General features: G+C 43.4%; 55 protein-coding genes and 1 pseudogene (2 of these 56 cut by a window edge). 36 read left to right on the top strand and 20 right to left on the bottom strand.

All coding sequences use genetic code 11. From position 1 onward, the window contains the following. Positions 1-834, top strand: the 3' portion of a protein-coding gene (locus tag ACVW2L_RS07625) for a recombinase family protein (protein WP_457127368.1). Its footprint begins 633 nt before the window's first position; 834 of the gene's 1467 nt are visible here — the last part of the coding sequence; its start codon lies beyond the left edge, outside the window; the stop codon is at positions 832-834. 866 nt (positions 835-1700) lie between these two features. Here the strand turns inward: ACVW2L_RS07625 and ACVW2L_RS07620 are convergent. The 7 genes from ACVW2L_RS07620 to ACVW2L_RS07590 form a co-directional block, all read right to left on the bottom strand. Then, entirely contained in the window at positions 1701-1976 is a 276-nt protein-coding gene (locus ACVW2L_RS07620; protein WP_457127367.1) for a hypothetical protein, read from the bottom strand. Between the two features lie 18 nt (positions 1977-1994). Beyond that, entirely contained in the window at positions 1995-2498 is a 504-nt protein-coding gene (locus tag ACVW2L_RS07615; RefSeq protein WP_457127366.1) for a hypothetical protein, read from the bottom strand. A 17-nt stretch (positions 2499-2515) separates the two neighbouring features. Then, the gene (locus ACVW2L_RS07610) at positions 2516-3163 is read right to left on the bottom strand and encodes a hypothetical protein (protein WP_457127365.1); all 648 of its coding nucleotides are present in this window, start codon (positions 3161-3163) and stop codon (positions 2516-2518) included. A gap of 29 nt (positions 3164-3192) precedes the next feature. Continuing rightward, complete coding sequence (locus tag ACVW2L_RS07605; RefSeq protein ID WP_457127364.1) at positions 3193-4830, bottom strand: SEFIR domain-containing protein; 1638 nt, start codon at positions 4828-4830, stop codon at positions 3193-3195. Then, positions 4748-7234 (bottom strand): hypothetical protein, encoded by a 2487-nt coding sequence (locus ACVW2L_RS07600; protein ID WP_457127363.1) that lies wholly within the window; start codon positions 7232-7234, stop codon positions 4748-4750. The genes ACVW2L_RS07605 and ACVW2L_RS07600 overlap by 83 nt, the downstream gene beginning before the upstream one ends. 40 nt (positions 7235-7274) lie before the next feature. After that, positions 7275-7430 carry a hypothetical protein gene (locus ACVW2L_RS07595; protein WP_457127362.1) on the bottom strand — a complete coding sequence of 52 codons (156 nt, stop codon included), beginning with the start codon at positions 7428-7430 and terminating at the stop codon, positions 7275-7277. A 934-nt stretch (positions 7431-8364) separates the two neighbouring features. After that, positions 8365-8664 (bottom strand): LLM class flavin-dependent oxidoreductase, encoded by a 300-nt coding sequence (locus ACVW2L_RS07590; RefSeq protein ID WP_457127361.1) that lies wholly within the window; start codon positions 8662-8664, stop codon positions 8365-8367. A gap of 169 nt (positions 8665-8833) precedes the next feature. On the opposite strand from ACVW2L_RS07590, the gene msrA reads away from it, so the two are divergent. Beyond that, complete coding sequence (gene msrA / locus ACVW2L_RS07585) at positions 8834-9280, top strand: peptide-methionine (S)-S-oxide reductase MsrA (RefSeq protein WP_457127360.1); 447 nt, start codon at positions 8834-8836, stop codon at positions 9278-9280. Positions 9281-9282: 2 nt separating this feature from the next. Here the strand turns inward: msrA and ACVW2L_RS07580 are convergent, their stop codons facing one another. After that, positions 9283-10146 carry a sigma-70 family RNA polymerase sigma factor gene (locus tag ACVW2L_RS07580; protein ID WP_457127359.1) on the bottom strand — a complete coding sequence of 288 codons (864 nt, stop codon included), beginning with the start codon at positions 10144-10146 and terminating at the stop codon, positions 9283-9285. Positions 10147-10347: 201 nt separating this feature from the next. Between ACVW2L_RS07580 and ACVW2L_RS07575 the strand changes: the two genes are divergently transcribed. Then, positions 10348-10590 carry a hypothetical protein gene (locus tag ACVW2L_RS07575; protein ID WP_457127358.1) on the top strand — a complete coding sequence of 81 codons (243 nt, stop codon included), beginning with the start codon at positions 10348-10350 and terminating at the stop codon, positions 10588-10590. A 23-nt stretch (positions 10591-10613) separates the two neighbouring features. On the opposite strand, the gene ACVW2L_RS07570 is transcribed toward ACVW2L_RS07575, so the two are convergent. Next, positions 10614-10952: a helix-turn-helix domain-containing protein gene (locus tag ACVW2L_RS07570; protein ID WP_457127357.1), complete on the bottom strand. Its 339-nt coding sequence runs from the start codon at positions 10950-10952 to the stop codon at positions 10614-10616. A gap of 289 nt (positions 10953-11241) precedes the next feature. Between ACVW2L_RS07570 and ACVW2L_RS07565 the strand changes: the two genes are divergently transcribed. From ACVW2L_RS07565 to ACVW2L_RS07515, 11 genes and pseudogenes are all read left to right on the top strand, one after another. Next, entirely contained in the window at positions 11242-12063 is an 822-nt protein-coding gene (locus ACVW2L_RS07565; protein WP_457127356.1) for a DNA/RNA non-specific endonuclease, read from the top strand. A 583-nt stretch (positions 12064-12646) separates the two neighbouring features. Then, entirely contained in the window at positions 12647-13153 is a 507-nt protein-coding gene (locus ACVW2L_RS07560) for a DUF1281 family ferredoxin-like fold protein (RefSeq protein ID WP_457127355.1), read from the top strand. Between the two features lie 34 nt (positions 13154-13187). Then, positions 13188-14241, top strand: a pseudogene (locus ACVW2L_RS07555) (DUF932 domain-containing protein). 237 nt (positions 14242-14478) lie between these two features. Next, positions 14479-14724 (top strand): hypothetical protein, encoded by a 246-nt coding sequence (locus ACVW2L_RS07550; RefSeq protein WP_457127354.1) that lies wholly within the window; start codon positions 14479-14481, stop codon positions 14722-14724. Between the two features lie 36 nt (positions 14725-14760). Next, complete coding sequence (locus ACVW2L_RS07545) at positions 14761-15198, top strand: very short patch repair endonuclease (protein ID WP_457127353.1); 438 nt, start codon at positions 14761-14763, stop codon at positions 15196-15198. A 61-nt stretch (positions 15199-15259) separates the two neighbouring features. Then, on the top strand, positions 15260-16843 hold the full coding sequence (locus tag ACVW2L_RS07540; RefSeq protein WP_457127352.1) for a DNA cytosine methyltransferase: 1584 nt from the start codon (positions 15260-15262) through the stop codon (positions 16841-16843). A 70-nt stretch (positions 16844-16913) separates the two neighbouring features. Beyond that, the gene (locus tag ACVW2L_RS07535; RefSeq protein ID WP_457127351.1) at positions 16914-18395 is read left to right on the top strand and encodes an ATP-binding protein; all 1482 of its coding nucleotides are present in this window, start codon (positions 16914-16916) and stop codon (positions 18393-18395) included. Positions 18396-18398: 3 nt separating this feature from the next. Beyond that, complete coding sequence (locus ACVW2L_RS07530; protein WP_457127350.1) at positions 18399-21371, top strand: Z1 domain-containing protein; 2973 nt, start codon at positions 18399-18401, stop codon at positions 21369-21371. Then, on the top strand, positions 21371-22330 hold the full coding sequence (locus ACVW2L_RS07525) for a PD-(D/E)XK motif protein (protein ID WP_457127349.1): 960 nt from the start codon (positions 21371-21373) through the stop codon (positions 22328-22330). The genes ACVW2L_RS07530 and ACVW2L_RS07525 overlap by 1 nt, the downstream gene beginning before the upstream one ends. Continuing rightward, positions 22327-24690, top strand: a complete 2364-nt coding sequence (locus tag ACVW2L_RS07520) for an AIPR family protein (protein WP_457127348.1) — start codon at positions 22327-22329, stop codon at positions 24688-24690. Before ACVW2L_RS07525 ends, ACVW2L_RS07520 begins: the two co-directional genes overlap by 4 nt. 99 nt (positions 24691-24789) lie before the next feature. Then, entirely contained in the window at positions 24790-25056 is a 267-nt protein-coding gene (locus tag ACVW2L_RS07515) for a hypothetical protein (protein ID WP_457127347.1), read from the top strand. Between the two features lie 19 nt (positions 25057-25075). On the opposite strand, the gene ACVW2L_RS07510 is transcribed toward ACVW2L_RS07515, so the two are convergent. Then, positions 25076-25411, bottom strand: a complete 336-nt coding sequence (locus ACVW2L_RS07510) for a hypothetical protein (protein WP_457127346.1) — start codon at positions 25409-25411, stop codon at positions 25076-25078. A 50-nt stretch (positions 25412-25461) separates the two neighbouring features. Between ACVW2L_RS07510 and ACVW2L_RS07505 the strand changes: the two genes are divergently transcribed. The 4 genes from ACVW2L_RS07505 (at position 25462) to ACVW2L_RS07490 (ending at position 32724) form a co-directional block, all read left to right on the top strand. Further along, complete coding sequence (locus ACVW2L_RS07505; protein ID WP_457127345.1) at positions 25462-26502, top strand: hypothetical protein; 1041 nt, start codon at positions 25462-25464, stop codon at positions 26500-26502. Between the two features lie 140 nt (positions 26503-26642). Then, a complete protein-coding gene (locus ACVW2L_RS07500) occupies positions 26643-27788 on the top strand; it encodes a hypothetical protein (RefSeq protein ID WP_457127344.1) in 1146 nt (381 codons plus the stop codon). Beyond that, a complete protein-coding gene (locus ACVW2L_RS07495; RefSeq protein ID WP_457127343.1) occupies positions 27789-29744 on the top strand; it encodes a hypothetical protein in 1956 nt (651 codons plus the stop codon). 19 nt (positions 29745-29763) lie between these two features. Next, entirely contained in the window at positions 29764-32724 is a 2961-nt protein-coding gene (locus ACVW2L_RS07490; RefSeq protein WP_457127342.1) for a helicase-related protein, read from the top strand. 38 nt (positions 32725-32762) lie between these two features. Here the strand turns inward: ACVW2L_RS07490 and ACVW2L_RS07485 are convergent, their stop codons facing one another. From ACVW2L_RS07485 to ACVW2L_RS07475, 3 genes are read right to left on the bottom strand one after another with little or no spacing between them, the layout of a single operon-like run. Next, positions 32763-34769 (bottom strand): AAA family ATPase, encoded by a 2007-nt coding sequence (locus ACVW2L_RS07485; RefSeq protein ID WP_457127341.1) that lies wholly within the window; start codon positions 34767-34769, stop codon positions 32763-32765. Further along, the gene (locus ACVW2L_RS07480; RefSeq protein WP_457127340.1) at positions 34747-35352 is read right to left on the bottom strand and encodes a hypothetical protein; all 606 of its coding nucleotides are present in this window, start codon (positions 35350-35352) and stop codon (positions 34747-34749) included. The genes ACVW2L_RS07485 and ACVW2L_RS07480 overlap by 23 nt, the downstream gene beginning before the upstream one ends. Beyond that, positions 35339-36307: a hypothetical protein gene (locus ACVW2L_RS07475; protein ID WP_457127339.1), complete on the bottom strand. Its 969-nt coding sequence runs from the start codon at positions 36305-36307 to the stop codon at positions 35339-35341. The genes ACVW2L_RS07480 and ACVW2L_RS07475 overlap by 14 nt, the downstream gene beginning before the upstream one ends. A 465-nt stretch (positions 36308-36772) precedes the next feature. On the opposite strand from ACVW2L_RS07475, the gene ACVW2L_RS07470 reads away from it, so the two are divergent. Beyond that, positions 36773-38539, top strand: a complete 1767-nt coding sequence (locus tag ACVW2L_RS07470; protein WP_457127338.1) for a PIN-like domain-containing protein — start codon at positions 36773-36775, stop codon at positions 38537-38539. 846 nt (positions 38540-39385) lie between these two features. On the opposite strand, the gene ACVW2L_RS07465 is transcribed toward ACVW2L_RS07470, so the two are convergent. Both ACVW2L_RS07465 and ACVW2L_RS07460 read right to left on the bottom strand, forming a co-directional pair. Beyond that, positions 39386-39610 (bottom strand): helix-turn-helix domain-containing protein, encoded by a 225-nt coding sequence (locus tag ACVW2L_RS07465; protein WP_457127337.1) that lies wholly within the window; start codon positions 39608-39610, stop codon positions 39386-39388. A 226-nt stretch (positions 39611-39836) separates the two neighbouring features. Next, entirely contained in the window at positions 39837-40067 is a 231-nt protein-coding gene (locus ACVW2L_RS07460) for a helix-turn-helix domain-containing protein (protein ID WP_457127336.1), read from the bottom strand. Positions 40068-40405: 338 nt separating this feature from the next. On the opposite strand from ACVW2L_RS07460, the gene ACVW2L_RS07455 reads away from it, so the two are divergent. From ACVW2L_RS07455 to ACVW2L_RS07440, 4 genes are all read left to right on the top strand, one after another. Next, positions 40406-40687: a hypothetical protein gene (locus ACVW2L_RS07455; RefSeq protein WP_457127335.1), complete on the top strand. Its 282-nt coding sequence runs from the start codon at positions 40406-40408 to the stop codon at positions 40685-40687. 232 nt (positions 40688-40919) lie between these two features. After that, positions 40920-42080: a TlpA family protein disulfide reductase gene (locus ACVW2L_RS07450; protein WP_457130186.1), complete on the top strand. Its 1161-nt coding sequence runs from the start codon at positions 40920-40922 to the stop codon at positions 42078-42080. 31 nt (positions 42081-42111) lie between these two features. Next, positions 42112-45183, top strand: coding sequence for a SusC/RagA family TonB-linked outer membrane protein (locus ACVW2L_RS07445; protein ID WP_457127334.1), 3072 nt, complete (start codon positions 42112-42114; stop codon positions 45181-45183). Between the two features lie 11 nt (positions 45184-45194). Then, positions 45195-46568 (top strand): RagB/SusD family nutrient uptake outer membrane protein, encoded by a 1374-nt coding sequence (locus ACVW2L_RS07440; RefSeq protein WP_457127333.1) that lies wholly within the window; start codon positions 45195-45197, stop codon positions 46566-46568. Positions 46569-46615: 47 nt separating this feature from the next. Here ACVW2L_RS07440 and ACVW2L_RS07435 read toward each other — a convergent pair whose 3' ends face one another. The 4 genes from ACVW2L_RS07435 to ACVW2L_RS07420 all read right to left on the bottom strand — a co-directional run bounded on the left by ACVW2L_RS07435 (position 46616) and on the right by ACVW2L_RS07420 (position 48204). Then, positions 46616-46948, bottom strand: a complete 333-nt coding sequence (locus ACVW2L_RS07435) for a hypothetical protein (protein WP_457127332.1) — start codon at positions 46946-46948, stop codon at positions 46616-46618. Positions 46949-47082: 134 nt separating this feature from the next. Continuing rightward, the gene (locus ACVW2L_RS07430) at positions 47083-47523 is read right to left on the bottom strand and encodes a MauE/DoxX family redox-associated membrane protein (RefSeq protein ID WP_457127331.1); all 441 of its coding nucleotides are present in this window, start codon (positions 47521-47523) and stop codon (positions 47083-47085) included. 49 nt (positions 47524-47572) lie between these two features. Continuing rightward, complete coding sequence (locus ACVW2L_RS07425; RefSeq protein WP_457127330.1) at positions 47573-47779, bottom strand: HTH domain-containing protein; 207 nt, start codon at positions 47777-47779, stop codon at positions 47573-47575. Between the two features lie 116 nt (positions 47780-47895). Then, a complete protein-coding gene (locus ACVW2L_RS07420; protein ID WP_457127329.1) occupies positions 47896-48204 on the bottom strand; it encodes a helix-turn-helix domain-containing protein in 309 nt (102 codons plus the stop codon). A gap of 133 nt (positions 48205-48337) precedes the next feature. Between ACVW2L_RS07420 and ACVW2L_RS07415 the strand changes: the two genes are divergently transcribed. Next, on the top strand, positions 48338-48517 hold the full coding sequence (locus ACVW2L_RS07415; RefSeq protein ID WP_457127328.1) for a hypothetical protein: 180 nt from the start codon (positions 48338-48340) through the stop codon (positions 48515-48517). Positions 48518-48542: 25 nt separating this feature from the next. Here ACVW2L_RS07415 and ACVW2L_RS07410 read toward each other — a convergent pair whose 3' ends face one another. Continuing rightward, complete coding sequence (locus ACVW2L_RS07410) at positions 48543-49166, bottom strand: rhomboid family intramembrane serine protease (RefSeq protein ID WP_457127327.1); 624 nt, start codon at positions 49164-49166, stop codon at positions 48543-48545. 105 nt (positions 49167-49271) lie between these two features. Here ACVW2L_RS07410 and ACVW2L_RS07405 point away from each other — a divergent pair, with 105 nt between their 5' ends. From ACVW2L_RS07405 to ACVW2L_RS07350, 12 genes are all read left to right on the top strand, one after another. Further along, a complete protein-coding gene (locus tag ACVW2L_RS07405; RefSeq protein ID WP_457127326.1) occupies positions 49272-49913 on the top strand; it encodes a hypothetical protein in 642 nt (213 codons plus the stop codon). 15 nt (positions 49914-49928) lie between these two features. Next, positions 49929-51353, top strand: coding sequence for a cysteine peptidase family C39 domain-containing protein (locus ACVW2L_RS07400; RefSeq protein WP_457127325.1), 1425 nt, complete (start codon positions 49929-49931; stop codon positions 51351-51353). A gap of 82 nt (positions 51354-51435) precedes the next feature. Continuing rightward, positions 51436-52278: an RteC domain-containing protein gene (locus tag ACVW2L_RS07395; RefSeq protein WP_457127324.1), complete on the top strand. Its 843-nt coding sequence runs from the start codon at positions 51436-51438 to the stop codon at positions 52276-52278. Positions 52279-52825: 547 nt separating this feature from the next. After that, positions 52826-53743, top strand: coding sequence for a CHC2 zinc finger domain-containing protein (locus ACVW2L_RS07390; protein WP_457127323.1), 918 nt, complete (start codon positions 52826-52828; stop codon positions 53741-53743). A 125-nt stretch (positions 53744-53868) separates the two neighbouring features. Continuing rightward, positions 53869-54279 (top strand): plasmid mobilization protein, encoded by a 411-nt coding sequence (locus ACVW2L_RS07385; RefSeq protein ID WP_457127322.1) that lies wholly within the window; start codon positions 53869-53871, stop codon positions 54277-54279. 277 nt (positions 54280-54556) lie between these two features. Continuing rightward, positions 54557-55501, top strand: a complete 945-nt coding sequence (locus ACVW2L_RS07380; RefSeq protein WP_457127321.1) for a relaxase/mobilization nuclease domain-containing protein — start codon at positions 54557-54559, stop codon at positions 55499-55501. Positions 55502-55517: 16 nt separating this feature from the next. Further along, positions 55518-56159 (top strand): ParA family protein, encoded by a 642-nt coding sequence (locus ACVW2L_RS07375; protein WP_457127320.1) that lies wholly within the window; start codon positions 55518-55520, stop codon positions 56157-56159. Next, the gene (locus tag ACVW2L_RS07370; RefSeq protein ID WP_457127319.1) at positions 56134-56475 is read left to right on the top strand and encodes a hypothetical protein; all 342 of its coding nucleotides are present in this window, start codon (positions 56134-56136) and stop codon (positions 56473-56475) included. Before ACVW2L_RS07375 ends, ACVW2L_RS07370 begins: the two co-directional genes overlap by 26 nt. Further along, positions 56472-56759 (top strand): hypothetical protein, encoded by a 288-nt coding sequence (locus tag ACVW2L_RS07365; RefSeq protein ID WP_457127318.1) that lies wholly within the window; start codon positions 56472-56474, stop codon positions 56757-56759. Before ACVW2L_RS07370 ends, ACVW2L_RS07365 begins: the two co-directional genes overlap by 4 nt. Beyond that, positions 56756-57046, top strand: a complete 291-nt coding sequence (locus ACVW2L_RS07360) for a DUF4134 family protein (protein ID WP_457127317.1) — start codon at positions 56756-56758, stop codon at positions 57044-57046. The genes ACVW2L_RS07365 and ACVW2L_RS07360 overlap by 4 nt, the downstream gene beginning before the upstream one ends. 153 nt (positions 57047-57199) lie before the next feature. Beyond that, positions 57200-57505 (top strand): DUF4134 domain-containing protein, encoded by a 306-nt coding sequence (locus ACVW2L_RS07355; RefSeq protein WP_457127316.1) that lies wholly within the window; start codon positions 57200-57202, stop codon positions 57503-57505. Further along, positions 57505-57671: the 5' portion of a plasmid transfer protein gene (locus tag ACVW2L_RS07350; RefSeq protein ID WP_457127315.1), read on the top strand. Its footprint extends 121 nt past the window's final position; the window shows 167 of its 288 coding nt (coding positions 1-167); its start codon is at positions 57505-57507; its stop codon lies off the right edge, out of view. The genes ACVW2L_RS07355 and ACVW2L_RS07350 overlap by 1 nt, the downstream gene beginning before the upstream one ends.

Genomic DNA, 57671 nt, shown 5'->3' with positions numbered 1-57671 from the left:
TGTCAAAGCAGTAATTTTTATCGATTGATTCGTAATCCATTGTATTGCGGTTTTTTTATTCAACAAGAACCAAATGAAGAATCAAAAAAAATCAAAGCGTTACATGAATCTTTAATAACAGAAACCCTATTTAATGAGGTCCAAAAAATATTAAAAAGTAAACAACGGCAACGAGGCCAAATATCAAAAATAAAAGACTTATTTCCTTTAAGAGGTTTTGTAGAATGCCCGTTTTGTTATCGTAACCTAACTGGTAGTTTTTCAAAAGGGAAACGCAAGGTCTATCCTTATTACCATTGCCAAGGTTCCAAATGCAGGGGACGATTTAAAGCCGAGGTATTGCATGAGTCCTATGAAAATGAACTAAAGAAATACAGCCTGTCACCTGGGGTGAAAGAATTATTTGATCTTATCCTGGCGAGTGGAAGCTTTTTATCCGATCAGGAACATATTCTTGAACGAAAGCAACTTTTAAGACAAGTTTATGAACAAGAAACCCTGATTCTTTCAGCAAGAAAACTATTTATAAAAAATGAAATTGAGTTAGATGATTTTAGGGCCATAAAGGAAAATTATAGGGATGCTATTCAACAACTTAATATTGAAATCGACTGCGTAAATGACAAGTTAAAGAAGACTGATGTGCCGGAAAAATCTGGTATAGCTTCAATTAACAATATTTATCATTGGTATAAAGATCAGGCAGTAGAAGATAAGCGTAAAATCATCACCCTTATCTTACCGACAAGCATTAATAGGGAAGCTGTAAGGTTTGATTCGTTTAGATTGGATGAGGCAATTTCAAAAATACTTATCCCAATTCCAATATCCTAATCAAAGGAACATGAAGCACATACCAAACTACGAAGTCACTAATTTGACGGCAAAGAAAGTTTCGGAAGAACAAGCAATTAAAATTCTAAGAAACAATGGCATACACGTAGATGAAGAAGAAATACGTACAATTCTGCATTTTCTTTACATTTTAGGGAAGGCTCATAAGCAAAATTTGCTCTAAACCTGAAATTACCTTATGGGTTACAAAATTATTCAACACATACAATAGTGATGATTTTGTAGAAAAACCTAACGGGAATCGAACACCAAAAAAACTGCATTTAAATAACGACAGACAGCATTTTAAAGAATTTCAGAAGATTTATCGGATATTTTTGAATGAATTATCGAACACAAATTAACGGTGGCACAAACACCTGGAAGCCAATAATTTATCGCATAAAAAAAGGAAAAATTCAATTAAGAACTTTTCCTTAAGTAGCGTAAGTGGCTTAATATCAAGTTCTTTTGTTAAAGACTTGAAACGTTTGGTGAGTTTTTGAGGTTTCAAACCACCAATTTTTGATACCTAATATTCAATAAGTTAATATGTTCTTTAAAATGCCCTCATTTTTCAGAGTATTAAATCCCTCGTTTTCTAGTTAACATAATTCTGGATTTTTCCGTGAGCTCTATTGTACCTACATCGAACCAAATAATCGAAAAGTTGAAGGATATTGCGAGGCTCAAAAAGCCGTAAATCCCAAAGCGTCGGAATAATCCAATAACGGTTGTTTGAGTTGACAATGATTGGTAACGGCGCAAAGAGCCTTTTTTTTTCAGGTAGGAAAAAGTACGGGATGTTTGTTTGTGTATACACGGGAACTACACGAGATCCTTTAAATGCCGTTGTTAGGAACCGGCTATTTCAACTCAGGGAAATACTCAGTAATATCAACGTGGTTCAGGTAGACCGAGCATCTTAACACACCATCATTGATTTCTATTGGCTTTTTTAATTCAATGTATTTGTCATGAATTAGCATATTAAGCTTGACTTGAACAAAGTCTTCGATTTCATTGTCCGGTTGTGAATACCCTACTATTTGCACTACACCTCCTGAAACCTCAACCCATTTCCAATTGGGCGTGATCCTGATAGTTGTGCTGTCAATAATTTCGAGTACTCTAAATACCATATTGTTTTAGAAAACGGACTATAACGATTCGTTGGAATTCAAATCGCTGACCAACTTTTTAGAATAAATTATTGCCTGGGCGATTTGGTGAAATACTGAAACAGCCATTACGAAGCTGACTAAACTTAGAAAAAAGAATACCGTTGTGAATCCATGATAATAATCAGGCATAAACGTCTTGTCAGCGCTTAGGTAATAAAACATTTGAAAGGCAAGCGCACCGGTTAGTGTGACAAATATGCGGTACATCTGTCGCTCCGGATTAAGCAGATTAGTCAGTCGTTTATTTTTTTTGACCATCTTATCCATGCCTTTGTCGCCTATTCTCATTGTCTTCTTTACTTTGGCATTATGCGTTGGCGGAGTGATTTTCTTCAATAATGCGATCTGCCTTTCCTGCTCACCCGTTATTTTACGGGTCAGGTCGAGGCCTTCGACTGATAACAGGTAAATAGTAATCGGAGCGATAAAGGAAAGAACTGCGATAATCAGTTTAATATAGATATCTAAAAAGCCTGCCATCGGTATAGGGATTTAGGTTATTGATTTTCGACGTATAACTTTAGTATGAACTCTGGTATCAGCAAGGATGTAGCAACATCATACAATTGCATGGAACCCTCTTTTACTTTGGATAGGTATTCATCTGTGATATAGCGATAATGCCGTGGTATCATTAGTTCCATTGCCAGCAGCATGGCGAAGGTTGTTTTATCAAGGTCGCCGTCACGCAACCCATCCCGGTTCGCAAATTTTAACTGGTGTGCAATCGTATCTTCAATACCCTGGATGATGTCTTCATTTTCCTGGTAAATGGTGTTTTCGATTATTTCGTTCTGATAATGATCAACATAGGTTGCACAAAGCTCACTGATGATTGTAAACCGTGTCCAGCAAAGATTCATTTTGTCATTGATCATGATATAAATATTTGCTCCCATATTTAAATACAAGCCATTGATGTGATTGACCTCAGACCGACGGACGACATGGATCGACTTTTTGACACCCAATTCTTCAAAATGCCTGATCACGAATTCCCCTAATGCATAGTAATCGCCTAAATGAAAATTATAGGGTGCATTTTTATAATGGGGATTGACATCAGTATATAATTTCGTCAATCCAATACCCTGAGTTATTTCCTCAGCGTAAGAAAGAACCAATTGTTTATCGTATGTTTTCATCTTATCGCTCGATCAAAAAGGTATGGCTTTTAGTTCCATCGCTCAATAAAGAGGTCTTTTATTAATGGTGAAGGTTCCTTGTATTGCTGATTTGCAGGGTTTAGCTTAAACAATTCTTCAACAGGCAGTTGTTTAGTCTCTGTGCCATGATCTGAGAAAATTTCGATGGTGACAAAGGTTCCTAAAATTTGGTTCAATGAATAACCAGCTATTTTGATCTTATATCCCTGACTTTTTACAGTTTGATTTGGATATATCTTAGCGGAGATGTTATCAGTAAAAGTGAAATATCCCTCTGCCGCTTGTTGGCCTGAATACTCAGGTGCAAGCTGTTGTTTGATTTTAAGACTGAAGGCAAGTCCCTCTATGGTTTTACTACCGGAGTTTTTGAATTTTAAAAAAAGTTCAAACTCCACCCATTTATACTGCCCACCCATGCTTGATGTGTCGCCTTTCACCACTTCTGGAGTTTCAATAGTAAGCGGCAAATGTTGTTTACCCGCCTGAAAGTCGCCTATTTTTACTGGCTCAAGAATTGGTTTTTGGGATGCTACCGGCGAAAATTCATAAGCATCTTTATCCATCAGCTTCCTGAATAATTGCTCTTCCCCGCCGTTGGCTGATAGATCCGTAATATCCCGCCCTTGTAAACCAAATGGAATGATATCGGGCGACCGTCCCTGAAATGAAACTAGGATGTATTTTCGCGGATGATCTTTAATATCATTAAGCAATAGCTGGTATTCCTCACCAACACCTCCGGAAAAAGTTTCCGCCTTAATTTTATACCCCTTAGACAAAACGACAATTACTTTGAGGTGTTCATGCATAGCCTTATGCATCATTTTAACAAAATTCGTTGCTGTTTCCTGTTGGCTCAGCATTTTATCAAGCCTCGCGTCAAACCCTTTTTTGCGCAAATGCTCCGTAAATTCAAGGACTTTTTGTTCATGCTCTTGGGAATCCCAGCTGTAGGAAATAAACACCTCAGACATTGATGTAGTATTTAAAGTTTGTTTGGCCTGTGTCGATGGCTGTTGCACGATGTTATGTAGGCGATAATTTTCAAGACTTCGACCGATGTTCGTGGCTAACCACTCGCGTAATAATTCAAGTGACACGGGGTTCTTTTCGGTCTTCTCAATTAGCGGTATGATAACGTATTTGATATGTTTTCGAAAGGTCTCGGCTTGTGCGGGAAACCTTTTTATATAATAGTCGAAGTGATAATTCAACAATTGGTCAACCTCGTAAGGCGGTTGATACTTGATGATTTTGTTAACGAACTGCCTGTCATAATCCGCTGGCGTTGTGGCCGTGTAATAGGTGTGTGATTTCGATCCTCTGCCGCCATAACCATCGCGCGTCGTTTTGCCAATAGTGATCGATGGCCGACGCTCGCCCAAGTCCGACAACTGGAATGGGTTGGACGAATCCGTTGGACTGTTGTTGCTACTGATATGATAAAAATTGTTCATAGACAAGGTTTGATCGGCTGAAAAGGCAGCTTTCACGTAATGAATGATAAAGATATTAAATTGAAAGAAGATAAAAATAGAGAGACCTTGGACAGGAGCTTCTTTTTCAGGCAGGATCAACCTGCTGCCGCAACAGGGGGTTACCATACAAATGCAGACAAGCCCAGGCAGCGGGATTCGGTATTTCATTACATACCGCACGATTGCCATCAAATACTGCTTTATCAATAGTCTTTCCCTCGTCCAGCGCACGTAGAAAAACGGGCAGCCAAATTTTTGCGACAGTAATTTCCAATGCCCATGCCGGTGCGATAACCGCCTCATATCCTTGTTGAATAAACCTGCTCACTAAGGAAGCGCTTTCGTTTTTAAAAAGCGGGCTTTTCGCCGAACCGGAATGGCATACGAAAAGGATCAGGATTTTCCCTTTCCCAACGATTCTGTCAATTTGAAGCGACATTTCATTGCCGTGGTATAAAACCTGAAATTCAGCAATGTCATTTGCCCCATGAGCGCATACAATATTAAGATCGGTGGCCAGCGGCCCAGTGAGGCCAATTGTTTGATAAATAGAAAAATGACGATTGACGATCTCATCCTCAAGATGCGAATATAAGTAAGGCAGCGTATCATCATTACTTTCGGTAGGTATCCATATTGATTTCGAATAATTGGCTGGCAATATCGCTTGTTGCCTTTGCTGGAGCCATTCTGCCGACAAAATATTTGTTACTGGGAGCAGCTTCGCAAGAAACTCTCCGGATTCATTCAACAACAATTGATGTGGTAAAGGAGCCAAAAAAATATCCTTAACTACCCATAACGCCGCCGTTTCTGCTGGCGGGTAGATCGTGGCGAAAGTTAGTTGCTCCGCCATTTCGCCCTGAACCGCGAGGTGTTCTTCGGGGTCAACGGAGCGGACCTGGCCACGTATTTTTTTGCTGGTTTGAAATTTAAGTTTTGCAAAGTATTTACTGTTTCGCTTAATAGAAAACTTGCTAAGTGACCAATGCGGGGACTCGTAAAACGAAAAATGATGCTGGAAAAAGCCAAGCTGAAAGAGCTTGCCTTCGACAACCCCCAGCCAAACTAAGTTTGTACACTCGGCAATCAGGGAAGATATCCAGATTTCGGGATTATCATATAGCGTATCAAGTTTACTGATATCATCTTGCGGCAGTAGAAACGGAGTTACTTCATCGGGGTATTTAGGTTTGAAAAGAATACTGTAATCGGCTTTTAGGCGCATGGCCAATAAAAAGTTCGCTGGGTTTTTTTGACGAAAGCTATAGTCCAGTGTTCGGTTTGAGATCATCAAGGCTGCACCATTATCATAAACGAAATCATCCCGGCCGACCACTTTCTCTAATTTCAGGATGGCTTCTTTCAAATAGCTGACCAGTTCCGAGCCTTCGCCTTTAACGATTGCGAGTTGTTTTTGCAGCTGTTCAGCCGGTACAATTTCTTCAAATTTTTTCAAATAGCGACCCAATTCGCAGTGGTTCGCAAAAACCTCTGGAGAAATGCGCTGAAGTTGTAGCAGTAGCATATACCATGGTGATGCCTCCTGCAAACCACCTTTAAGCAAAGCAGCTCCTTCAGTTTGCAGATAGTTGGACAATGTCTCAGATGTTATTGGATCACGGCTTTTCAGCAGACAGTAAAAATAGCTATGATCAAGGGCATGCCGCTGATATGCTGAGAATACGAGTTCGGCGGGCTTGTTTTCATCGAATTTCCTGGCCCAGGCATAGAATTCAATGTTGCGAAACAATTTAACGGTTTGCCATACCATGTCGATGCCTTGACGATCTGATAGTTGCGAGCGATTTTCGAGAATGTGTAAAAACGTTAAACAACCGCTTAGCAACGAGCCGTTGGCATTTTTGGTTACCGCGTGGATGCGGAATAAGTTCCAGAAGCCCAGGTCAGGCAATCCGTCGTCATAACCGGTCTTTATAATCTCTTCTGCGAAATTTCGCGCTGTTTGAAAGTCGTTTGCTGCGCATAGTTTATCGGTCAGCAGGCCTGCATTATAATAAAACATCTCTAGTTCGCCCGATTCCTTCAGTAGCTGATGCAAGGGCAGAAGTAACATATGAATGGTTTCAAAATCCTGATTGGTCCAATTGATTACCTTGACCTGCTCTTGCAAGAGATTGATAAATGCACCGGCAATCTTTTGTTTTTCTACAGTAGAAAACTCCGAAAAGTTAAAAGGGTTATCCGAAATACGGATAGGTTCGCCTTTACTCAGCGTGAGCCGCATTTGCGCATAACATTTATTAACCAGCCCGACATCCGTCAAGTTTTCCATTATGGAAAGATCGAAAGAATAGAACGGAAGCTGTACAAATACCTCGTTATACAGATCCTCAAAGTTTTGAATCGCATACTTGAGGCATTCCTCATTGTTTCTTTCCAATACGCTCAGAAAAGCGGGAAAGTAGCGTCTGTATTCCTGATAACTTTGACCCGTTAATTTAACGAGTTCAAAGTACAACACGGTCAGTTCCTCCTGTTGGACGGCTCCTCTATTAATCCTGTGTTCTATGATCAGCGATTCAAAGCGTTTTAAAGTTAGGGCAAACATGAGTTAGTCAATGGGGATTACTAATAACCCAAAGATACGGTTACAGAGCGTTACCGTTAAAATTACAGCCGGAAAACCAAATCAGTGTTAATTGTACCATATTGATCTTCGCTTTATGAATGTCGCGCAACGTGGCCAATATAACAGGTTGTTTATCATTGTTGTTATAGTTACTGCCGATTGTTTTATTTAACATAATTATCAATTCGTTAAGAGCAGCGCTCAGCGCATCCTCACGAATTTTGAATTGTTTGCCATAAACGGATAAGCATAGCAACCACTGCTAATTCATATCATAAGTCCAGTCCCGGCGAATTTGGGCGTAGAGGCGGTGTTATATACATAGCGATGATTTTACAGAAAAACCTACCGGGAATCGAAAACCACAAAAACTGCATTCAAATAAAAACAAATAACATTTTTAAGAAATTAAAAAGATTTATATGATCCTCTAGGGGAATCGAACCCCGTTTAAGCAACCATTAGTTCGTTTATTACCTTTAATTGTTCCACAATTTGGTTCGAATTATGTCCAGCCTGCGGACTGAAAAACCGATGACAACTAAGAGTTGCAGGGTGCACCTTTAAGCCATGATGATGGCGAGTTACGATATCAATAAAGTTGTTGGCTGGCGATACCATCAGAAAAGACTACCTTTACTTAGAGAAGTTTACACATGTTATATCACTTAATCTACATCAGTAAAGCTACCGCGCTGATGCCGGATGAAGGCCTGGACGCTTTATTAAAGCAGTCCCGGTTCTACAACCTGGAACATGATATTACAGACTATTAATCAATAGCTTAGGTGATATTAAGATGCTGTAAATAGTTTTAAATCTGCTAAAAAGGGGTTCGAAAAGCTTCCCTTACGGGCTAATGTTAATCACCTATTATTTGTGAAATAGTAGCACTGTCCAGACTCGAACCCAATATCCAGATCGGAATGTCCAGGTCTTCCCCCGGAATTGCGCTCACGCCATTGGGATGGTCCCCTGCAAAATAGTGCTGCAGCGATTCACATCCTGGGGAAATGAAATGCAGCGCCCATGTTCTCGCCGCGAATGGCATGCGCCGTGGTTTGGTCGCTGCCGGGTACTCTGCCTAAACCAAGATCTATACGACCAGGTTACAAAGATTCCAGCGAACCGAACTGTTCGGCTACTACAAGCGGGGAGTGGTTGGGCAGCATGATGCCGCCTGAACCAACACGAATGGTCGAAGTATTTGCGGCAATGTGCCCGATCATTAAACTGGTTGCAGAGCTGGCCACATTGATCATGTTATGGTGTTCAGCAAACCAGTAACGGGTGTAGCCCAACGCCTCTGCTTGCCGTGCATTGGCCACACTGCCTTTAAAAGTATTTGCGATGGAGTGCCCTTCAACGACCTTTGCCAGGTCCAGTACCGAGTATTTAATAGCTGCCATAGGGCAAAGTTACGGCCTGTGCTGTGATCAACTGTCAGCCCAGTTTCCTAATTACAACTGTTTGGATTATCAAAAACATATTGAAGTAAATTGCGTCTATTAAAAGATTTAATATTAACATATATGGGTACAGAAAAAGCGATACTGGCAGGCGGTTGTTTTTGGGGCCGTGGAAGAACTGATCCGCCAGTTACCCGGGATAACCGGCACTATTGTAGGATATACCGGCGGTGACGTTCCGAATGCGACTTACCGGAACCATGGGACACACGCTGAAGGTATAGCCATTACATTTGATCCTGAAAAGATCACCTACCGGCATTTATTGGAATATTTCTTTAAGATCCATGATCCCACTACCCGCAACAGACAGGGCAACGACATTGGGACTTCTTACCGTTCCGCTATTTTCTACTTAGATGAAATTCAGCGTCAAACTGCGGTGGAGTTGATAACAGAAATGGAAGCCTCTGGTATCTGGCCAGGAAAGATCGTCACGGAGGTTGTTCCGGCCGGAGATTTTTGGAATGCGGAGGAAGATCATCAGGATTACCTGCAAAAAAATCCTTACGGCTATACCTGCCATTTTGAAAGACCGGATTGGAAACTGGGGTAAAATCAATCGCCCAGAAAACTTTTTAATTCATTTGTCCGTCTGCTGCTGCGTAGCCGGGCTAATGCTTTGTCTTTAATTTGCCTCACTCTTTCCCGTGTGAGGTTAAACTTATCACCTATCTCCTCCAGGCTATAGGCATGGCGGTCTCTTAGTCCGAAAAAAAGCTCCAACACATCCCTTTCCCTTTCACTAAGTATTCGGAGGCTGCTGGATACCTCAATGCTTAAAGATTCATTGATCATGGCCTTATCCGTCCCGGGTTCTGCGCTTTTTAATACATCCAGCAAAGTGTTTTCCTCATCACTGGAAAAAGGGGAGTCGTAGGAAATATGGCGGCCAGCATGCCCAAGCACATCGCTAACCTTTTCGGCAGAAATATCCAAACTCTCGGCTAATTCATCCGGCGTAGGCTGGCGTTCATATTGCTGTTCCAGTTGCGATGCTGCTTTCGCAATTTTGGAGAGATCCCCAACCTTGTTCAGGGGTAGCCTGATCATGCGGGACTGCTCATTGATAGCGGAAAGGATGGATTGACGGATCCACCAAACCGCGTAGGAAATAAATTTAAATCCCTTTGTTTCGTCGAATCGTGTTGCAGCTTTAACCAGACCGAGATTGCCCTCATTGATCAGATCGCCCAAGGTAAGCCCTGAACTTTGGTATTGTTTGGCTACAGAAACGACGAAGCGCAGATTGGCTGTGGTTAGGCGTTCAAGCGCAGCCTGGTCGCCATCCCTGATTTTTTGCGTCAGTATCACTTCTTCCTGTGCTGTTACCATCGGGATCCTGGCGATATCTGACAGATACTGATTCAACGATGCTGACTCCCGATTGGTAATCGACTCACTTATTTTTAGTTGCCTCATTTGTATTATTATAAATGTGAATGCTAAAGATTCTATCCCTTAGGATGCCATAAGCGAAATTATTTCTTGTAGAGATGACAGCAAAAGCTGATGCCAGGGAAGAATTGGTGCCTTGAATCTTTAACATACAAAGATAAGCACAGATCCGTCCAGCCGTGTAAATTGAATGTCAAATACATGTATAAAGTGTATTTTAGTGCCATGTTTACGCTTTATGATTTTAATGGTTTAACTGAGGAAAAAAAAGCTGAAGCAGTTTGGCAGGGAAGTTTTCTTGCTGACAGGCAGGAAAATGATCTGACTGTGCAACTATATTCAGTTTCCGGTTTTTATGTCGAAGTATATTATGACCCTAACGAGAATAAAATAATGAGGTTCCGTTCATTTCAAACCAAAGACCTGCTGGTGCCATATCTGGCTCACATCAAATTCGTTCTTAAATAAACGATCTGCGGTATTTCATTTTGTTAACGGGCATTTCTAACGAACCGGTTTGTATGAAAATCTGCTTCAGTTCTGAATTCCTGCGCCGTTTTGCGTTTTCCCGCGTTAATCCATTCCTGCAGATCCTTCCGGTTAAAATACAGCCTTTTACCCGGCTTATAGAAACGAATTTCTTTTCTGCTCACTTTTGTATATAATGCAGCCTTGGATATCTTTAGAAAACCCGCTGCGCCGTCTGCATCCAGCAAATCGTCTTCTTTGTCGGGAGTTTTCAGACCGGTTACAATCTGTTCTATCAATTCGACTTTCTCGAAAAGTAAGCGAACTACCTCAGGAAGTTCATTAAAGTTAAACGGCTCCATGGATCAAAAATGATAATGAAACCGGACCTTGTTTCTATAGCAGTTCGGTACTACCGAGAATTAAATGGAAATATTAATAAAATGACGGTTTCAATCCCATTTTTAAATGACCAGGTAAACTTTTATTGTATCATCGGATTATTGATCTGTCCCTTGTATATTTGCAGTAAAGTGTAGGTACTCACTTACACATTGTGATAAGGTTTAGGTTGAAGTCCTGGAACAGCGAGTGTTGCAGGACTTTATTTTAAATCATTTATCTCCTTTCAGCACTTATTAATTACAAATCATGAAACTGAAATTATTTGCCTTTTCATTGCTGCTTATGGTAGCGGGACATGTCCATGCCCAAATGGGCGATTTGTCCAGGATTAATCTTTTAACCTACGGTGGACTGCCGGTAATGGATAGCTCCCTGGCCATTCCCAGGATATTGATCAATACCGCATATATTTCCGCTTACGAGGAAAATCTCCGTAATCCGGTATGGGTTGCCTTTCGGCTGGGTAACGCCAAGGGAACGCTTAGCGTACAAAATTGGGAACGTCCGGACCGTTTTGTAGCGGATGAACGAACCAGCAGCAGGGTAGACCACGATGCCTATAACAGCACAGGCTATGACAGGGGCCATATGGCACCCAATGCAACCATGCTTTCGCAGTACGGTCAGATAGGACAGCTGGAGACTTATTTGATGACGAATATTTGTCCGCAGAAACCTGCCCTCAATCAGCGGATCTGGTCTGAACTGGAAAAGCAGGAGCGGGATATCATCTCCCAGGATGATACCCCCGGTAAAGAGGTACATGACGTATACGTCATAACAGGGCCGATTTTTGGACAGACTCCTGCACGGATCACTCAAAATGTGGCTGTTCCGGAAAGTTTTTACCGGATCATCGCCTACCGTAAAGGTTACAATGCTACGTTGAAAGCGGTAGCTTTTATTATTCCTCAGGATCCGCCAACACAAAACTTAAAAGATTATTATACCACTGTAGACAGGATAGAACAACTTACCCATATCAACTTCTTTCCCAAATTGTCAGAGACGGTCCAGCGAAATCTGGAAAGTAAAAAACGGGATATGCAGCTAATTGATCTGCCATGATCCGTTGAAGATTTTATCGGGTCGAATTTATTGGTTTCATTTTGTTTGATTTAGATAACGATCCAATGCAGAGGGCGCTGGTTCTGCTTTTGCAGATGGGCTGCCCCGCATCAGGTTCATTCCTTGCGCTGCTGCTCATCCATTCTCCAGATAGGGGCAGCCTGCAAGAGCCTGCCATTCGTATGCCCCGCGCTTAACCCAAAACAGACCGTACGCTCCGCTTAACCGGACTGTTTTATCCCGCTCATCCGAAAGGCAGGCACTTGCTTGTTGATATCCTTTGGGTTCTTCCGCCGGTCACCCTCCATCAAACCTTTACTGATCAAGCGCGCCGCCAGTCATTTTTCCGAACCGGTGTAAAAGTGCAGCTAAGTTCGTGGCCGTCATTTTTTTGGGAAACAAAAGACTACGGCATAAACGATTTCCTCCCCAAAGGGTCCCCTCCATTTATTCCGTTTCCTTTTGTCTGATCACGGCCACATGCCTCCGCTTTCTTTTAAACCTGTTCTCCAAAAATTATGTAGGGAGGCTGGCAAAAAAGAAAAGATAAGACAAAAATCAATTCATCAAAAAAATTAAGGAAATGGCAAACTGGTGCAGCAACAAAGTGGAATTCATTGGGGAACACTCCCAATTTGAATCGCTGAAAACCCTTTTCACCGCAATGGCGGTAAAGGAAAACAAAGAAAAAAGAGGGCAGTTGCCCGAATTCGTAACAGGGGAGGGCGGGTTTCTTTTTCAGATAGCCTGGGAGAACGGACTGCTGTATTATGAAACGAAGTGGGTACCGAACACGGCAGTTATCGTAAAGATTGCGGAGTTTTTTAAGGTCGATTTTATTCATAGCTATTCTGAATCTTCCAATGCTGTTTTTGGAGAGGCGTCCTATTGTAATGGAATGCTGAATGACATTTCGCTTGACCGAAGTGATACCGAGTTATATCACTTCAATTACAGTACGGACAGTTACGTGTTCGAAGGGCAGGAGTATGAATCGTCTGACGATATACTCGAAATCCTGCTGAACAGGAAGAAGCAGGCACACATATCGGTTGATGCTGTTCAAAATACTTCCAAATCTGATAACTAATCATTCCATCTTAAATTATTTAAATTTTAAAATCATGGCACACAACTTAAATTTCAATCAGCAAAACAACGACTACAGCTTTTTTTCTGTAAAGGAAAAGGCATGGCACGGACTTGGTAAAATCGGAGCAATATCCCACCAGCGCAGAAGCGATTAGATATGCAGGGCTGGACTACAAGGTAGAGAAACGGCCCTTGTTTACCTACGACACGGATAACCACTACGGACTGACCGACCTCGTCCTTCCCGAAATAAGCGTACCGGGGTACTTCGCAACGGTAAGGACAGATACAGAGGAAGTTTTAGGCGTGGTGGGGAGGGACTATGAAATCGTCCAAAATTGCCATGCTTTTGAGTTTTTTGACGCAATAGTCGGTGGAGGAGATGGTATCCTTTACGAAACCGCCGGCGCTTTGGGCAAAGGCGAACGTATTTTTATTACGGCAAAACTGCCTGATTATATCCGGATTGGCAAGGAAGACCTGATCGAACAATACCTGTTCCTGACCACCTCTCACGATGGATTTGGCAGCATTACTGCAGCGTTTACCCCTGTGCGGGTCGTATGCAACAATACGCTAAACGCTGCCATGCGTAACCATACCAATGCCATTAAAATAAGACATACCTCCTCCGCTAATGACCGCATCAAACAGGCTCATACGCTCATGAGTATCAGCAATAACCTGGGTGCGGAACTTTCTGAAATTTTCAATCACTGGGCAAAGGTGCGCATCAGCGACAAAGAAATCAGGAAGCTGATACAAATTGCTATGGCACCCAATAAGGAGGTACTTAACAATCTTAAGACGGGCAACATAGATGAACTATCCTCCAACTACAATAATGTGATAGAAAAGGTTTATGAATATGCGATGAGCAGCCCGACACAATTGATGGATACTACCGGGGGAACTGTGTTCGGTGCGTATAATGCTGTAACCGGCTATTTTCAGAATGTCAGAAATTATAAAGACGGTGAAGCAAAATTTAAGTCAATTTTGGAAGGTACGGGAAAAGCAAGAGCACAGTCGGCATTTGCTTTATGCCGGGAATATGTAAATTATGGGGCGCAGGTTCTGAATTAATACTATTAATGAGGGTATTTCCAATCCTGTTTGGAATACCCTCATTTTCTGTTATGAATATTGGTTAAATCTAACCTGAGATTGCAGGAATTAGCAGTCGCTGATTTTTAATTTCGCCTGCTTTCCTATAAAATTCATGCCCGCAAACGAAAAAAATTTCTATATTTAATAGTAGAAACGAAAAATAAATTGTCCATGATTACCAAGATTGAAACTGTTCATGATGTGGAGCTTTTCATGAAACAACTCACAGAAGAAGGCACGAATGCCCATCCTGATGATGATTTTAATGATTATGTAAATATTGATACAGGGGAGCCTGCTTACACGCACGACCAGGCGGAATTAAGAAACCGCCTGATGGAAGAATGCTTTGATATTTGTGAAGCATACGGAAAGGACATTTACAATGTTATGCAGGAAGTTTTTTTAATTGAAACCGGACTTGATAAATATATTCCACTGCCATCTCAGGTACAGTAATAAACATTTGCCCTGCGGTCGCTGTTTCTGATAAGCATGGCAGATGTTCATTCCAAAAATATAAGAAGTTTTAATATGTCCCGTATCCGGAGCAAGGATACGAAGCCGGAAATCCTTGTCCGTAAATTTCTGTTTTCCAAAGGGTTTCGTTTTCGCCTGCATGAGGGGAAATTACCGGGCAAACCAGATATAGTGCTTCCAAAATATAACAGTGTTATTTTTATTCACGGTTGTTTCTGGCACGGGCATAAGGGATGCAGATATTTTGTTATTCCAAAAACAAGAACGGATTGGTGGCTGGCAAAGATCACTGGCAATCAGGCAAGGGATAAACAATCTGTTGAAATATTAAAACAGAAAGGCTGGAATATTATTAATGTCTGGGAATGTGAACTCAAAAAAAATAGCGCAGAATCCACACTTGATTATCTTGAAAACCAACTCCGTAACAACATAGCCAGCATAGCGCCCTGACCGGAATTGTTGGTGAAAGCATTAATATTTCTATCTTAGTTTTTTTACTTGAAATATTCAAATGCCTTTCCCGATAATAGATTTGTTTGCGGGTCCCGGCGGTCTGGCTGAAGGGTTCAGTTCGCTGATAGGGAATGATAATGACCGTGTTTTTAAAATAGAACTTTCTATTGAAAAAGACAGCCATGCCTATCAGACCCTGACCCTTCGTTCTTTTGTAAGGCAATTTCCATTCCGGGAATTGCCTGATGAATATTATGCTTTTCTTAAACAGGAGATAACCATTGACGAACTTTACAATGCCTGGCCAGAGCAGCACCAGGAAGCCTTGCAGGAAGCGTGGCAGGCGACGCTCGGCGAAACCCCGGAGGAAGACATAGACCGCAAAATAACTGATAAACTCGATGGTGAGACCAATTGGGTACTTATTGGCGGCCCCCCTTGTCAGGCCTATTCACTGGTAGGCAGATCACGTGTCGGCGGGATCAGTGAAACGGATCACCGTGTTCATTTATACAAGGAATACCTGCGCATTATAGCCAGGCATCAGCCAGCGGTATTTGTCATGGAAAATGTAAAAGGTCTGCTTTCGGCAGAACTTAACGGTGAGAAAATATTCGGCAAAATTATGGCTGACCTGACTGCTCCGTATACCGTTTTTCCGGAGTTTGCACCCCCTGCATACCGTATCTATTCGCTGGTAAAAAGTGATGTGCAAACAGATACCGACTACCTTATAAAATCTGAAAACTATGGTGTGCCGCAAAGACGTCACCGGGTGATATTGCTTGGTGTTCGTGCAGATATAGATGTTCAGCCGGGAACACTTGAACCTTCCCGGAAGACGGATTTGCGATCGGTTATCGGTGCACTTCCACCTGTCAGAAGCGGAATGTACCGTGAATTTACGCATACGGAATTGGTCAATACGGAAAAAGGTACAAAAAAAGCACGTAAATACCAGAGTCTGGAAGATTCATTTTCAGGCTGGTCGGAAAGAGTCAAAACCTATTCAATTGAACTGTTAAATTCTTTTTCCGAGCTGGGCTATGACGCAAAATTTAATCAGGTACTGCCTGAAGCTACAGGTTGGGAATATCGTCGTACTCCCCGGACGATCTCTGCAGCGCATCCACTGTCCAGTTGGTATTTCGACGAAAAATTAAAGGGAGTGATTCAGCACCAGTCGCGCGGACACCTGACACAGGATCTCAAACGCTATCTTTTTGCTGCACTTTACACACGGCAATTTAAAAAATTCCCGAGGATGGAAGATTATCGCAGGTTTGGAACCGACCTGATACCGGATCATGAAAATGCAGAATCAGGTAAATTCAATGACCGCTTTCGTGTTCAGCTTCCTGACGAACCGGCAACAACAGTTACCAGTCACATATCGAAGGACGGGCATTACTTTATTCATTATGATCCTTCACAATGCCGAAGCCTTACAGTTCGTGAAGCGGCGAGGATTCAGACCTTTCCGGACAACTATTATTTCTGCGGAAGCCGTACTCAGCAATTTCATCAGGTAGGCAATGCGGTACCGCCATATCTCGCATGGCAGATCGCCGGAGTGGTACATGAGATCCTTGTACCGGAGAATGCAAGAGAAGTGCGCGAACCTTTATTATTCAGATATTAAATAAATTATTATTCCATATCACATAAATATTTTATAATATTAACAACCCAAAGCCAATATCCCTTATTCAATGCCCCAAAGTATAGTTTTATCCCCGCCACCAGTATTCTTCATCAAGTCTATTTCAGAGCAGGGATATTCACTATCGACTGCAGTTGCTGACCTCGTAGATAATTCAGTTACCGCCGGTGCGCGAAGGGTAGAATTGCTGATCAATGCCAACGTATCACCATTGCGCCTTTATATTGCTGATAACGGCTCCGGCATGACAGGGGATGAGCTCAGTGCAAATATGCGTTTTCCCAGCGCCGACCTTGAAGCTGAGCGTGCCGGCAATGATCTCGGCAGGTTTGGGCTGGGTCTGAAAACCGGGTCTTTTTCACAGTCACGCCGTTTTACGCTGCTATCCTCAAAAACAGGGATGCCATATGAGGCGAGAACCTGGGACGTGGAATACCTTAAAGAGACGAAGGACTGGACGCTGATCGTCGATTCAAAAGAGGCTACTGAAAAATATCTTGAGGAATATAATGCGATCAGTTCGGACTTTCACGGACAATCCAATGATTTTATTCCGCGGACAATAGTCATCTGGGATAATCTATACAAACTGGAGCGGCTAAAAAAGCAATCGGAAATTAATGACGAACTTGAGGAACTCCGCAGCCATCTGGGGCTTGTATTTCACCGGTTTTTGCAGTCCGGCAGGCTGGAGATCCGGCTTAATAATTCTATGGTCACTGGTTTTGATCCGTTTCCGGTTAACGCGGACGGCGTACAGCAGATATCCGAAAATTACTGGCAAACCGCCGATGCGTATGTTCGTTTTCAGGGTATTATTCTTCCCAAACGTGCAGCTGTTGAGGTAAAGGAGCCCGATTCTATATGGGCACCGGCAGGTAAATCCCTTGATGAATGTCAGGGCATGTTCGTTTATCGCAATGAACGGCTGATCAGCTACGGGCTCTGGCTTCGTGCGTTACCCAAAGCGATATGGCTTCAGTTCGCAAGAATTAAAATAGACATTACAAATACAAATGACAGTGAGTTTCACATTAACGTGGCTAAATCTTCACTCAAGCTTCCATTTGGCCTCAAAAGGGCCATGGCTGAAATGGTTATTTATGTTGCCGGACAGGCTTCAAAGGAGTACCGTGAGCGGCTCGCTTCAGGCGTAATCCGTAATCCGTCGGCGCGCAATGGCCTTTCTTTAATTTCCCGTGAAAGTACTGCGTCAGGACCGGTACTCCGGATCAGTCACGATTTTGAGCTTATACGCCAGCTGGAAAATCAGCTAACCACCGCGCAGGTGGAATTGCTGCACACAATCACCGGTCTTATTGAAAAAAAGCTTAACCAGGTGTGGAAGGGCGATGCGGTATCATCATCCGAAATTGAGGAGGGCCTGACAGAGCAGGACAGGCAAAAAATTACCAGACTGAAAAAATATTATGAAGAAGCAGACTATTCAACGGAGGAGATCAGGGAATTTTTGTTTGAAAGCTTCGGGCATAATTCTGTTGTCACCGACTTTTTAAACACCTTATCATAACTTATGGCCTGGGAACATTTATCCGATATTATCAAGCGCCGCGCTGAAAAGCTCAAGCGGGATCAGGGTTTCATCACTGTGGAACAACTGCATCAGCAGATCGATAAACATTTTCAGTCGCTCCGCTCAAATGAAGAGTTCGAATATGAGTTTGAAGGCGCGGATGAAGAGCGCCTGGCTGAATGGCTGGAAAATATAAAAATGCGTCTAAAGTCGGTGATCGTAACCACTAGTGACCCGGACAGTGTGATTGATGAAACTCAGGATTATGAGCGCTGGATTGATAAACGTGAACCTGCGATTCAGTGGCATTACTTTAAACGCTATACTCATTATCTTCGCAGCCTCGAAAGACCTGTAGATGTAATTCAGAATACAGAAAAAAGCACACTCGCAATCATTGAACGGCTTGGTGATCCTAAAAGGGACATTGAGCCCTTACAAAAGGGCCTTGTCCTTGGCTCAGTTCAGTCTGGTAAGACGGCCAACTTCAACGGTGTTATCAACCGGGCAATCGATTCGGGATATGATATGGTTATTGTTTTTTCCGGTATCATGGAAGATTTGCGATTTCAAACGCAGAAGCGCATCAACCAGGATGTAATAGGCCTCGGCGAAGTCGGCAATCAGATCAATCAGGATGTAGGCGTTGGTAAAATACAGAAATTTGGACGGGATGGGATTTACCAGATCAATTCCATCACTACCAGTACTGCCGACTTCCGGAAATCAATGGTCGATAATAACTTTGATTTTACCAATCAGCGTATCCTTATTTGTAAAAAGAACGTTTCGGTTCTTACAAACCTTATATTCTGGTTAAAGTCATCATTGCAGGAAGGTACTGATAAGCTGCCAAAAAGCCTGCTTGTTGTTGATGATGAGGCTGATAATGCTTCTTTAAATAATCTCGGATACAAAGGTGCCGAATATGCCAGCAAGGTAAACGGCCATATTAGGGCACTGCTTGATTTATTTAAACGCCGGTCGTATTTAGGTTATACCGCGACGCCTTTTGCAAATATTCTTCAGGATCAGCATGGCGCAAACCAGCAGGATGGTGCCTGGCCGATTAAATATCGGTATCAGGGTGAAGTCAGGGAATTCAGCTGCACGCTTTCTTCCGGTCTTTTTCCCGATAAATTTATCTATAAGCTTGCAACGCCGACTTCATACCTTGGCCCGCGCCGTTTCTTTTCAAGCGGACGGGAACAGGAAGGCGACTTTAAAATACCGCTTATCGAAAATATTCCAGATACACCAGTCGATGAAGACATGATTTTTGGTGACGACGAGACAGTACTTCCGCGTTCGCTGGCAGATGCCGTAGATTGTTTCATTCTATCAGTTGCACTCCGGGAATCGAGGAAAGGGACACTGGAGGTGTTACCTGGCTACACGCCTCACCACACTATGCTGGTGCATATTTCCCGGCTGATTAATGATCAGAATATTGCTGCAGACCGGATAAGCAAATACCTGGCTTTTGTAACTAAAAAGATCAGTGATGACAGTATAAAGGATCCGAACGGTATTTATGAAAAGCTTCGGCTTCAGTGGAATAAATTCTTTGCCTATAAGGTAGCCAATATCCGGTCTTATCTTCCTGAAGAATATAACGCAGACGGACTCATTCCGAAAACATGGGATGATATATCCGAACTGCTTCCTACAGCTGTTAAAAACATGGTTGTGAAGGCAATCAATTCTCAAACCGGCGATAAACTTATTTACCCTGAAAACGATCAGAAAAAATACATCGCTGTTGGTGGTAATCGTTTGTCACGCGGGTTTACGCTTGAAGGGTTGACTATAAACTATTTTCTGCGTGACACGAACCTGTATGATGCCCTGTTGCAAATGGGTCGCTGGTTTGGCTACCGCCCAGGCTATATTGATGCCTGCCGTCTGTTCATCGATAGTGCTACTGAAGATAAATACAATTTTATTACTTCAGCATTGTGCGAATTGGAGGAACAGATAGACAGTATGGAAATCCAGAAAAAGACGCCTAAAGAATTTGAGCTGCGCATCCGTAAACATCCGGATATCCTTCAAATCACGCGCGCTGCTATTCTGAAAAATGCCAATGAGGTGCGTTATTCTTTCCAAAATGTGGTTCAGCAATCTGTTCATTTTAAAATTGAAAAGAGCAATGTGGAAGAAGCGTGGAAAGAATTCACGGGCTTGTTTGAAGAACTTGACTTTAATGAAAGCACAGGTTTTTATACTTATGATGGCAGCAAATCAGATCTGTACCGCTTTCTCGACCTGCCGACTATATACCTTCCAGGTTCGTTTAAAAGGGAAGACATGAAGCATTATATCGATCTGTGTAATGACCGCGGAAAGTTAACAAATTGGAAGATTGCTATACGGCGCACAGGTTCCGGGCGGAAATTCCGCCAGGGTAACCTGGAGCTTGAGCTCACCAAAAGGAGCGCACCAAAGGAAAATGAATTTCCATATTACGGTGAACTTAAAAACGAAATGCTGTTTACTGCATCGGGCAAGTCAATGAATATTATGACCTCCGGACAGGATGAGGCCCTTGGATTAAATCAGGACGTAATAGATAGGGCCATTGCCGGATTCAGGGAAATAAAAAAGGCTAAGCTAATGGATAACGGCAAAAATGAGGCAAAAGCAATTGAATTGTCAGAGGGAATCACTATACCTGGTTGGATATTCAGAAAGGTTCGGCCGGAAAATCAGGGCTTACTCCTGATTTATCTTATAGACCAGCATAAAGTATTCAATAATGATCAACTAAGGGAAGCGGCGAATGCAAAAGGCATTAATATCGATATCCCGCTGATCGGTTATGCGCTAAGCTTTCCTCAGATTGAAGACGATCCCGGAGCAAACTATTTGGCTAATGCTTATGCCTCAACTTTTGATGTGCAGGCAGAAATTAGAAATGATGACAATGAAATTCCTGAAGATTTTACAACTGAAGTAAACGATATTAACTGATGAAGCTCCAATGGGATATTTTACTGAATGATGATGCACGGTTCCCGAGATTGCTGTTTTTTGCTGAATTTTCGGATGACAGGTTTCGCTATGGAATCAATTCTGAAATGCAGTACTGCCTGTTCTTCGACTTCGGTGCAAAAGAGGGAAATATCCCGGTTGACCCGGTGATCAGGGCAAATATTTCTCTTGAAGAAAAAGTTGAGGACGGCAAACCGTCACTGATCCTTACGCTGCTGAACGACAATGCAAGAAATCTATTTAACGATCTGATTGTAAGTATTGTCAGCCAGACCCGCGAGATTAAATCAGGTTCTGTCAAAGCAGGATTTATTTCCATTTGCAATGACTGGTTTGATTTGTTTGAGCCTCTTTCCGGTCAATTGACGCATAGCGATCTTCAGGGTATTTTTGCTGAGCTTACTTTTCTCAAATACCTGTTGGCGAATTCCAGGCTGCCTTATAATGATATACTGTCTGCATGGAAAGGCCCGTACGGCAAGGGACATGATTTTGAACTGGGTGAAAATCATTTTGAAGTCAAGGGCATTGCTGAGTTTAAGCAAACGGCCAATATTGCCAGTGAGTACCAGCTGGACTGGCTCGAGGGGCAGAATCTATTACTCGGGGTATTTGAGTTTAGTGGTGACAAGGCTGAGCAAATTACAATTGGCAGCCTTGTTTCAGAGATTACAGCATCGCTCCGTGCGATAACCGGCACAAAAATCAACCTGTTTTATACTGCACTTAATAAGGCCGGAATTGATCAAAATGCGCTTAATGATTATGACCATCATACATTTGCTGTCCTAAGTACGCTATGGTATAATTGTACACTGCCTGGTTTCCCCGCGTTAAAACGTTCTTCTCTGCCTGAAGCTCTCAGGAATATAAGATATGAACTGGCGCTAGGTAGTATAAAACAATTCCTGATTGATGACCTAACCCACCTGATATGACGCTGAATGAACTGAATTCTTTTTCCGGCACGTTACTTAATAATATTACTTCGGAGGATAATAATGTTAATCGCGCCGCTTTGCTGGATTATGTATTGCCGGCACTCAATCAGGCCAGACTAACAGATTCTGAAGAGATCAGCGGCTGTTTTTTTCGCAGGGAAAAGGATAATATAGAGGTTGACGCCTATCAGATCAATGAATCGGGTGAGCGCTTACAGTTATTCCTGTCTAATCTGGTACTGCCTGGGAACGAGGAAAGATATATTGCACGCAAGGATTATTATGATCTGCTGTTTGCAAGGGCTAAGAACTTCTTTACACGGTCAGTGAAGAAAATGCTTACGGATATACAGGTAGCCGATCCGGCTGCAGTACTGATACGTTCACTGGAATCCCCGGACTTTCAGGAACAGATTGATGTTTTGGAAGTGTTTTTGGTAAGCAACACTATTTCTATTGAATCCCGAGGTACACAATCGCCTAAAAATTTTGCGTTTACAGATGATGAGGTGAGCATAAGTTACACCTTTAAAGGTGTACGCAAAAGCAAAAAAGTAAGGCTTATCTATCAGCTGATCGACCTGAACAAGATTTACACTTACGAAATAACCGAGGGAAGTGCGGAACCTATCATAATTTCATTTGATCCGCCATTGCCCGCCATACAGGCGGCTGATGATGCCGGAATTTTCAAATCATTTCTGGCTGTTATCCCTGCCAGATTACTGGTTAATTTTTATCACAGTTACAGTTCCCGCTTGCTGGAAAGAAACGTTCGTTCATTTTTGCAGTTTAAGGGTGTTAACAAGCAGCTGAAAGACACCATCATTAACGAGCCGGAAAAATTTATAGCCTACAACAACGGACTGACAATTACGGCAACAGCTGCAGATATCAGCCAGTCAGGTGGAATTGCCATGATAAGCACGTTAACAGATTTTCAAATCGTTAATGGTGGCCAGACCACCGCGTCTATATACTTTACCAATAAGGATGGTGTAGATATATCCAAGGTTAATGTTACAGCAAAAATCAATATTGTTAATCCTGATGACAGAGACAGTCTGGACGATCTGATTTCCAAAATTTCCCAATATTCCAATTCTCAGAATAAGGTATCAAGCGTCGACCTTAACTCCAGGAGCCCGCATCTGGTGAAAATCAAAAAACTCTCCGAAAGTATTACTGATCCTTCAGGCACAAAATGGTTCTTTGAACGCATACGAGGGGATTTTAATACTTTACTGCGAATTTATCCAAATCAGAAACCACAGATTGAAAGAAATTATCCGAAATCGAAAAGATTAAGCAAGGAACAGGTTGCCAAATATTATGTTGCATGGGGCACCAGCCCGTTCCTTGTAAGAAAAGGTGGCGAAAAAGTGTTCCGTGATTTTATGGATTTTGTGCAGCTTGACCATAACGATAAACCGGTTAATCCCGAAAATCTGGGGCGTGCATTTTACGAAGATCTGATTGCCAAGGCAATTATGTTCAAGGAATTTGAGGTGCTATACGGCTCAGGTGCTAATGCAATCGGCCAGATTCGCTCATCCGTTGTTCCTTACGCCCTTTCCCTTCTTTACAGAATGACACTGGCTAAGAAGCACAGTTATTTCGACCTTGGGGCTGTATGGGTTAAACTGGGGCTTCCCGACGATCTTAAAGTGTTCTCTAAGCAGCTGCTTCAATCGGTACACAACTGGCTGAAAACCTATAGCAAGAGCGATGATGTCGGAGAGTATGCTAAAAAAGAAGAATTATGGAATGACATCTTAAAAAGCAGCGAATTTGCTGTTTTTGAAAAGCTGCCTTCAACGCGGGCGGTTGTAGAGCGATACAAGCTTACTGAAGCTGACTTTAAAAAGCGCTATGCTGTTACCGAAAGCTTTGATTTCTCTCTGATCAACGAAAACTGCCGGATACATTCCAACGGTTCAAAATTCTACGTCTCGTTTAAATTAAAATTCCACGACATGCTTACGGCGAATGAATTGCGTAAAATTGAAGAACTGGTTCAAAAGCTACAGGTAAAACACAATTTACCCGAAGAGCTGGTAGAGTTTGAAAATACCCTCACCAAAAAAATGCAGGCAGCTGACCCCGATTGGTTTCTGGACGTTAAAGTTGAAAACTCAAATCTTATCAATACCATTGGTCAGATAGTAAATATTTACAATAAAAATCTGTCCCGCTATAAGGAGGCTTTTGAAGCGCAGACTGTAAAAGCGGTTAAGAAGGGTATTCCTGAAAGTAAAGCAAATGCCTGGAAAAATATTGGTATACTCATTGGGCGGGGCGAAAATCCGTTAATGACAGATGTTTATAAAATAACAGAATTTGCGCCGGAAATATAGCGGCAGACGGCCTCTAAATGAAGGGTAAAAATTGCCTTTTTAACCCGGATGTCACTTATAGTCTGCAATTAATTTGCCGGTGATTACGTAAATTTGATCATGCAATTACCAACTCAGGCGGGCGAAATATGTCAGATTTTACATCCGATAGACGATGAAAATCCAGGTGATGTATATATCATTGCTGAAGATCCTGCGCCATTTGATTCGGAAGATGAAATCTATCTCGTGAATTTGCGTGACCTTCAAAGAAATATAAATAGTCCGGCTGCGGCTCCCCAAATCCAGGTAGTAAAATCAGGCGTGAATGTTATTGCAGCAAATCTCGAAGAATATATCAATAGCTGGAATAAACTGAAAGAATAATAAGCAAAATGTTAGATATTTATTCCTGCTCCCGGATGGCTTGGCCGATCAGGGTGATCTCGCCTGCGGCTAAGGTTTTGTCAAAGCTGAAGTCCCCAGATTTTTCGGGATATTGTAGCGTCTCGTAATGGTTTTCCAGAACTTGCGCATGGACTTCGATGTTGACGAAGATCGCCGCGCGTCGCTCACCCGCACGGACATCAAAGCGGATAAAGCCTTCTTCATCGGCCAGGTTATCCAATTGTTCAGCCTGCAGGCTCAGCGGCATTTGTTGCCATTCGATCTCTACTTGAAAGGGTACCACAAAAGCAAATTCGGGATTGTAAATCCATGCTAAAAATATTAGCACTTTCATTTTTATCGATGATTGTTTTTTGCATCGGTTTTTGTAATATTGAATAACATATGATCACCTTCCATAGTGCGCTGATCTTCACGAAGACACCGCTGAAAAACCATTTTCGTTACCGGGATATTTTCCAGGTATTTCCGGCAAACCATTTGGAGGGTCTGCCCACTTCTGCTATGCAAAAGCATTATCCCGTGATCCTGGAGTACTGGGTCAGCGATGAAGAGCCGGCACCGGTCATGGAGTTGTTTAAGGACTTGAAAGGATTTTTGGAGCCAACGACCCGGCAGATCATCAAACAAGATCTGTTCCTGTCGCTGCTCAGTTGCTTCACCAATCACCAGTTCTTCCGCTACACGGATATCAATGGCATGTGGGGCATTGCAGCGCCAGCGCCGGGCGAACCACAAGATGCGATCAATGCCCGTTCTTCCGATTGGTATATCAACTTTTTTTATACCCCGGGACTGGTTGATCAGCTGAAGATAACTGCTTTTAGCGAGCAGCGTTACCCGGACATGGAATTGGTTAGGCATTTTCCCTATTACCAGGATGACCCGAACCTCGATATGGACCCCAAGCGGGAGATCACTTTCCCTGAAACGATCTATATGGACTTGGATAGCTATTTCGCCCGAAATATGGAGACCCGCGAGGTGCTTGATTCAGCGATCTCTTATTCGGTGACCGCGGCCGAAATGCGTTTTGCACGGAAAACCATGTGCGTTATGGCTGCATTTACGGCGGTCGAGACGATGGTCAATTTTGAATACCGGGACTTTGAGGCGGCAAAGTGCGATGCTTGTGGGCAATTGCAACATAAGGTGATGAAAAAATACCGGGATTACCTGTTGAAGTACCTGGGTGATACGCCGCATAACAAGAAAAAATTCAATGCATTTTACGGGTTGCGTTCTAAGATCGTGCATACCGGGGAACGGCTAAAAAGTGAGCGCTTGTTCGCCGAGGTTCCGGATGACATCCGTGATGAAGAATTTGTCACCCAGCTGGAGATCATCATGCTCAGTAAGTTCGCAATCGTGCAATGGTTATTGCATAACCGGGAAAAGGAAACTGCCAATGTAGTCCAGGGCTAAACTGATGATCTCAGTTCCCGGCAGGTGGTTGATCAAGAGGCGTGGGTAGGTGTACCTGCTTTTCAATATAAGCTAAGTACTGAAAACTTCTTTCAGGCACAGCTAATTTAAATTTATATATTAGTTGGCCAACATATCACATGTACTTCCTTACTTTAAAAGATCCAAATTATATGGTCAAAGGCTCCCGGGATCCGTTAGGTTTTCAGGTGCTTTGGCAGCAGGCCGGACGCACGGTCATTCCCGCTTTATCTACGGTCTCCAACAATATCCGTGATTTTCAGGTCATAGCGCTGGCCAGATTTTGTCAAAAAGCTTTCAAGGTACCCGACCGCGATGAGCTTGCTTTTTTTCTTTGTTTTGAACAACTTATGGCCTACGTTCGGTTTGTCGAATCAAGCGGCTATGATTCATTCAACGGGATTGATAAAGTTAACCGCATAATGGCAGCTAATGATAAACATCTGTCATTATCTATAGGAAGCGATGACCAGCTTTTATCTAATCAGAAAAGCTATGGGATCTGGGGTAAGTATAACCGACCTTTCGAAGAGATCGGGTTAGGTAACGATACTGAACTGAACAATGTTCAGCAGCAGAAACTGGACGAAAACAAAAAACTTTTTCAGGTTGTCGAAGAGCTGGCCGCAAAAAAAGGAGCTCAGCTTAATATCGACAAGGACATGCTGGCTGAGCTGACCTCAGTATTTGCACGACCTCAGAATAAGGAACGGCGATCCTATATCGATCATCTGCTGGAAGATATGTACGGAGGCGTTCTTTTGAATCTTGCTGTTGAGATACCCGAAATAACCGAAAAAACCTTTTATGAGCAACTGGATATCCTGGAAGCCAAAACTTCTGATAACGGTTTCGCCTTGCAAATTCAAAAATTAAGGTCAACGGAAAGGGTGCTGAGTCCACTAAACCGCGTGTTCCGGTATCTTCAGGGGCAGTCTTATTGGAGCTTTAAGGAGCTTGAAAATGATGAGCTCATCCACGAATGGACGAAACGTGCGCCAATCACCGGGCCGACACTGATCCACGAACGTTTTTCAGCAATACTTAATAGCGGTAACCGGGAACTCGTAACCGGTCTTTCGGCTGTAAACAGCGAGGTCTGTGCTCGCAGAGGTTCAGAACCCTGGCTAACCATAACTACGGATGGTGTTGAGGTCAATCATTTCGAGGGCGGTTTCACCCAGCCCGGTTATAACCCGTTAACTGAAAATGACTACACCTATTTTCTAAATACTTGGTTCCACCTATTTAAACAGCTCAATTAATTGAAACGCGAGGTCTTAAAAGAACAAATAAAGACAGCTATTGGCGGTCGGAAGGTCAAAGCTGCATTGTTCTATACTTTTAACTTTGACCCGGCCTTTTTCGAGAACTACGTTATGCCGTTACTGGTACCTGACAAGACATTCCAGAACGAGGCGATCTATAACAATATTCTCTGGCGGCGCTGTGCCAAGGAAGGCATCATTCCGCCAGTTACAGTCTATTGTGATCATTACGCGAAGGACAATGTCATGGCACCGACCCTGGGCTACGAGATTAGATGCGTACGTTTGGTTGGCCGACCTGGCAGCCTTGTAAACTTTCATCCAAAGGAGTGCTGGCTGTTACTGGATAATGACCAGCTCGTTCAAGTAAATGCTTCCGCAAATCTGACCCCTTCCGGGTGGTGTGAGAACCTGGAATGTTGTACGATCATTCGTCCCACGAAAAATTCGCGTCCAAAGACCAAGACCCGTACAAAAAGGCAGGAAATGATGGAGATCATAAGTTCATTAGCCTTCGAAAAGCACTTAAGTCATGCGGAAGAGCTTATTTTTAACGCGCTGCGATATACCGATGATAGCGGTGAATATTTCTCCAACTTATTTGTCCCTTTCGCGGATGTAGTAAAAAATATAGCCGCAACGATAGCCCCGCACCGGGTTGAGATCATTGCCCCTTATATGCATGGCGAAGCTGCAATTTTAACGCAACTGGCTGAAATGGGACTTGACCAGATCTTTTGTCTTGTTCCATCATTAAAAACAAATGAAGTGCTGCTTAGCAAGGAGGTGTTTACCAGTATGCTGGATAAAGGGGTGAAATGGTGCAACTGGGCCGACAGTGCCATCGGCAGGGAGCCAAGAAATCTGCACGCGAAGATCTATCGCTTTTATGGTCAGGAAAAGGTCGTTACCGTTACAGGTTCGGTCAACTTTACAGGGCCGGCCTGGCGCCGGCATGTTAAGGGACCTAGCAATCATGCCAACGTCGAATCGGCCATCATTCATCTGGAAGACAGCTCACAGGGAGAATGGTTACGGACAATAAACAACTTGGATATCGATTCACTAAATTTCCTTTCCCGTGACGACATAAATATCACGGAAATGACCGGTTCCGCCGGCCGCGATGCACCCTTCTTAGCCTTTACCTTAAATTGGAAAACCAAGCAGTTGCTTTCGAACGGTAAGCTGTCGAAAGCACGCGTTCGTTTCAAAAGTTTATTGCTTCACGCAGAACTGGAAAAAGCGAGGGATACCTACGAGCTCGGATCAACAGACATCAAGCAACTAACGAAAAATGCGCTGATCGAGTTGGTTAGCGTTTATGACGAAAGCCTTGTTTATACCTATTACCCACAGCAGATAGAGATCGATAGCAGGCCACTTGATTTTAAATTAAACCCCGAAACCATTCTTAGTTTCTGGTTATCCGGCGGCGATTCTTATTTGGAAGATGAGCTAACTGGTCGTATTGCCGCAGACGCGACGGATGATTCCGGGATCGTGGACCCGGAAAATTTCGAATTTGTATCACTGTTGAATGACATGGCCCGCCATTTTTCAGGTGTGAACAGTTTAGAAAAAAAGCTTTATGATCTGGCTTACAGTAATGCGGCGGAACAGTTACGCACGCTCCGGTATTACTTGCTCACCGAAAATCTCGATACCGTACCCTTCTATATTAAAGGGCTTCAAACGTCACTTGCCCAAAATAAGATCAGCAAAAGTTTCTTTTGGATGATACTTCAGATACTGCGTACCAGGATCTACGAAAGGTCGTTGGAATGGTCTTATAAAAAATTGATGCCCGGAGAATGGGCAAAATTTAAAGCAGGCGTGGCATCAGCGATCCAAGCGATTAGCTTGGAATCTGCGGTAATTGCCCCTTCGATAGACGGCCTGAAAGAAAAGGCTGACTGGATCATTACTCAAATCCGTTCAAATCATGATTAATTCGGAGGCAATACTTAATATGAGGTCCCACCCGGGCATAGCCCAGTCGGTGGCAGACAGGCAACTGGCTGTGATCGAAAAAGCCTATGCTTTTCTTTCGCAGCCGCAGAACAGCATGATCTATATTGCCGATGAAGTAGGCTTAGGCAAGACCTATATCGGTCTGGGTATTGCTACCCTTTTAAGGCATCACCATAACGGAAACACAGCCTTTAAAGATCTGATCCTGGTACCCAAAAAGAACCTTCAGGACAAATGGCTGAAAGAACTGCGGAACTTTGCGAGGAAGAACTACCTCAGAGCCGGACCAGGTTACGAGGCTGCAGCTGGAGCCGCAAATATTATCTGTGAGCGTCTTCGCCCGATCCTACCCGAAGCCGGTTTTACTATCCTGCGTAACACATCTTTCAGCAGTGTGATATCATCAAGGTACAAGGTCCGGGAATATCTGGACAAGGATGTGTTTAATTATAACCCTTTTTGCACCAGAATACTTTGGAAGGCATACGACAAAGGGTATTTCAATACGAGTAATCGTGCACTTCAGATCAGGCTTGCCGCCTGTATGCTCAATGCCATGTCGGTGAAAGTAAATTGTCTCATCATCGACGAAGCCCATAATTATAAAAAAGGCCCGCAAAGCGATACTATACGTAATCAGGTCGTAGCCCGCTTTCTTGGAACGGTCGTGGACGATGAGATCATGAATGATTTTCCAGAACTGAAAGCGGAGATGAAATTTCCGCTGGCCGTAAAGGTGATCTGTCTGTCAGCAACCCCGAAGGACCGGCACTTATTTGAACTCAAACACCAGGTCAGCTGCTTTACCAACAACAACCCTTTAGCAGATTGTGAAACCCCGGAGGAGATCAAGGATATGCTGCCTAAATTTTTGATACGCGGCAATATGGAGTATACGCTCGGGGGTGAAAAATTTTCACGTAACCAATGCCGGCATGAGCACCGGAACGGAAATGTTGATAAACAGCCAGACGGGCAGCCGATCACGCTGAATGATGGGATCGAAAATGTGTTCTGGCAATTATTGCAGTACAAATCGATCAGGCACCTGGCTCAGAAAGCAGGGGCTTCATTCGAGATCGGTATGCTGGCCGGCTTTGAAAGCTACCAGCTGGATATGGATAAACGCGTAGCGCGCCAAAGTGATGATGAGGGCGATGCAAACACCGATAAAGAATATGACCTGCTGAACCACAGGACACAAAAACACAGTGAGGACGCCAACGTGATACGGTCGCTCATCGATTCCTACCGCGATACCTTCGGTAACGAGCCGCCGCCACACCCCAAACTTTCCAAGTTGGAAGCGGAGCTTACCGAACAATTTGGAAAACAGGAAAAGTCGCTGGTCTTTGTCAGGCGTTTGGCAACCGTGGATGAGCTGCTGCAGCATTTACTTCAACGGTATGATCTGGAGATCGTCAATCAGCAATATCTGCGTCTGGAAGGAAAGTGGAAAAAGTATTTGACGCATGAAGTCATCGCGCTCAAAAAGGCCTGTGAAAAATTTTATAAAGACAAAAAGCGCAACGATGCCCTGGCCCATTTTGCTGAATTAAAAGAATCGTCCGACTGGTGGAGTAGCCTTTATCCTCCTGACAGCGAAGATCTTAGTGCCTATCTCCGCTATTGCTACCTGCACGATCTTCCTGAGCTGATCGCTGCACTTGATGAATATTTGAAGGAAGGCAGATTTCGCCGTAAGCAAAAATTTGCAGCTCTTGCGGTTTTGAAAAGATACCACGCGGAGTGGCAATCACAATCGAGAGAAGATGTTGTGGAAGATGCTGACGATGAACCGGAACTCCGTGCGGATTCGTTCTTCAAGAACTATTTTAAAAGGTACCAAGAAGGTTATAAATTCCGAACCAAGATATACCGGGAGAACTGGTTCGATTTTAACAACTATTTATTGCTAGTTTCCGACGTACAATGGAAAACTGAGGCAGAGGCAGCGCGGCTGCGCACGCCCGCGTTGCTTCAGTTAAGTGACAATCTAAGAACCCACGGCGTGTTCAATGCTTATCAGGAAGCATTCAGGTCAGCCAGTTCAGACGTCGTTGCGCCTGTTATTAAATTTCCCCGCCAGAAGCAGGGTAACCCATTGTTAAAAGCAACGTTCCTGACCGAATTGATCCAGAGTACCTGCTCTTCGGAATGGGATAGATGGAAAAGCATGCGCCGCGATATTTCAATACCGGATGTATTACAGGATATCGCTGTGCTACAGGCCATGCTAAAATCCGTTTTCCAGCATAGCAGCGGCCTTTTACCGGCATTTGTGGCAGAATCATATAATGGTAAGTTCAGCAAAGATTTGATGACCCTGCTTAAAGATCCTGACAGCCCGTTTCATTTCGTTCTCCAAGAAGTGAAAACCATTATAACGGACCAAGATCTCATCGTTTCTGTAAATTTTCAGGACCGTGACCCAAAGCGGATCGCCGACCTGCTGAAAAACAGATCGCCAGTTGTCGGTGTGAGCGGACAGGATAAGAACCGTAGTGCTATCGCAGCCCGTTTCCGGATGCCCGGTTTTCCATATGCTTTGATCGCGACAGATATATTTCACGAGGGTGAAGATCTGCATACTTATTGCCAAGCGGTATACCATTACGGTATTGCCTGGAACCCAAGTGGCATGGAGCAGCGGACCGGCAGAATTGACCGGATCAATTCCTTAAGTTACCGGAAACTCACAGCCACCCAAGAACGGAACTTTGGAAACAAGATCCAGGTGTTCTATCCATATTTGTCACGCTCGGTAGAGGTCAATCAGGTGGTCAAACTGTTCGGACATGTCAACAATTTCTTGCATGACTTTAATGATATTGATGCAGTACGAACCTACGAAAGCGCTGTCAAATTGGAGGAAGAGATCCAGGATGGCGGGATCCCGCAACCCATTACCGAACGGGTCACATCACGGTATGATGTTGATCATTTTAAAGGGGTGTAGCGAACAGCCATATATACTGCCATAGGCTTAATGTGCTTCTATTTTGTGATTGGTTTGAGTAAATAGTCTGTCTTATTTTTCATTTCATAGATGATATGTGCGCTGAATTTTTCCCGATCTGACGGTAATTCACTATAGGTCGTTAAGATGACCTGGCTTTCATTCGCAGGTATAGTTTCAATCACAGCGATACAATCGACCAAAGAATCATTATCCAAGTTCTGTTGTTTAGGTTCATCTAATATGAGGACATTGGGGTATTGAATCTTTTTCAGTCCCTTATGTTTGATCGACGTTTGAAGAAGCGCTAGGTAGTAACTTAGAATGATCCGAATGTTGTCACTTGAACTTGAAATATTGTAGATGTCAAAATTATCTAGGTAAGGCGTGTAATTATCCGTGGAATCAAGCTTAATGTTGTCGATGAGATCTTTGTTACCCTTAAAAAGTCCCAGGCTCGCCACATTGGTCTGTATGAATTTCTTAACAGCGTCAATGATCAGGTTATCATCCTTGGTTTGGATATATTTATTGATCTCTTCTTTTAACTTATCGTAATTGGTCTGAGCGATCTTGATCTTGCCACGGAGCGGCACCAACTCTTCCCATCTTACAGCGATCCGCGAATATTTTTCCATATCTTTATGGACGGCATCTGCTGCCAAGATCCTTTCCCTGAGTTGCGCGAACTCCTTGCCGGCATAGGTTGTGGTTTGATGTTCCAGCTGGGTTTCCAGTTCCGAGATCTTGTCCTTTAAAACGTTACGCTGTTCAAATAACTTTCTCCTGTCAAGCAGCCGCTGGGAGATCACCTTTTTGAAGGTATTCTCTTCATCTTCCAGGAATTCCAGATTTTGGTCGGGGGAGGATATCTTTTTGCTCAGATCCGTATGGCATAAAATGCAATGGCCATCCTCGCTTCCTAATAGCTGCGCCTCACAAATTGGGCAGGTTTTAATATTCAGTTCAGTTGAGAACTCTCTGATCTTTTTTAACTGCTTGTTTTTATATTTATTGACTTGTATACGGTCAAGATAATTCTCATAACCAGCAATTTCAGCGGATATCTTGTCAACCCTTTCCGAAGCTTTCCTGTATTGAAAATCAAGACTTTTTAAAACGTCTCTTATTCGGATGTTAGATTCTTCAAATTCTTTATTATCGCTGGAAAGTTCATTGATTAACTTTGTTTCTGCCTGGTACTTTTCTTTGAGGTAAGTGATATAGTCGTATATACCTGCTTTACCGATCTGATTTGTATTGATCAGAAGCATCACATCATTCTTCTCCGCATTCGCGATGATCAACAGGTTTTCTTCCTTCTGGGTCAACTCATCCTTGAGTTTTTTCAATTGTGCTTCTATTTCTTTTATCTCGATCTCTAAAAGATGGAGTTCGAACCTGTCCAAGCCGAATAAATACTCAAAGGCAACTTTCTTTACATCTTTGATGTTATACCGGATCACCTGCCTTGCTTGTATCTGTGACCAACCTGCACGTTGCTCTACAAAAAACAAAGGCAAAATATTTTCAAAATATAGTTTAGAAAGTTTTTGATCATATGTAGGCAACTCCACCTGACGCAAACCAATAAAATTAAAAAGGAAATTTTGAAAGCCGTTCTCAGAGAACACACCCTCACCTGCAACAATATATTTTTCGGAATACTCTGTCTTAAAAAAATCTACTGCTTTACAAGGTTTAACTGCCGCGATAGCAATATCTGTACCTTTAATGTAACGAAAGATCGTCACCACATCTTCGCCATTAGAGATCTCTAATAATAAATAAGAGTTTTTTACCGCCTTGCCATCGATCGCTTTATAAAACTCAGGTTTAAATGGGTTCTGTATCGTTTTAAAGATACCAAGTCCTTTTTCCGCACCGAGGCCATAGACGATACCCGTCACAATACTGGTCTTACCTACAGAGTTTGGCCCATAAATAATATTCAGACCTGGTTTAAAAGGAATTTCTGCGCCATACCGGTCACCTTCCTCGGTCTGAATATGGTAAACAAGCTTATTGATTATTAATCTCGACATTCTGTTTCCAATATGAGTTAGGTATCACTTCTGTGATGATATTAATGGTTTTATCCTCTGACATGCGGCTTCCAAAAAGATCAAGAAAGTTTATCTCTCTTGGAAATGCGTCCTTGATCTTTTCAAAATAAACCTTTCCCTGTTCGGTCAATAATATCCTGACATTTTTATCATTTGCATCCGTTTTGTAATTAATCAGGTCACGTACGTACAAAAACAAGAACATGTCATTGAAACGGATGTCCCATGGTACACTTTTATACTGAACGACGTTAAAGTCGATCTCGATCTGACTCGACGATTCAAAATCCTTTATTTTTTTAAGTATATTTTTTTGCCCGCTGAAATATTCGACAATGAATTTTGACTGAAAAGATTCATTTCTTAATAGGAAATCAACACAGGCAATAATATTCTTGCTTAAGCCAAAGTTCGTATTAAGCATTCCTAGAACAATGATGATCCTTGCTGAACGAAATTCGATCCGGTCCTCCGGCTGGATATAGGTAGGCCGGTCCAAATTAATATTGGGTGTCAGACCTTTTTCCGTTATGGCATTAATCAAATAATCAAGCGCTTCCATTTTTCCTCCAGTCCAAAGGGCATTGAGCCGCTAACTCAAATACAACGCCCTGCAATAGTTTTTCCTTATCACCTTTGAGTTCATAGTCTTTAAAAAATGTCAGGATCTCATTTTCCGCTTCTTTAAAAAAATCCCTAAAAAACTCAGCTGGCGTATATTCATCGTCCATTTGAAAATTCATGGTTAACCTGCTCGCCTTCAATCTCAAATTGCTCTCCCACTTTAAAATGTTGGTCCTCAATTCGGAATCGATATCTGTAAAGCTTTCGATGTAGACCTTATAATTAGCTCTCACTCTATGAAAAAGAATACGGTTCTCATCATCCGGCTTTAATAAAGAGTTCAATTTCTCGTCCAGCGTCGTTTTTAACGCCGCGTCTTCGGTAGGATCTGCTACCGTATCGTTTATACTGATCAGATCTGCGAACCTTAAAGCATCTTTTTGCTGGATAAGAAGATTGATCATCGCTTTGATACGGCTTCTTTCCTTTGCCTTATCAATAACGATATCACATGCCGGTTTATCATAAACCATTTTGTAAACTTCTTCATCCAGGGCAAATATCTGGGCTACGTCTTTGTCAGGTGTCCAGAAATCCACCGGGTACTTGAATTTTTTGGAGGCATGAGCCTGTAAGCTATGATCGATATTACTCAGGTCACATAAAGGCGAAAGCGCAATGAACGCCGTGGGCTTATGATTTGATGCATCCAGTTGAACTTGTTTATTAAATATCTCCGACCAATCTAATCTAGATACTGTATAGTATTTGCATTCCATGAAGATCTCGCGCTCCTGATCATTGTCGTCCAAAAAGTTCACACTTATATCGAAGCCATTTTGAGTTCCTGAATTTTGTTTCCTAACCTGAAATACTGTAAAACCCATTTGGTCAAACAAACTTTTAAAGAATGGCTGAACAATTTTTTCAAAATCACTTCCTGAGATGGGCATGGGTTAGTGAGAGGTTTTGCTGTCTTCAGTTAAAACACACGTTACTAAAGTGCTTTAAAATAAAAGCACAGGCTATGTTTAAGTACTGTTGACTGGCCATTGAATAAAGGTTTCTCAATAATAAGTAAAATATTAATATAAATATTTCAAATAGTTAACAAACCCTGTTTCTCCCAATTATAAGTTAGCGCATCGCGTAGACCCAATGATACTCGTCTTCTCTAAAATTCATAAAACAAAGTTGCAAAATTATCCACCATTACTACTATGAAATGCTAAAAAAATTAGTATTATTGTCATTTAAAAAAAAAGAAATTTTATTAATCTATGATCTTAGTATCCATTACTGCCCCTATATCATTGAAAAAGGTAGAACTTTTGCCGCTTGACATTATTAGTGACCTGTTTGCTGGTAGTTTCAAATATCAAAGCAGATTAGTAATATTACAGAGCTAAATCATTATCATGCCTTTACAGTCTTTAGACAAATATCACATCGACGATGCCAAACATGCGCGTCTTTGGAAAGATGCCATAATTGTTTTTGATGCCTCATCCCTGTTAGATATGTACTTCTATTCAGACAAAACCAAGCAAGTAGTCATTGATGAAATCTTCAAAAAATTAAAAGATCGACTATGGATTCCCTATCAAATAAATTATGAATTTTTAAAGAATAGATCGAAAGTGATTTTGAAGCCCATTGGCAGCTATACAAATTTGGAGACTGAATTAAAAAAAATTGCTGCCGCATTAAAAAATTGTCAAACAGGTATTAGCGAACTTAAATCCAAGACAAAAAAGGATGATAAACACCCAGTGTTGGATCAACAAATATTTAATAAAATAGACGGAACCCAACAGCAGCACGATTTAGATTTAAAAACTTTAAGTGAAGAAATTAAAGATATTATAAAAACCCGCACCGCATACTTCGAGCAAACAGTCAATAATGATATTTTATATAATGCTATTAACACCCATTTTGAAGTAGGTAATGAGTTTTCATTTTCAGATCAAATGCAGTTAGTAGCTGAAGGGAAGGAGCGCTATGAATTTCAAATACCTCCCGGTTATGGGGATTTCGGCAAAGGGAAAAAGGAGGGAACACAAATTTTTGGTGATCTGTTTATTTGGAAGGAAATCGTCAACCATGCAAAAACTAAAAAAAAACCGATCATTTATATCAGTAACGATGTGAAGCCAGACTGGTGCGAAAAAAACGAATCCAATCCAACATACATCGAGCATCCACGGCATGAGCTCATTAAAGAAATTTGGGATGCGGCCGGAGTCGAGTTTTGGATGTACAGCAACCCCCAACTGTTGTATAACGCCGCAAAATATTTGAAAAGTGCAATCACCGCGGATCAGATTAATGAGGTTAACGCCGTAGCGAACCAAAAAGGGCAGACCAAGGATAATGAGCCAAGTTGTGTATTTACATGGCCGGTTGATGACACTACGAATAGCGGGGGTACGCACCAATTTGAAAAATCGCTGATGTACTTATTAGGACGCGAAAGTAAACCGCTAAATGTCGATTGGGGCGATGGCTCCCCGTTAGAAACCATTACAGGCCGAAATACAATATTTCATCAATATCCAAGTTTTGGTGAATATACTGTCCGTATTTACGGAGATATCTTTTGGTATTGTGCTATGGGCATAAGTTCACCACGCGGAATACAATATCCGAAAGTTTCCGCAATTTCATTTGGTAATACAATCTACTTGGACCGTTTGCAATGCTTCGCCGGAAAAGTAAATGAATTAGACATTAGTAAAATGACAAACCTTACCCAATTATTGGTAGGGGTAAATGAACTTAGTACATTAGATGTGACACCGTTAAGCAAATTGCTTATCTTGTTTTGTGAACAAAATCAACTGACGGAACTCGATGTAACACAAAATATCTTTTTAAGTAAGTTGTATTGTGGCGGAAATCAGCTATCTGTGCTAAATCTTGAAAATAATAATATATTAGAAGAACTGAGATGCAGTTCAAATAAGCTTACCGCGATTAATCTGGAGAACAACAATAATTTAATAGAGTTAGATTGTGCCTATAATAATCTTTCAGCAGGTGGGTTGGATGATATTTTTCGTGATCTCCCTTTCGTTGCTAAAGGTAGAATCTGTGTATTCGGCAATCCGGGGGCTAATTCCTGCACTCAGCTGATTGCAACAAGTAAAGGTTGGATATTTGAAGAAAAATCATTTTATTAACGACAGATATCATAAACAAAATCACAACTGGTAATATAGCAATATTCAATTAGGTGCAAAACCGGTAATCGGATCACTGCCCACTGAATATTTTGGTGTTAGTTGTTACCTCACCACTAGAAAAGCGGTGGCCGAATGAATGAGTGAGATTGCTGATTGTTTGAGAGAATTGGAGCAAGCGGAGGAACTGACCAAACGGCTTAAAATACAATGATTAGTTTATTCATTGGGGACGTGAAAGCAACGACCTATATAAAATTCTGGTTTTTAAGAACGCTATGTAACACACCGCTACCTGTGGGAAACCATATAAACAACATATTAGAGACTTAACTTATTAGATTTCAATTTAGCTTCGCATACTCAAGTAAAGTCGATAAATCAATTACTTATAATTTATATAAAATATCAATTCTAATTTATAGCGTTTCTCGGATGAAATGTTTGGCGCTCACAATCGCCTCTATATCGGCATGAAAGTCAGAACTTTTGCCGCTTCCCTCTATTTGATTGTTTGAGCTGAAACAAGAAGATTCTAGCTATGTAGTAGTGAATTTCTAAATACTAAGCACAGTTAAACACTCGATATCTCGATGATAAGTTGTTTATAAACATTCATATTTTCAATTGTGATCTAAATAATGATGATTTATTTATGTACTAATAAAGGATAACTGAACATTATCAATTATGACTAAATAAAGCTAGGTTCGATGTATATCAAAACGCTTGCCGGAATAAGCGAACCCTATTTGCACACAGTATTTGAAACGATTTAAGTGTTTTTGAGCGTCATAATTTAAAAGGATTTAAGATTGCGAAATAAATCTTTTACTTAGAGAAAGTCTAAAAATCCATCAACTCCTTCAAAGAAACCTCCAGCCCTTGAGCAAGTTCGACAAGAGTATTAAAACTCATATTAATATCCCCGTTTTCATAGCGCACGATATCGCTATGATCTATATTGCATTTGGTCGCTAATTTTCTTAGGGATAAGTTTTTATTTGTTCGCAAGGTTTTAAGATGGCGACCGAATTGAATTAAGTATTCTTGGGTGGTTGGATTTGCCATCGCAGTTTAGAAACTGCGGAAAATTGTGTCTTTTTAAAATAAAAAGTGTTGGGCTTTAACCCACCATTTACTAGCTTTGATAATAAGTTTTAGCTTAAAATGCAGGAGAACAGTAACTTTGACAATTATAACAGAAAGAATTTGTTACTTTGGGGCTTGGCCATAGTAGGACTTTGGTTGTCGCTTTACTTAACTATTCGCTATGGCTACATAAAATAAATATTCTTTAAAGGTCGAAATCGAGAAGATCCTTTGCTCGTATGCCTAAGCCTTTGGCAATTTCTAAAAATGTTGAGAATGTGAAGTCTTTATTCCCATTTTCAATCATGCTTAAATTACCTTTAGTGACATCACAATTTGCCACGACATCATCCTGACTTAGTTTAAGTTTTAAGCGCTTTTGACGAAGATTTTCGCCAAATTTTTTTAAACGATCCTTATCTCTTTCCTGATTCATGTTATTTTTCGGAAAGAGCAAAATAAAATCAGTTTTTTTGTTACAAGTTCTTGTAACAAAGCTAATAATTTTTTACATTTGAATTATCGCGTCGATATGGCGCTAACAGTTAATATATTTGCGAATCTTATTAGACAAAAAAGCATTCGCACTTAGATCTCGCTTTAGAAACCTGAGAAATTTCAATGGAAACGAGAGGATAAGTGACCAGTGCTCACGCCATAGGCGTGGGCCTGACTTATTCGTTTCCGGGCTTCTCAGGGCCACTAAAGCGGTAAGTTAGGTTCCACGCCTTATTTTTTAGGCGTCGACCTGCTTGCCATTTTTTTCGTATAGCAATGGAAGCGGTTATCATACAATACGATTTTAGGGCGTCACTGACTTTGAAGGAAGTTATGACTAAGTTCTTTGGTGAGCATACGCCGGAGTCAACCAAGGTCCTGTTTTGGAAATTCTTTCAGTGCTGGGTAACCAGGGACTGTCATATTAAATCGGAGCTGTCCGATGAAGAAGTAGCCCTGTTCTTCGATCAGTTAACAGACCTGGTGGCCGCGGCTTATATAGCACACCAGGCGAACGGGGCTTTGTCCAATGAGCAGGAGGGAAGTGGTCATGAATAGCTACCCTGTCCATAACTGGCTGCAACTGATCTCTCCGCCGGAGTAATTCTTTTCTTTTTCGTACCGCTTGCGGTAGTCACTTTTTTTTTAACTATTAAACGAATTAAAATGAAGCTAAAAATAGGCTTAATGGCCATGCTTTGCCGTTTTTTTTGAGGCAAAGGGACAGCCGAGGACTGCTAATTTAGGTTTGCAGGTAGGGGAGAGGGTGCCTGATGTCAGCCTCGGAAAAATGCTGTATTATTCCGCAGGTACCGCTAAGTTCTCCGATTTCAAAGATCAGCTGCTGATCCTTGATTTCTGGGCGACCTGGTGCGGTGCCTGTATCGCCCGCTTCCCGGAAAATTTTTCGATGCAGCGTCAGCACCCGGGCAAGGTGCAGTTCCTATTGGTCAGCCAGAAGCGGAACAAGGATACAGAAGCCGGGATACGCGGATTCCTTGACCAAAGAAAAAAGGATTATTCTTTTCCCTGTGTGGTTGGGGACACTGTACTGGACAGGCTGTTCCCGCACGGGAGTATCCCGCATTATGTTATCATCCGGAATAGCGAAGTGCTTGCCATTACTGATGCGGAAAGTATCAGTGAAAGGAACATCAGCAGAATGATTAATGATGCTGATCTGAATCTGTATGTCAAACAGGATTATAAATTTAACAGGGAAATTCCACTCTTTCAGGACGGGAACGGAGGAAATCCGCCTTCCGCATTGTATCGCTCGATGGTTACGGGTTACAAGCTGCCCATACAAGCAGGCGGTATCAACTTTGTGATGAATAATGAGGAGAAGATTATTGGCATTAATGCGATCAACCAGTTATTACCGGCTTTGTACCTCACCGCCTATCCCGCTTATAACGGGGTGCAGGGGACGCGGATAATTATAGATATTCCACATCCTGAATATCTTCCCAAAGACAGCCTTCAACTTTTGGACTTTAAAAAGAGGGCATTCAGTTATGAGAGCCGATTTCCGCCTATGGATAAAAAGGATGCCCTGCGTTATTTACGTGCAGATCTGAACAGGTATTTCTCCCTTAAGTTGGACAGTGTGATAAAAGATACCCTGTGTTATGTACTGCGGGTCGATGCGAAGCATCCGCCGGTAAAGGTGGATTCGGGGACTAAGCGGGAAATGAATGTCAGCGAAAGGAATACCCTGCCCAAATATATGCGGAACTATGAGGTGGAGAGCCTGCGTATTGAACTGGAGGAAAAGTATAAAGTACCGTTCCTGAATGAAACGGAATACGCGGACCCCATCTCCGTCGATCTTCCCGCCGACATAACGAACGCTGTTGAGTTGGAACGTTTGCTTCGAAAACAGGGATTCCTCCTTACGCGTGAAATGCGAAAGGTGAAGTACCTCCTGCTGAGCCAGCAATCAGATTAACATCATCCTATTAATTCTAAATCAAACCCACATGAAAAATTTATACTATTTGCTTATCCTCCTCTTGCCCCTGATTGGCCGGGGTCAAAGCATTTCCGGCACGGTCACGGATCAGCAGAATGAACCCGTTCCGGGGGTGACGGTCACCTATCCCGGTACCCGCCTGCAGTCGGCCACCGATGAAATGGGCCATTTTATGATGCCAGTGACTTCAGGTCTGGGCGTATTACGCTTCACCTTTACAGGTATGACCACTCAGGAAGTGGATTTTACAGGAAAAAAAGAAATCCGTGTTGTTATGCTGAAAAGCAACAATAAACTGGACGAGATCCAGGTGGTTGCTTATGGTACCAACACCCGGCGGTATAACCTTGGGTCTGTATCTACGGTAAGCGCCGAAGATATAGGTAAACAAGCTGTCAGCAATCCGCTGGAAGCCTTACAGGGCAGAGTGCCGGGGCTTTCGGTTTCGGCAACAAGCGGTGTTCCGGGCGCAGCATTTAATGTGCAGATCCGGGGTCAGAATACGATCAGATCCAGTTCGACGACTAGTCTTGCACCGCGTGATAACCCCTTATTCATTATCGATGGTGTTCCATTCGCCCCGCAAAACACCAGTGTCAACCAGTTTAATTCCATTGCAGCGCCCGGACTTGGCGGCGTATTTAATAACCCGTACGGGGGTATAAGCCCTTTCAACAGCATCAATCCGGCGGACATAGAAAGTATGGAGGTCCTGAGGGACGCGGATGCCACAGCGATCTACGGCTCGAGAGGGGGGAACGGAGTGATCCTGATCACCACAAAAAAAGGCAGGGCAGGCAAGACAGATTTTAACCTGAACGTACGCAGCGGGGTGAGTTTTGTCGGCCATACCATGCCGATGATGAATACCGAACAGTACCTGGCTATGAGGAAGGAGGCTTTTGCCAACGACGGACTGGTACCCAGTGCCACCCTGTATGACCCTGCATATGCACCTGACCTGACCATATTTGACCAGAACCGTTATACGGACTGGAAAAAGTTTTCCATGGGTAAAACCGCTCAAAATACCAATGCTGCTGCATCACTTTCGGGCGGTAATACAAATACCCAGTTCCGGCTTGGCGCCGGTTTTAACCGCGATACCTATATTTTTCCGGGAGACTTCGCGGATCAGCGTGCGACTTTTTCCGCGAATATGCACCATGCTGCATTGAACAGAAAGTTTACTGCCGACTTTACCATTAACTATGGGTATGGAAAAAATAACTCATCCGGCTCTGCCAGTGCTTTAATGGCAGCTATGCTGGAACCGAACAGCCCGGAGCTGCTGGACAGCAATGGCAACCCCGTATTTAATTATCAAGGGGTTATTCTCGACGGTTCCTATGCCGGAGGCAATCCTTACAGTTATTTAAAGCGGCTCTATTCCATCACCAACACCAATCTTTCCGGTAACTTGTTGCTATCATATGAAATACTAAAAGGGCTGACTTTTCGAAGCAGTTTGGGATATAACACTTTCGCTAATAACGAATATACAAATACTCCCAAAACCACCCTCAGCCCGAATGTAAACCCGGTGTCGACTGCGAGATTCGGCAGGAACGACCTGACTACCTGGATATTGGAACCACAGCTGGAATACCGCAAAAATATGGGTCACCATATGGTCAACGTACTTGCCGGCACTACTTTCCAGCGCAACGGCAGCGCGAGGACAGATACTTACGCTTCAGGTTATATTGACGACAGGCTGCTGGGTTCCATATCCGGTGCCGTGACGAGTTCCACATCCGATGCTTATAATGAATATAAATATAACGCCATATTTGCGCGCGTCAGCTACCGGTATGACGGCAAATATCTGTTGAACATTAATGGCAGAAGGGATGGTTCCAGCAGGTTCGGTCCGTCACGTCAGTTTGGCAACTTTGGATCCGTCGGTGCCGGATGGATATTCTCTGAGGAGAAAATAGTCCGGAATAAACTTCCTATATTAAGTTATGGCAAACTCCGGGCGAGTTATGGTATTACCGGAAGTGACCTGATCTCTGATTACCAGTTTCTCCCGCGATGGTCGCCGACGATAAATCCTTACGGCGGCAACCTGGGCTATACAGCGGAAAACCTGTTCAATCCGCAGTTGAGCTGGGCAAGCACTAAAAAACTGGAGTTCGGACTGGAAACGGGTTTGTTTAAGGATCGGTTACTGTTTACTTCCGTTTGGTTCAGAAACCGCTCAGGTGACCAGCTGGTGACGACGCAATTGCCCTCGCAGGCCGGTTTTGGCAGCGTGTATGAGAATTGGGGGGCGGTTGTTCAAAATTCAGGATGGGAGTTTACCCTGCATGGCGCTATCCTTAACAAAGCTGCGTTAATCTGGAACAGTTCTTTTAACCTGACCATTCCCAGCAATAAGCTATTATCTTTCCCGGGGATTGAGCTCTCCAATTATTCCATATTGTACTTTGTAGGGCGCTCTCTGGGTACCGTAACGGGTTTTAATTATGCCGGTGTGAATCCGGCAACGGGATTGTTTCAGTTTACTGCTGCGGACGGGCAGCTGACCTCAACGCCGGTGAGATCAACGCTCGGACGGCTGAACGATTATGATTTTATCGGTAGCACCGACCCTAAATTTTATGGCGGCTGGCTAAATTCATTTCAGTATAAGGGATTTCAGCTGGATGTATTCCTGGAGTTCAAAAAACAAATGGGTAGGAACTACCTTGCACAGGCATATGCCTACCTGCCGGGACAGGAAGTTAATCTGCCGGTTTCTTTTCTGGACAGGTGGCGGGCGCCCGGCCAGGAGGCAACCTTACAGCGTTTGTCTACTCAATATACTCAAGCTTATACCGCTGCCAATAATTTCATAGCATCGAGTGGTGCCTACGGCGACGCTTCTTATATCCGTTTCAAAACGGCGACGCTGTCTTATAATCTGCCACGCAGCCTGAGTGCCAAATGGGGTATGCAGGGGCTGCGGATATACGCGACCGCGCAAAACCTTTTTACGATCACGGGGTATCAGGGCAACGATCCGGAGACTCAGAACTTCTATGGTGTGCCGCCCCTTAAAGCTTTCAGTTTTGGTCTTAACATTAACCTTTAAAATATAACAGCATGAAAAATAAATATACAATTGGGCTGTTCCTCTTATGGGCAACAGTTTATGTGCTGACCTCCTGCAGAAAATTTGTGGAGATCAGCGGCCCCAAAAACCAGTTGACAACCGGTCAGGTATTTGCCGACAGCCTGAACGCGAATGCTGCTGTCCTGGGAATTTACTACCAGATTGCCGCAGGCGGCAGCTTTGGCCTGCTCGCGGGGGGTATGACGCTATATCCGGGACTGTCATCCGATGAAATGAATATTACCACGACGGACGCGTCGATGGGTGCTATTTTTAATAACAATATTTTAGTTACCAATGATAAAATTCAGACCCTGTATACGCAGGGCTACAGATATATTTACCAGACAAACGCCTGTATTGAGGGAATTGCAGCCTCGTCTCAGCTATCTGCTACAGCCAAAGCGCGGCTCACTGCGGAGGCGCGGTTTTTACGCGCCTTCGTTTATTTTAATCTGGTCAATCTCTATGGTGGGTTGCCAATTGTGACTACTTCGGATTATAATGTTTCGAGGCTGATCGCAAGGTCATCGCCTGATCTTGTATATCAGCAGATCGTTGCTGACCTCCTGTTCGCACAGTCGAATCTGCTTATGAACACAATGGTTAAAGACCGCGCGGATTATTACACCGCTACGGCTTTACTGGCCAGGGTTTACCTGTATACAGGGAAATATGCGCTGGCTGTTTCGGAAACTGACAAAGTTATAGGCTCAGGTAAATTTACGCTGGAAAGTAACCTGAACAACGTTTTTCTTTTTGCAAGCCGTGAAACGATCTGGCATACTTCCACGGCTATTCCCTTGCAGGCAACGTATGAAGGTTTGTATTTCGTCCCATCTAGCGCTACTGCAAAGCCGCGATACGTAATCTCCGGAAGCCTCTACGATGCTTTTGAGCCAAGGGACAACCGGAAGCTCAGCTGGATTAAAGTAAATATCAATTCCGGACAGGCTTATCCCTACCCGTTTAAGTACAAGATACGTACGCAGGTTACGTCTCCAACTGAGAACTATGTAGTGAGCCGCCTTGCGGAACAGTACCTGATCAGGGCTGAAGCCAGGACTAACTTAGATGATCTGGACGGAGGCAGAAAAGATGTGAATATGATCCGCAGCCGTGCGGGCTTAGGAAATGTGGTTGCTGCAGACAAAGCTTCCCTGTTACTGGCTATTGAGAAGGAACGGCGCGTGGAGCTGTTTTGTGAATGGGGAAACAGGTGGCTGGACCTCAAAAGGACGAAAAGGGCTCTTGCCGTTTTGGGGCAGGTTAAACCTAACCTTAATGAAAATTCATTATTGTACCCTATTCCTGTGAAAGAACTGAATACCAATCCCAATATATCCCAGAATCCCGGATACTAAAAAATAAGCAGTTGCCGGAAGACCCGCAACTGCTTATTTTAATTGTTTTACTCGTTGTTTCGTAACGCGGCCTGAACATCTGATTGCTGCGCGCCATTTAAGGTGTTTGACATTGTCACCTTACCTGGATCAAAGCCGGATACACATTGTTTGCTCACGCCTTCGCAATCATCAGCTTCGTCAGGTGCGTTCGGACCGTCAGCTCCGCTGATATAGGCCGCATTAGCGGATGGAACCGGTGTAGTGGTATCGATATTCCCTGATATCACGAACCATTTGTAGTTTACATCGGCTTTAACCGGAACTTTTAGTGAGGTAGTAAATGCGCTTACGCTGATCGCTATTACAATAGCCAATAATCCAAAAAAACTCTTTTTCATGGTATGGAAGGCTTTTATACATCAAAAAGCCCTGGAAAAACTTTAGTTGATTAATTATTACATTTTTACGCCTACTCTTTTCAGGCTTTCGGCAATTCCCTTTCCTGACAGCCGGCCATCGGCGGGCAGAAGTCTTAAATTCTTCCTTGCGCGGACCTCCTTTCCCTGTAAACATGATATGATCCGTAGACTGTTAACAGCAAGAAGAAAAGATTGAACAGGAAGTGCTGCTTCCAGTTCATCATCCTGAGCACGCCACCGCAGGAACAGGGGACCCGCCCGAAATAGTTGAGGAGTACGAGCCCGATATAAGCGGTAAATAAAAGCATTAGCAGTGCCGACAGATAAAAGCCGGCCTGCCTTGTTGCCTGGAAAACCAGCAGCAGCGCAGCCAGAATTTCAACAGGAGGCAAAGTATATATCAATATATCCGCTAAATACCGGGGAAGGGTCTGGTTGTGCATCTGCGCTTTGAAATGATGAAAATCCATCAGCTTGCTTGATGCGGTATAGATCCACAAAAGCACCAGCAAAAAAATGATGAGTTCCGGCAGGACAAACTTTAGATTTTTCATGATATAACCTCCTGATCCAAAGTTATAAGGCCATGAAGGACAGAAAATGTCACTTACCTTTATTGATATAATATTTTTTTTGGAGGCGGTCGTATTGAATGATATGGCCCCGGTCACGAAGGTGATTGAGCATTCTTTTGATGGTTCGCGTGCTGCAGCTAAACCGGTCGGCCGTATTTTGCAGTGAGCGGAAGCGATTTTTTTCTAACAGCTCAACAAGGTAGTTAAGCCGCTGCTCGTATGATCTGTAATCCATAACAACTCCGGTCTGTAATTGGCAGGCATGAAGTTGGATGATAACAGCGGAAATTACTATTAGCTGAACTTATAAATTATTTGATTACCAGCTTTTAAGTGTCACTGAAGTACCCATTAAGGTGAGGGTATAGCGTTTTTCTTTTTGCGGATAGGGTCAAGCCAAAGTGATTTGATCTTATTTATCGTTTTCCGGAAAAACAAGTGATTAATGCCGGTGCCGAATTTAGGTTTAGGCATAAGTTCGAAGGGGGATATCTCCAGCACCTCCGCTATTTCGTATACCCGCCTGATTGTAAGTTCCGTTTCGTTCCTTTCCAGATTGGAGTACGCTGCCTGAGATATATCCAGCATAAATGCCATGTACTCCTGACTGTAGTTTTTGGTCAGCCTGCGAATTCTGATCTTTTCTCCAATAGTTTCCATACCGTGTTATTTCGCGATGTAATCCTATAAGCAAATATAATAAATTACAAGTTAAGGTTTTAGCTTAAGCAAGGTGTCCGGGGCAATTTTACAGCAATTCCTGATTTTGGGAAGAAACAGTAAATATTTAATTATGAAAAACATGACAGATGCTGATGCCGCAGAACTAAAGGGCGGTATTAGTCCCGGTGTAAGCAATTGTGCATATAACATCGGTATCTCCGCTTCGTTTGGCGGACTTTTTGGTGGTGCAGGCGCTGTTGTCGGCGCATTGGCCGCAGCGACAGGCCCATCCTGCCTCGGATGGTGGTAAGACTTAAACAGGGCTCCGGCCCTGTTTAAAAGATCAAACCCGGAAAAAGCGCGACCGTCCCAACGATTCCCCCAAGTGCGCTATAAAAATGCAGTTCATTGTTCATCAGCGGATTGTTCGTCCTGTACTGGTAAACCGTGAGGACAACAATGAATAACAGTGCCATCATGCTGTTTTTAACGCCGCCGTAAACCGGCAGATAAAAAGCAACCTTGTCCGGCTTTAACAACATAAAACTCATCATACATCCCATGATACTGCCTGATGCGCCGGCACTCGAATAATTAAAATCATTTCGATGTCTCAGCGTGATCACAATCACTCCTGTCAGGTAGCTCAACAGGTAGATCAGAAAAAACTGTCCGCTGCCGTAAAACGACTGCTGGTTAAGACTCTGCTCCAGATTGATACATACCACATAATACATCCAGGCATTCATCAGCAAGTGGGCAAAGTCATTATGGATCAGTTCCGCAGTAAACAATCTGTAGTATTCTTTATGTTTTACGATCCCAAAGGGGTGGAGGATCAGTTTAAGAAAGTACCCGGGATGGTAAAGGCCGTAAATGGTGCTGATGATTATGGTCAATAAAAGCAGGGCGGATACCGGTGCGCCACCGGTTAACTGATAGATAAGGAGGTTGTGCATAAAGAAAAAAGTTAATCTGTGCTATAACATGAACTAATAATTTAAAATGATACGTAATTGATTCTGGCACCATTCGCGCAGATTTTTACCAAAAAATCTACTGCTATGAAAATCCTGCTTAAAAATGGTATGATCCACCTGGCGCTGCTGCTCGTCTTCACATTTTTACTGATCCGAATTGCGGGAGAAATTGTTCTCACAGCTGAATTTTATGCCAACAGCGGTGACCCGTTGTCCGGAATACCCGGGCAGGGGGCCGGTGTTTTAGAACTGATGCAGAAATGGATATACCTGACTTCGGCAGTTTACCTGTTGATCAAGCTGGGCCTGATCACACTCATCCTCCACACCGCATTGTACCTGAATAATCAAAATGTTTCCTTAAACAGCGTTTTTAAGATAACCGTTGTTGCCGAGTATATCTTTCTTATTCCCGCCGCTATCAAATTAGGGACATTTTCTTATACGCATCCTGACGGGAATTTGTTAGACTGGCATCAATATTATGTGCTCGCAGCGATTACCTTGTTTAAAGAAGTTCCTGCAGGCTGGTATTACGCGCTGCAGACCCTGAACGCTTTTGAGGTTATTTACTGGTTTTTGCTTGCCTTTGGTGTTATGCGAATTTCTTCATTGAATTATGACGCGGCCCTGAGGATGATATTCGTTTCGTATGTACCCTCCCTTTTGTTATGGGTAGCTGTAGTGACTTTTGTCTGCCTGTTAATGTTTCCTTCAATGGGGTGATTGTGACTGGTATTTATGCGGAACAGACTAAAAACTCAAATTGCATTTATATGTACTGCTATGAAAACAACACATCAGTTTCTGAAATTTTTTGTAGGACAGTCCGGTCCCAGCGACTGCGGCATCGCCTGTATGGCCATGATCTTAAACTATACCGGAAGGCCGGGTGTCGCGGATAGGCTATTAAGGGAGACCAGTATATCAGAGGATGGCCTCTCTTTACTGGAACTCCGGCATCTGGCAGCAACATCAGGTTTAACCGGTGAATGCGTCCGCATGGATTTTGCGCACCTCAGAGAAGCCGGGCCACCATTAATTCTCCATGTCGGCGAGCAGAGGGGAGACCATTTCGTGGTTTGCTTTGGTTCGCGAAGGAAAGGAAATGATTACCATTACCTTATTGCAGATCCCGCAACAGGTGTGCAGTTTATCGCGGAAAGGGATTTAGAATCGGTCTGGCATGGGCAGGCTGCCCTTTATTTTGAAGGCATCAGAAAAGGTCCGCCACAACTCTTTAAGGTGCATTGGATGCAATTGTTGCAGATCAAGGGATTCCGTAAAGTATTCCTGCTCACGGTACCCCTGCTTAATTTATGTGCGACACTGATGGGGATATGCATTTCCTGGATGCTGCAGAGGGGTTTGGATCACCCTGTGTCGGAGGAAAGCTTCTCCATCCTCGCCGCTTTGATATCATTGTTATTCATTATTACGCTTTTCAAAAATATAGTCAATTATATTCGCCGGCATTTGCTGATCACTTTAGGCACTTCAGTTAGCCATCAACTCATTTCTGTTTATATAAACAATCTGGTAATCCGCCGTGCCAACCCGGGGAATCATACTTCACAGGCTATAAGGAAAGCACTGGGAGAAATAAGAAATATCCAGAATGCGCTGGTCACACTGATAGCCGTTATGGTTTCCGAGGGTTTGATACTGACCTCTGTCATTGCAGCATTGTTCTTTTTTGATCCCCTGATTGGATTGGTTAATATAGTATACCTGGGTATTTTACATACGCACGCTGTCAGATGTATACCCGGTACAGCAGTTGACAATGTTAAATTGCAAACACTCCTGAGCAGGTGTGAGGACGGGCTGGTTAATGAGTTGAATGTGCACAAACATGACCGTTTCCCTCAGGATCTTAAAATGGAACATAACAGAAGGTTTCAGCAGTACCAGGAATACGCAAGATCCGCGGCCGTAAGGATGAGCAGATACGGCTTGATGTATGAGTCTGCCGGAACGGTCAATGTCATAATCGTCTTCGCTGTCAGCATCTATAAGGTCCAGGGACAGCAAATAAATTATCCCAGCCTGATGGTGATGGTGATCCTCAGTTATTTTGTAACTGTACTTGTACCCAAAGTTGGTAACGCCTTCCCGGTAGTTGCGGAAGGTGCATTGCAGGTTCGCCGCTTTCTGAATCCATAAATACTGTACATCTTAATAATTGTCCTGTTTACCGGAAATCCACTCCGGCCCGATGTTCATGTCAAAATTTTAGTAATTGCCTATGAACCCTGTCATTGAAAAACTACGAACAGAATTAAATGATCAGCTTTATGCTATCGGGGAAATGCCCGGTGGGTTGGAAAAGCTGAACCGATTGTTAAACGTTATCGACAAGGCAACATTTGAGCTGAATCGGCTAATTGCCGGCCTGCAATTCGAATCCCAGCAGGAAGAGGTGCATTTTTTTAAATATCAGAAACCCGAAATTCTGGCGAGACGGATCGAAGAACTGATGCGCTATAACCTGACGGTGAACGCGCCCATCGGAACTCCGGAGAGTAAGATCAGGTATTTTGAAGACGAACTAAAAGCAAGGCGGAGTTTTTTTCGCATGAATAGCTTTCATTATCAGTATTTTAAAAGAGGAATATCTGAACTGGACCAGTTTTACTTCCTCAGGACCGGTGGACCGCTGAGCATACCCGTCGCTGACTTCCCTGAACTGGAAAATCATGTCGCTACCCCCATGAGTTATCTGTTCGCGAAATTTATGGCCTACGAGAATATTCAGCTTTTTATCCTGGAACAAATCGCGTTCATCCGGTTTCCTGAAAGTATGCAGCAAAAGCAGGGGGGTGCTCAGCAGGCTGAACTGAAATGGACAGGGGATGCCGTGAACATCGTTGAGCTTGCCTATGGCATCTGGCTAACAGGTCAGCTGAACAATGGAAACGCAAGTTTGAATCAGATCGTCCGGTGGCTGGAAAACTCACTGCAGGTAACGATTGGTATTATCCAGCGCCGTTTTTCCGAAATTGAAAGAAGGAAGCGACTGAGCCCCACCAGGTATATCGACCAAATGAAAATGGCGATCCTTCAGAAGATCGAAAGCGGGAATCTGTAAAGACTATTGATTTTCGATTCCCCTTTTATTTCTCTGCTATATCCCGATATCCGCATAACCCAGTTAGCCGGATATAAAAATATCTTTCGGTACTACCGAAAAACTCCTGAATTAAGACCCGGCATTACCTTCAATTTTGATCCCGATGACGCTGACAGTATTGTCGGTCAGGGATAAAAAGGCAGTTCTGCAGGTTTTAAAACCCTTTCAATAATTGCCCGCCCTCTCCACACTCTGTTTTGTCAGTTTTTGCCCATACCGGTAAACCGGAATGGCAGCCCCGGAGCAGGTTATCAGTTCCGCCGCTCTTTGACATGCAGGGACAAAGCATTATTCCGCCCGGAAAGCGGAAAATTTTGTGAAGGTGAGATCATATCAACAGACCGAAAGCGCAAAGGCAGGCGAGAGCCCGGCAGGTAGATGCCGACGTGAGTAGTCCCGAAAATATATACCGGCAGAAGCGAATTGAACGGGTTCGTTACCCGCTGCCGGTTCGAAAGGCGGCTATCCGGCCGCTTACTATTTATCATTAAATGAAAATTTGGATATGGATAATTATTTATCAGCTAAAACATTAAAGGAACAGGCTTCCATTGTAACGCTGCTCAACGCCCTCGGTTACCAGCCTGTCAAAAAATCAGGGAAAGAGCATATGTATCGAAGTATGTTGCGGGATGGCGACAATACACCTTCATTCACAGTCGATGACAGGATCGGAGCATGGTTCGACCATGGAAGCGGCAAAGGCGGAAATATTATAGATTTCGGTCTGGCTTACTGGCGGGATCTCGATTTTAAAGGCGTCGTTGAGAAAATACAACAGGTGTGCAACACGCCTTTGCCGGTTAAGGAGTACCGGCCCAGGATGCCGGTTAAGGTCCGTAATTATAAGGTTGACCAAGTAAAACCTATCGGTACGCACCCCGCGATTACCAGTTACCTGAAAGGTCGGGGTGTTCTGGAAGTTGCCGGCGGTCGCCTCAGCGAATTGTATTACCATGTGCTGAACGACCAGGGCGAAAAGAAGTGCTTTTTCGCGGCAGGTTGGAAAAATGAAGCGGGCAGCTGGGAAGTCAGGAACAAATTTTTCAAGGGCTGCCTCGGCAGCAAGGCGATCACATTTGTTCCCGGAGACACCCGGCACGCAGCGATATTTGAAGGTTATATCAATTACCTGAGCTGGCTTACCGAAAACAGAGCAGCAAAGGAAAGTGTGATCATCCTCAATACACTGTCGCTGCTGCGGGAAGGAATTGTAAAAGCTACCCAATTTTCCAAGCTGGATGTTTATTTTGACAGGGATATAGCAGGGTTCCAGGCAGCCAGGGAATTTATTAAAGCATTACCCTATGCGGATGACAGATCATCCGCATTCCAGGGATTCAATGACTACAATGACAAAATAGTAGCTGTTTCAGCATTGGTTTTAAAAGCTGACCGGGGACACCATCCGATAAAAAGATAAGCCCGTTTAACGGGTTTTATAACCCAAAACCTCCTTTGATTCTGCAACGGCAAGATGTCTTTTTGTCGGACAAAAAGAATCTTGCCCTACGGGGTTAGCTGAAAACTTCGCAACTCGTTTTTCTTATGGCTGAACAAAGAATACTGAAGGGAAGACCAAAACTAAAAACAGGAAAACGCGTCAGAAAAATTGATGCCAGGTTTACGGAAGAAGAATATTTAAAGATTACCGGGCTGGAGCAAGCCTTGGGGCTCAGCAAAACGGAATTGATCAGAGTGCGGCTGCTTAACGACGCGGACAGGATCGTGGTCAATTCCAGGGAACTGATCCGGCAACTCGATGGCATCGGTGCCGAAATGGGCCGGGCAGGTAACAATATCAATCAACTGGCCCGGCATACGAATGCCCTTAACCTTGCCGGGAATATTCCGCCTGTTGTAGCGGAAAAATTCAATTATTTGATGACGGATTATGTTAAGATGCAGCGGTTATTGGAAAACTCCCTGCGAAAGATTATTCAGCTGATGGGAAGGTGATATAGCGATATACGGATAGGAAGTCAGGCCCGTACACTATTACAATGGTACACAGTTATAAGGTAACAGGTTTACAGCGATAGATAGTTATCCCGTTTCGGCGTTATAGCGCTACAGATAATCCGTGATAGTGTGTTATAGCGTTATATAGCTACAGCGCGCTAATGATAGCAGGATAGCTGACTATATCGTAGCAGCGATATTTTGCCACAGGGTTAGCCCGATACAGCGTTAGCCGGATTGATGGTTTCAAAGATATATCAGCTTTAACGGGCCCATGATCGTTAAGATATTTAAACCTGCAGCGACTTTTAGCGGTGTGCGGTATAATACAAGGAAAGTCGATGGAAACAGGGGACAGCTGATGAAGGTGGCCAACTTCGGCCCTTTGCAGGCTTTTGGTCACCTGAAGCCCCATGATTATATCAACTACCTTTCATCGCTTGCTGCCCTGAATAAAAATGTGAGATTGCCCCAGTTCCATGCCGTTATATCCGCAAAAGGGAAGTCCTATGATAAAGATACCCTTACCGGTATCGCCACATCATGGCTAAAAGAAATGGGTTATGGCGATCAGCCTTATCTGATCGTTTTTCACCATGACACGGACAATAACCACGTGCATATGGTATCCTCCCGGGTCGACCGGCAGGGCGACAAAATCACTAGCGCGTTTGAAGGGAAAAGAGCACAGGCTGCAATGAGCAATATACTGGGTTATGATTACGGAATGCAATATTCCTTCAGTACCAAAGCACAGTTTTTTATGATCCTGGAATCATGCGGGTTTCCCGGAAGAGATCCGGATGAAAGCCGCTTAAAGGCAAGGATCGACGGTTATGTTCCCAACCGGAAACGTGCAGAGGAACTGAAATGCCTGCTCACAGATTATAAAAATGTACCGGAATTCAGGGATGAACTAAAGGCCAGGTTCGGACTTGACCTGATCTTCCATAGCACGGAAGGAAAAAAGCCCTACGGCTATTCCATTATAGACCACCGGGAGAAAATTGTTTTTAAAGGCAGTGAAGTTCTGCCGCTACGGGAATTGCTATCAGATGGTGTTAAAATTTCCGCTGTTGAAACAGCCCCGGCTGAAAAGAAAACAGGGCCGGTGGCGGATTTCATCGGGCAGGTAGCCATTGCTTATGATGTCGATGACGCAAAGGTACATGGTCTGCGGCGCAGCCGCCGTAAAAAAAACAGTTCATTCAAACGCTAAACTTAATTATTATACTATGATCATCATCATTGGAAATCAAAAAGGCGGGGCAGGTAAAAGCACACTCGCGATGCTTCTGGCCAATTACCTGACCACCACAAAAAACTGCAGGGCAACTGTTATAGACATGGATTACCAGCAATCCGTTGCCCAGAAGTTTGACAAAGCCAAGATCCTCGAAAACGCAGAGCCCTACCAGGTGGTACCGGCAAATCTGGACAGCTATCCCATGCTGAAGCAACTCCTTGACCGCGAGCGGAGAGAGATCACCATCATTGACCTGCCCGGAAAGCTGGACGATGACGGCCTGATCCCGGTTTTTCAGTCAGCAGACATGGTCATCTGCCCATTTGCATACGACGAATTCACCTTTGAATCCACTGTGCTTTTTACGGTTGTCCTGCGAAAAATAAATCCTTCCGTTACCATCGTTTTTATTCCCAACAGGGTAAAAGCCAATGCCCGGTATGAGATCATGCTGGAAGTTGACGAGCAGCTTTCCAAATTCGGCATGATCACACCTGTGCTGCCTGACAGAGTGGACTTCCAGCGCGTTACAACTTTTTATACACCGCAAAGCCTGATTCCGGTCATCGATCCGGTGTTCGATCAAATTTATAACAAACACCTGCATGGAAAATATGAAATCGTTAGCTGACCAGATCAGGGAACAACTCAGTCATCCCGCGCCGGCGGGTCGCAAGGGACGACCTGAAAAAGCGGAGAAAAAACCGGGGGGAAAGGTAAAAGTACCGGCAATACTAACCGCCATACAGGACTATGATAATACCGAAAATAAAAGTATGGTGCACGTTCGCTTTAACGAAAAAACGGTGCGAACAATGAACCAGTTTAAAATGGCAACAGGGGTGGATGTAACCAAACTCGTCGCCTTCTCCGTCAAACATCTTTTCGAATCCTTTCCGGAGATCAAAAACATTATTAAACAATTTATTCAAAATTCTGACTTATGACCTGGATCAAATTTTTACTCTGCCTGAGCGGCGTATACCTGCTTTACTATGCAGCTATTATTTCATGGGACCTGTTACGCAACAGGAATCCTCCCGATGAATCCTCCGCCGCTGTGATCACCTTTGAGGACGCTGCGGAACCGGTAAAGAAAGTAACGGACGATGAACAGGGCTTATACAATAATTCCGTATTGTCTTCAGGTGGGGTTAGTCTCCGGCAATTGTTTACGCTCGCCAGGGCCGATGCGGTTGAATTTACACGGCCTGTTAGCTTTAACCGATGAAAGTCCTCTTGACTATTTCCGCCTGCCTGATCACTACAGCCGCAGGCGCACAGCCCGGCATAGCGGAGATGCAGCAGGCCGAGCAGGCACTGACAGGTGACTTCTTTTCTGCGTTCGATTTCGCAATGGTACTCGCGACCCTGCTGGGTCTGAATGGGGCGATCAGGATCTATCACAACTGGCAGATGGGAAAAGACAGGATAGATACTGATGTCGCCGCCTGGTTCTTTGCCGCATTCTTCATGGTACTCGCCGGGGCATTCCTTCGTGCACTCTTTGGCATTTAAAAGATCCTATTTCAGCCGCAGGGTTTGGTTTCGCCCTCACTTTGCCCTGAACTCCCGTGGCGTTGTTCGTGATCTGAACGCCCGGCTGTGTCCTGCCGGCTGCAAGCAGCGGCCAATAAAAGATCTCCGCAAGTATATTTTATTCTTACTTTAATGTTTAACTCAACGAAAAAATTATGGGCCTCAGCAGTTCTGCTGGCCCTGACCATGCCGGTTTTTGCCCAAAGCGGTGTGACCGGACTCAACACGGCGACATCGACCCTGAAGACCTATGTTGCTCCGGTAACCAATATTACCCTGGTGATCGGCGGTATCGTAGGCATCGTCGGTGCCATCCGTGTCTATTCCAAGTGGAACAGCGGTGATCAGGACATCAACAAGGAACTGATGGGATGGGGAGGCTCCTGTGTGTTCCTTGTGGTTTCCGCCCTGGTGATCAAAGCATTCTTCGGCTTGTAATGGCCCGAAAGTATGCCGTTTATAAGGGGCTGCAGAAGCCCCTTATATTCAGGGGTTTTAAGGGAAAATTCATTTACTGGGGCCTCGGCTTTCTGCTCACCGGACTGGTGCTGGGCGCTTTGACCATGTCCCTTATCAATATGTGGCTCGGCGCCCTTGTGCTGAT

The organism is Mucilaginibacter sp. HD30 (assembly GCF_054061755.1).
The sequence above is the reverse complement of the archived record's forward strand: the minus strand, read 5'-3'. Positions and strand labels throughout refer to the sequence as shown.

Coding starts and splice junctions, on each gene's coding strand:
- ACVW2L_RS07375 (WP_457127320.1), top strand. CDS start 55,518: ATGATCATCATCATTGGAAATCAAAAAGGCGGGGCAGGTAAAAGCACA.
- ACVW2L_RS07420 (WP_457127329.1), bottom strand. CDS start 48,204: ATGGAAACTATTGGAGAAAAGATCAGAATTCGCAGGCTGACCAAAAAC.
- ACVW2L_RS07410 (WP_457127327.1), bottom strand. CDS start 49,166: ATGCACAACCTCCTTATCTATCAGTTAACCGGTGGCGCACCGGTATCC.
- ACVW2L_RS07480 (WP_457127340.1), bottom strand. CDS start 35,352: ATGGAAGCGCTTGATTATTTGATTAATGCCATAACGGAAAAAGGTCTG.
- ACVW2L_RS07355 (WP_457127316.1), top strand. CDS start 57,200: ATGTTTAACTCAACGAAAAAATTATGGGCCTCAGCAGTTCTGCTGGCC.
- ACVW2L_RS07365 (WP_457127318.1), top strand. CDS start 56,472: ATGACCTGGATCAAATTTTTACTCTGCCTGAGCGGCGTATACCTGCTT.
- ACVW2L_RS07500 (WP_457127344.1), top strand. CDS start 26,643: ATGTACTTCCTTACTTTAAAAGATCCAAATTATATGGTCAAAGGCTCC.
- ACVW2L_RS07385 (WP_457127322.1), top strand. CDS start 53,869: ATGGCTGAACAAAGAATACTGAAGGGAAGACCAAAACTAAAAACAGGA.
- ACVW2L_RS07590 (WP_457127361.1), bottom strand. CDS start 8,664: ATGGCAGCTATTAAATACTCGGTACTGGACCTGGCAAAGGTCGTTGAA.
- ACVW2L_RS07580 (WP_457127359.1), bottom strand. CDS start 10,146: ATGAGGCAACTAAAAATAAGTGAGTCGATTACCAATCGGGAGTCAGCA.
- ACVW2L_RS07565 (WP_457127356.1), top strand. CDS start 11,242: ATGAAACTGAAATTATTTGCCTTTTCATTGCTGCTTATGGTAGCGGGA.
- ACVW2L_RS07570 (WP_457127357.1), bottom strand. CDS start 10,952: ATGGAGCCGTTTAACTTTAATGAACTTCCTGAGGTAGTTCGCTTACTT.
- ACVW2L_RS07610 (WP_457127365.1), bottom strand. CDS start 3,163: ATGAAAACATACGATAAACAATTGGTTCTTTCTTACGCTGAGGAAATA.
- ACVW2L_RS07430 (WP_457127331.1), bottom strand. CDS start 47,523: ATGAAAAATCTAAAGTTTGTCCTGCCGGAACTCATCATTTTTTTGCTG.
- ACVW2L_RS07550 (WP_457127354.1), top strand. CDS start 14,479: ATGAAACAACTCACAGAAGAAGGCACGAATGCCCATCCTGATGATGAT.
- ACVW2L_RS07560 (WP_457127355.1), top strand. CDS start 12,647: ATGGCAAACTGGTGCAGCAACAAAGTGGAATTCATTGGGGAACACTCC.
- ACVW2L_RS07470 (WP_457127338.1), top strand. CDS start 36,773: ATGCCTTTACAGTCTTTAGACAAATATCACATCGACGATGCCAAACAT.
- ACVW2L_RS07465 (WP_457127337.1), bottom strand. CDS start 39,610: ATGGCAAATCCAACCACCCAAGAATACTTAATTCAATTCGGTCGCCAT.
- ACVW2L_RS07600 (WP_457127363.1), bottom strand. CDS start 7,234: ATGTTTGCCCTAACTTTAAAACGCTTTGAATCGCTGATCATAGAACAC.
- ACVW2L_RS07390 (WP_457127323.1), top strand. CDS start 52,826: ATGGATAATTATTTATCAGCTAAAACATTAAAGGAACAGGCTTCCATT.
- ACVW2L_RS07595 (WP_457127362.1), bottom strand. CDS start 7,430: ATGTTAAATAAAACAATCGGCAGTAACTATAACAACAATGATAAACAA.
- ACVW2L_RS07505 (WP_457127345.1), top strand. CDS start 25,462: ATGATCACCTTCCATAGTGCGCTGATCTTCACGAAGACACCGCTGAAA.
- ACVW2L_RS07455 (WP_457127335.1), top strand. CDS start 40,406: ATGGAAGCGGTTATCATACAATACGATTTTAGGGCGTCACTGACTTTG.
- ACVW2L_RS07485 (WP_457127341.1), bottom strand. CDS start 34,769: ATGTCGAGATTAATAATCAATAAGCTTGTTTACCATATTCAGACCGAG.
- ACVW2L_RS07380 (WP_457127321.1), top strand. CDS start 54,557: ATGATCGTTAAGATATTTAAACCTGCAGCGACTTTTAGCGGTGTGCGG.
- ACVW2L_RS07460 (WP_457127336.1), bottom strand. CDS start 40,067: ATGAATCAGGAAAGAGATAAGGATCGTTTAAAAAAATTTGGCGAAAAT.
- ACVW2L_RS07475 (WP_457127339.1), bottom strand. CDS start 36,307: ATGCCCATCTCAGGAAGTGATTTTGAAAAAATTGTTCAGCCATTCTTT.
- ACVW2L_RS07405 (WP_457127326.1), top strand. CDS start 49,272: ATGAAAATCCTGCTTAAAAATGGTATGATCCACCTGGCGCTGCTGCTC.
- ACVW2L_RS07360 (WP_457127317.1), top strand. CDS start 56,756: ATGAAAGTCCTCTTGACTATTTCCGCCTGCCTGATCACTACAGCCGCA.
- ACVW2L_RS07445 (WP_457127334.1), top strand. CDS start 42,112: ATGAAAAATTTATACTATTTGCTTATCCTCCTCTTGCCCCTGATTGGC.
- ACVW2L_RS07615 (WP_457127366.1), bottom strand. CDS start 2,498: ATGGCAGGCTTTTTAGATATCTATATTAAACTGATTATCGCAGTTCTT.
- ACVW2L_RS07530 (WP_457127350.1), top strand. CDS start 18,399: ATGGCCTGGGAACATTTATCCGATATTATCAAGCGCCGCGCTGAAAAG.
- ACVW2L_RS07520 (WP_457127348.1), top strand. CDS start 22,327: ATGACGCTGAATGAACTGAATTCTTTTTCCGGCACGTTACTTAATAAT.
- ACVW2L_RS07545 (WP_457127353.1), top strand. CDS start 14,761: ATGGCAGATGTTCATTCCAAAAATATAAGAAGTTTTAATATGTCCCGT.
- ACVW2L_RS07440 (WP_457127333.1), top strand. CDS start 45,195: ATGAAAAATAAATATACAATTGGGCTGTTCCTCTTATGGGCAACAGTT.
- ACVW2L_RS07425 (WP_457127330.1), bottom strand. CDS start 47,779: ATGGATTACAGATCATACGAGCAGCGGCTTAACTACCTTGTTGAGCTG.
- ACVW2L_RS07435 (WP_457127332.1), bottom strand. CDS start 46,948: ATGAAAAAGAGTTTTTTTGGATTATTGGCTATTGTAATAGCGATCAGC.
- ACVW2L_RS07515 (WP_457127347.1), top strand. CDS start 24,790: ATGCAATTACCAACTCAGGCGGGCGAAATATGTCAGATTTTACATCCG.
- ACVW2L_RS07540 (WP_457127352.1), top strand. CDS start 15,260: ATGCCTTTCCCGATAATAGATTTGTTTGCGGGTCCCGGCGGTCTGGCT.
- ACVW2L_RS07605 (WP_457127364.1), bottom strand. CDS start 4,830: ATGAAATACCGAATCCCGCTGCCTGGGCTTGTCTGCATTTGTATGGTA.
- ACVW2L_RS07510 (WP_457127346.1), bottom strand. CDS start 25,411: ATGAAAGTGCTAATATTTTTAGCATGGATTTACAATCCCGAATTTGCT.
- ACVW2L_RS07415 (WP_457127328.1), top strand. CDS start 48,338: ATGAAAAACATGACAGATGCTGATGCCGCAGAACTAAAGGGCGGTATT.
- ACVW2L_RS07395 (WP_457127324.1), top strand. CDS start 51,436: ATGAACCCTGTCATTGAAAAACTACGAACAGAATTAAATGATCAGCTT.
- ACVW2L_RS07620 (WP_457127367.1), bottom strand. CDS start 1,976: ATGGTATTTAGAGTACTCGAAATTATTGACAGCACAACTATCAGGATC.
- ACVW2L_RS07575 (WP_457127358.1), top strand. CDS start 10,348: ATGTTTACGCTTTATGATTTTAATGGTTTAACTGAGGAAAAAAAAGCT.
- ACVW2L_RS07525 (WP_457127349.1), top strand. CDS start 21,371: ATGAAGCTCCAATGGGATATTTTACTGAATGATGATGCACGGTTCCCG.
- ACVW2L_RS07370 (WP_457127319.1), top strand. CDS start 56,134: ATGGAAAATATGAAATCGTTAGCTGACCAGATCAGGGAACAACTCAGT.
- ACVW2L_RS07400 (WP_457127325.1), top strand. CDS start 49,929: ATGCGGAACAGACTAAAAACTCAAATTGCATTTATATGTACTGCTATG.
- ACVW2L_RS07450 (WP_457130186.1), top strand. CDS start 40,920: ATGCTGTATTATTCCGCAGGTACCGCTAAGTTCTCCGATTTCAAAGAT.
- ACVW2L_RS07490 (WP_457127342.1), top strand. CDS start 29,764: ATGAGGTCCCACCCGGGCATAGCCCAGTCGGTGGCAGACAGGCAACTG.
- ACVW2L_RS07535 (WP_457127351.1), top strand. CDS start 16,914: ATGCCCCAAAGTATAGTTTTATCCCCGCCACCAGTATTCTTCATCAAG.